The organism is uncultured Croceicoccus sp. (genome assembly GCF_947496385.1).
GTDB lineage: Bacteria > Pseudomonadota > Alphaproteobacteria > Sphingomonadales > Sphingomonadaceae > Croceicoccus.
The window spans coordinates 55,453-110,678 of record NZ_CANMCP010000008.1; the positions used below are offsets into that span (position 1 = coordinate 55,453).

At 65.8% G+C, this 55,226-nt stretch carries 48 protein-coding genes and 1 tRNA gene (1 of these 49 running past the window's edge); 24 read left to right on the forward strand and 25 right to left on the reverse strand.

What is annotated here, in order from left to right; genetic code table 11:
• Positions 1-1,113 carry the 5' portion of a UDP-N-acetylglucosamine 1-carboxyvinyltransferase gene (gene murA / locus Q0897_RS12590; protein WP_299309797.1) on the reverse strand. 171 nt of this gene lie to the left of the window's left edge, so the window shows 1,113 of its 1,284 coding nt (coding positions 1-1,113); its start codon is at positions 1,111-1,113; its stop codon lies beyond the left edge, outside the window.
• A 156-nt stretch (positions 1,114-1,269) separates the two neighbouring features.
• Between murA and galU the strand changes: the two genes are divergently transcribed.
• Together galU and Q0897_RS12600 are read left to right on the forward strand one after the other, a co-directional pair.
• Positions 1,270-2,148, forward strand: a complete 879-nt coding sequence (gene galU / locus Q0897_RS12595) for a UTP--glucose-1-phosphate uridylyltransferase GalU (RefSeq protein ID WP_299309798.1) — start codon at positions 1,270-1,272, stop codon at positions 2,146-2,148.
• Positions 2,149-2,338: 190 nt separating this feature from the next.
• Entirely contained in the window at positions 2,339-6,061 is a 3,723-nt protein-coding gene (locus Q0897_RS12600) for a PAS domain S-box protein (protein WP_299309799.1), read from the forward strand.
• A gap of 175 nt (positions 6,062-6,236) precedes the next feature.
• Here Q0897_RS12600 and Q0897_RS12605 read toward each other — a convergent pair whose 3' ends face one another.
• The 4 genes from Q0897_RS12605 to glnE all read right to left on the reverse strand — a co-directional run bounded on the left by Q0897_RS12605 (position 6,237) and on the right by glnE (position 11,198).
• Complete coding sequence (locus tag Q0897_RS12605) at positions 6,237-6,941, reverse strand: M23 family metallopeptidase (protein WP_299309800.1); 705 nt, start codon at positions 6,939-6,941, stop codon at positions 6,237-6,239.
• A 176-nt stretch (positions 6,942-7,117) separates the two neighbouring features.
• Positions 7,118-7,918 (reverse strand): ferritin-like domain-containing protein, encoded by an 801-nt coding sequence (locus tag Q0897_RS12610; RefSeq protein ID WP_299309801.1) that lies wholly within the window; start codon positions 7,916-7,918, stop codon positions 7,118-7,120.
• On the reverse strand, positions 7,915-8,409 hold the full coding sequence (locus Q0897_RS12615; RefSeq protein ID WP_299309802.1) for a peroxiredoxin: 495 nt from the start codon (positions 8,407-8,409) through the stop codon (positions 7,915-7,917). The genes Q0897_RS12610 and Q0897_RS12615 overlap by 4 nt, the downstream gene beginning before the upstream one ends.
• On the reverse strand, positions 8,406-11,198 hold the full coding sequence (gene glnE, locus Q0897_RS12620) for a bifunctional [glutamate--ammonia ligase]-adenylyl-L-tyrosine phosphorylase/[glutamate--ammonia-ligase] adenylyltransferase (RefSeq protein WP_299309803.1): 2,793 nt from the start codon (positions 11,196-11,198) through the stop codon (positions 8,406-8,408). Before glnE ends, Q0897_RS12615 begins: the two co-directional genes overlap by 4 nt.
• Positions 11,199-11,330: 132 nt before the next feature.
• Between glnE and Q0897_RS12625 the strand changes: the two genes are divergently transcribed.
• From Q0897_RS12625 to Q0897_RS12635, 3 genes are read left to right on the forward strand one after another with little or no spacing between them, the layout of a single operon-like run.
• Positions 11,331-12,050 carry a CoA transferase subunit A gene (locus Q0897_RS12625; RefSeq protein WP_299309804.1) on the forward strand — a complete coding sequence of 240 codons (720 nt, stop codon included), beginning with the start codon at positions 11,331-11,333 and terminating at the stop codon, positions 12,048-12,050.
• Between the two features lie 59 nt (positions 12,051-12,109).
• The gene (locus tag Q0897_RS12630; protein ID WP_299309805.1) at positions 12,110-12,745 is read left to right on the forward strand and encodes a CoA transferase subunit B; all 636 of its coding nucleotides are present in this window, start codon (positions 12,110-12,112) and stop codon (positions 12,743-12,745) included.
• A 19-nt stretch (positions 12,746-12,764) separates the two neighbouring features.
• Positions 12,765-13,313, forward strand: coding sequence for a glutathione peroxidase (locus tag Q0897_RS12635; protein WP_299309806.1), 549 nt, complete (start codon positions 12,765-12,767; stop codon positions 13,311-13,313).
• Between the two features lie 66 nt (positions 13,314-13,379).
• Here the strand turns inward: Q0897_RS12635 and Q0897_RS12640 are convergent, their stop codons facing one another.
• The 10 genes from Q0897_RS12640 to hisS form a co-directional block, all read right to left on the reverse strand.
• Positions 13,380-15,284 (reverse strand): alpha/beta fold hydrolase, encoded by a 1,905-nt coding sequence (locus tag Q0897_RS12640; protein ID WP_299309807.1) that lies wholly within the window; start codon positions 15,282-15,284, stop codon positions 13,380-13,382.
• A gap of 92 nt (positions 15,285-15,376) precedes the next feature.
• Positions 15,377-15,997: a hypothetical protein gene (locus Q0897_RS12645; RefSeq protein ID WP_299309808.1), complete on the reverse strand. Its 621-nt coding sequence runs from the start codon at positions 15,995-15,997 to the stop codon at positions 15,377-15,379.
• Between the two features lie 82 nt (positions 15,998-16,079).
• Entirely contained in the window at positions 16,080-17,321 is a 1,242-nt protein-coding gene (gene metK, locus Q0897_RS12650) for a methionine adenosyltransferase (protein ID WP_299309809.1), read from the reverse strand.
• Positions 17,322-17,359: 38 nt separating this feature from the next.
• Positions 17,360-18,973, reverse strand: coding sequence for an apolipoprotein N-acyltransferase (lnt, locus tag Q0897_RS12655; RefSeq protein WP_299309810.1), 1,614 nt, complete (start codon positions 18,971-18,973; stop codon positions 17,360-17,362).
• Positions 18,974-19,021: 48 nt separating this feature from the next.
• Positions 19,022-19,717, reverse strand: a complete 696-nt coding sequence (locus Q0897_RS12660) for a DUF4167 domain-containing protein (protein WP_299309811.1) — start codon at positions 19,715-19,717, stop codon at positions 19,022-19,024.
• A 333-nt stretch (positions 19,718-20,050) separates the two neighbouring features.
• Positions 20,051-20,254, reverse strand: coding sequence for a hypothetical protein (locus tag Q0897_RS12665; RefSeq protein ID WP_299309812.1), 204 nt, complete (start codon positions 20,252-20,254; stop codon positions 20,051-20,053).
• Complete coding sequence (locus Q0897_RS12670) at positions 20,236-21,177, reverse strand: fatty acid--CoA ligase family protein (RefSeq protein ID WP_299309813.1); 942 nt, start codon at positions 21,175-21,177, stop codon at positions 20,236-20,238. The genes Q0897_RS12665 and Q0897_RS12670 overlap by 19 nt, the downstream gene beginning before the upstream one ends.
• Before the next feature lie 88 nt (positions 21,178-21,265).
• Entirely contained in the window at positions 21,266-22,180 is a 915-nt protein-coding gene (prmC, locus tag Q0897_RS12675) for a peptide chain release factor N(5)-glutamine methyltransferase (protein ID WP_366519935.1), read from the reverse strand.
• 58 nt (positions 22,181-22,238) lie between these two features.
• Positions 22,239-23,306, reverse strand: a complete 1,068-nt coding sequence (gene prfA, locus Q0897_RS12680) for a peptide chain release factor 1 (protein WP_299309814.1) — start codon at positions 23,304-23,306, stop codon at positions 22,239-22,241.
• 4 nt (positions 23,307-23,310) lie between these two features.
• Positions 23,311-24,564: a histidine--tRNA ligase gene (gene hisS / locus Q0897_RS12685; RefSeq protein ID WP_299309815.1), complete on the reverse strand. Its 1,254-nt coding sequence runs from the start codon at positions 24,562-24,564 to the stop codon at positions 23,311-23,313.
• A 96-nt stretch (positions 24,565-24,660) separates the two neighbouring features.
• Between hisS and Q0897_RS12690 the strand changes: the two genes are divergently transcribed.
• Together Q0897_RS12690 and ppa are read left to right on the forward strand one after the other, a co-directional pair.
• On the forward strand, positions 24,661-26,625 hold the full coding sequence (locus Q0897_RS12690) for a peptidase M61 (protein WP_299309816.1): 1,965 nt from the start codon (positions 24,661-24,663) through the stop codon (positions 26,623-26,625).
• A 141-nt stretch (positions 26,626-26,766) separates the two neighbouring features.
• On the forward strand, positions 26,767-27,312 hold the full coding sequence (gene ppa / locus Q0897_RS12695) for an inorganic diphosphatase (RefSeq protein WP_299309817.1): 546 nt from the start codon (positions 26,767-26,769) through the stop codon (positions 27,310-27,312).
• 88 nt (positions 27,313-27,400) lie between these two features.
• On the opposite strand, the gene Q0897_RS12700 is transcribed toward ppa, so the two are convergent.
• The 3 genes from Q0897_RS12700 to Q0897_RS12710 form a co-directional block, all read right to left on the reverse strand.
• Positions 27,401-28,795: a mechanosensitive ion channel family protein gene (locus tag Q0897_RS12700; protein WP_299309839.1), complete on the reverse strand. Its 1,395-nt coding sequence runs from the start codon at positions 28,793-28,795 to the stop codon at positions 27,401-27,403.
• A 5-nt stretch (positions 28,796-28,800) separates the two neighbouring features.
• Positions 28,801-30,144: a TldD/PmbA family protein gene (locus Q0897_RS12705; RefSeq protein ID WP_299309840.1), complete on the reverse strand. Its 1,344-nt coding sequence runs from the start codon at positions 30,142-30,144 to the stop codon at positions 28,801-28,803.
• 106 nt (positions 30,145-30,250) lie between these two features.
• Entirely contained in the window at positions 30,251-30,601 is a 351-nt protein-coding gene (locus tag Q0897_RS12710; RefSeq protein ID WP_299309818.1) for a hypothetical protein, read from the reverse strand.
• Positions 30,602-30,858: 257 nt separating this feature from the next.
• Between Q0897_RS12710 and lptB the strand changes: the two genes are divergently transcribed.
• From lptB to Q0897_RS12735, 5 genes are all read left to right on the forward strand, one after another.
• On the forward strand, positions 30,859-31,707 hold the full coding sequence (gene lptB, locus Q0897_RS12715; RefSeq protein ID WP_299309819.1) for an LPS export ABC transporter ATP-binding protein: 849 nt from the start codon (positions 30,859-30,861) through the stop codon (positions 31,705-31,707).
• A gap of 44 nt (positions 31,708-31,751) precedes the next feature.
• Positions 31,752-33,203 carry an RNA polymerase factor sigma-54 gene (gene rpoN, locus Q0897_RS12720; protein ID WP_299309820.1) on the forward strand — a complete coding sequence of 484 codons (1,452 nt, stop codon included), beginning with the start codon at positions 31,752-31,754 and terminating at the stop codon, positions 33,201-33,203.
• 250 nt (positions 33,204-33,453) lie between these two features.
• Entirely contained in the window at positions 33,454-34,149 is a 696-nt protein-coding gene (gene ctrA, locus Q0897_RS12725) for a response regulator transcription factor CtrA (protein ID WP_299309841.1), read from the forward strand.
• 76 nt (positions 34,150-34,225) lie between these two features.
• Positions 34,226-34,924 (forward strand): tRNA (guanine(46)-N(7))-methyltransferase TrmB, encoded by a 699-nt coding sequence (locus Q0897_RS12730; protein ID WP_299309821.1) that lies wholly within the window; start codon positions 34,226-34,228, stop codon positions 34,922-34,924.
• A 113-nt stretch (positions 34,925-35,037) separates the two neighbouring features.
• Positions 35,038-35,796, forward strand: a complete 759-nt coding sequence (locus Q0897_RS12735) for a sulfite exporter TauE/SafE family protein (protein WP_299309822.1) — start codon at positions 35,038-35,040, stop codon at positions 35,794-35,796.
• Positions 35,797-35,805: 9 nt separating this feature from the next.
• Here Q0897_RS12735 and Q0897_RS12740 read toward each other — a convergent pair whose 3' ends face one another.
• On the reverse strand, positions 35,806-36,000 hold the full coding sequence (locus tag Q0897_RS12740; protein WP_202086676.1) for a DUF465 domain-containing protein: 195 nt from the start codon (positions 35,998-36,000) through the stop codon (positions 35,806-35,808).
• A 266-nt stretch (positions 36,001-36,266) separates the two neighbouring features.
• Between Q0897_RS12740 and Q0897_RS12745 the strand changes: the two genes are divergently transcribed.
• The 7 genes from Q0897_RS12745 (at position 36,267) to Q0897_RS12775 (ending at position 44,402) form a co-directional block, all read left to right on the forward strand.
• Positions 36,267-36,422, forward strand: a complete 156-nt coding sequence (locus tag Q0897_RS12745; RefSeq protein WP_239807344.1) for a YdcH family protein — start codon at positions 36,267-36,269, stop codon at positions 36,420-36,422.
• A 167-nt stretch (positions 36,423-36,589) separates the two neighbouring features.
• Entirely contained in the window at positions 36,590-38,902 is a 2,313-nt protein-coding gene (ptsP, locus tag Q0897_RS12750) for a phosphoenolpyruvate--protein phosphotransferase (RefSeq protein ID WP_299309823.1), read from the forward strand.
• A 150-nt stretch (positions 38,903-39,052) separates the two neighbouring features.
• The gene (locus Q0897_RS12755; RefSeq protein ID WP_299309824.1) at positions 39,053-39,916 is read left to right on the forward strand and encodes a helix-turn-helix domain-containing protein; all 864 of its coding nucleotides are present in this window, start codon (positions 39,053-39,055) and stop codon (positions 39,914-39,916) included.
• Positions 39,917-40,018: 102 nt separating this feature from the next.
• A complete protein-coding gene (locus Q0897_RS12760; protein WP_299309825.1) occupies positions 40,019-40,981 on the forward strand; it encodes a tetratricopeptide repeat protein in 963 nt (320 codons plus the stop codon).
• 64 nt (positions 40,982-41,045) lie between these two features.
• Positions 41,046-41,981 carry a tRNA lysidine(34) synthetase TilS gene (gene tilS / locus Q0897_RS12765; protein ID WP_299309826.1) on the forward strand — a complete coding sequence of 312 codons (936 nt, stop codon included), beginning with the start codon at positions 41,046-41,048 and terminating at the stop codon, positions 41,979-41,981.
• A 92-nt stretch (positions 41,982-42,073) separates the two neighbouring features.
• Entirely contained in the window at positions 42,074-44,035 is a 1,962-nt protein-coding gene (ftsH, locus tag Q0897_RS12770) for an ATP-dependent zinc metalloprotease FtsH (RefSeq protein ID WP_299309827.1), read from the forward strand.
• 133 nt (positions 44,036-44,168) lie between these two features.
• Positions 44,169-44,402, forward strand: a complete 234-nt coding sequence (locus Q0897_RS12775; RefSeq protein ID WP_299309828.1) for a DUF3072 domain-containing protein — start codon at positions 44,169-44,171, stop codon at positions 44,400-44,402.
• A gap of 59 nt (positions 44,403-44,461) precedes the next feature.
• On the opposite strand, the gene rpoZ is transcribed toward Q0897_RS12775, so the two are convergent.
• Complete coding sequence (gene rpoZ, locus Q0897_RS12780; RefSeq protein ID WP_202086689.1) at positions 44,462-44,806, reverse strand: DNA-directed RNA polymerase subunit omega; 345 nt, start codon at positions 44,804-44,806, stop codon at positions 44,462-44,464.
• A 127-nt stretch (positions 44,807-44,933) separates the two neighbouring features.
• Here rpoZ and Q0897_RS12785 point away from each other — a divergent pair, with 127 nt between their 5' ends.
• On the forward strand, positions 44,934-46,145 hold the full coding sequence (locus Q0897_RS12785; protein WP_299309829.1) for a phosphatidylserine/phosphatidylglycerophosphate/cardiolipin synthase family protein: 1,212 nt from the start codon (positions 44,934-44,936) through the stop codon (positions 46,143-46,145).
• An 8-nt stretch (positions 46,146-46,153) separates the two neighbouring features.
• Here the strand turns inward: Q0897_RS12785 and Q0897_RS12790 are convergent, their stop codons facing one another.
• From Q0897_RS12790 to Q0897_RS12800, 3 genes are all read right to left on the reverse strand, one after another.
• Complete coding sequence (locus tag Q0897_RS12790; RefSeq protein WP_299309830.1) at positions 46,154-47,665, reverse strand: replicative DNA helicase; 1,512 nt, start codon at positions 47,663-47,665, stop codon at positions 46,154-46,156.
• 75 nt (positions 47,666-47,740) lie between these two features.
• Entirely contained in the window at positions 47,741-48,331 is a 591-nt protein-coding gene (metW, locus tag Q0897_RS12795) for a methionine biosynthesis protein MetW (RefSeq protein WP_299309831.1), read from the reverse strand.
• Positions 48,328-49,461 (reverse strand): homoserine O-acetyltransferase, encoded by a 1,134-nt coding sequence (locus Q0897_RS12800; RefSeq protein ID WP_299309832.1) that lies wholly within the window; start codon positions 49,459-49,461, stop codon positions 48,328-48,330. The genes metW and Q0897_RS12800 overlap by 4 nt, the downstream gene beginning before the upstream one ends.
• A gap of 102 nt (positions 49,462-49,563) precedes the next feature.
• Here Q0897_RS12800 and Q0897_RS12805 point away from each other — a divergent pair, with 102 nt between their 5' ends.
• Entirely contained in the window at positions 49,564-50,694 is a 1,131-nt protein-coding gene (locus Q0897_RS12805) for a histidinol-phosphate transaminase (protein ID WP_299309833.1), read from the forward strand.
• Positions 50,691-51,671, forward strand: a complete 981-nt coding sequence (locus Q0897_RS12810) for a prephenate/arogenate dehydrogenase family protein (protein ID WP_299309834.1) — start codon at positions 50,691-50,693, stop codon at positions 51,669-51,671. The genes Q0897_RS12805 and Q0897_RS12810 overlap by 4 nt, the downstream gene beginning before the upstream one ends.
• Here Q0897_RS12810 and Q0897_RS12815 read toward each other — a convergent pair.
• On the reverse strand, positions 51,614-52,372 hold the full coding sequence (locus Q0897_RS12815; RefSeq protein ID WP_299309835.1) for a lysophospholipid acyltransferase family protein: 759 nt from the start codon (positions 52,370-52,372) through the stop codon (positions 51,614-51,616). The two genes, Q0897_RS12810 and Q0897_RS12815, sit on opposite strands and share 58 nt — an antisense overlap.
• The gene (locus tag Q0897_RS12820) at positions 52,354-52,887 is read right to left on the reverse strand and encodes a YdcF family protein (RefSeq protein ID WP_202086698.1); all 534 of its coding nucleotides are present in this window, start codon (positions 52,885-52,887) and stop codon (positions 52,354-52,356) included. Before Q0897_RS12820 ends, Q0897_RS12815 begins: the two co-directional genes overlap by 19 nt.
• A 251-nt stretch (positions 52,888-53,138) precedes the next feature.
• On the opposite strand from Q0897_RS12820, the gene Q0897_RS12825 reads away from it, so the two are divergent.
• Together Q0897_RS12825 and Q0897_RS12830 are read left to right on the forward strand one after the other, a co-directional pair.
• Complete coding sequence (locus Q0897_RS12825; RefSeq protein WP_299309836.1) at positions 53,139-53,900, forward strand: zinc-ribbon domain-containing protein; 762 nt, start codon at positions 53,139-53,141, stop codon at positions 53,898-53,900.
• A gap of 107 nt (positions 53,901-54,007) precedes the next feature.
• A tRNA-Leu gene (locus Q0897_RS12830) sits at positions 54,008-54,094 on the forward strand.
• Positions 54,095-55,226 lie beyond the last annotated feature (1,132 nt).

A 55,226-nucleotide genomic window follows, 5' to 3' on the forward strand; every position in this document is an offset into this window, starting at 1 on the left:
CGCCCCGGTCAGCCGATCGACACCATGCACCACCGCGGTGCGGCCATTGGTCTCGATATGGGCGCCCATGCGGTTGAGTTCGGGCACGTGCATGTAGCGATTTTCGAAGATCGTCTCGTTGAGAACGCTCGTCCCGTCGGCCTGGCACAGGAGCGCCATCAACTGCGCCTGCATGTCGGTGGCGAAACCGGGATAGGGCGCCGTCGAAAGATTCACGGCACGCAGAGGACCGTCGCAATAGACGCGCAGGCCGGCGTCGCTTTCCTCCACATTGACGCCCGCATTGCGCAAGGCATGCGTCGTGGCGCGCATTTCGGCGGGGTTCGCCCCCTTCAGCATGACATCGCCGCCGGTGATCGCCGCGGCACAGGCATAGCTGCCCGCCTCGATCCGGTCGGCCATCACGCGATAGGTCGCCCCGTGCAGGCGCGGCACGCCATGGATGGTGAGATCCGATTCGCCGATATTCTCGATTCGCGCGCCCATCGCCACAAGCAGATTGCACAGATCGACGATTTCCGGCTCGCGCGCCGCATTGTCGAGCCGCGTCGTGCCATTGGCGAGCACCGCGGCCATCAGCGCATTCTCCGTCGCACCCACCGACACCACCGGAAAGGCGAAATCGCCGCCCGGCAGACCGCCATCGGGCGCCGCGGCCCGAACATAGCCCGCGGCCAGCTCGATCTCCGCGCCCATCGCCTCCAATGCTTTCAAATGCAGGTCGATCGGCCGGTTGCCGATGGCGCAGCCGCCCGGAAGCGACACCTTCGCCTCCCCCGCCCGGCCCAGCAGCGGGCCAAGCACGAGGATCGAGGCGCGCATCTTGCGCACCAGCTCGTAAGGCGCGGTCGTGTTGGTGAGGCGCGGCGTCTGCAACGTCATGACCCGGCCGAAATCCTGAGGCCGCGACCCGGCGATGGTCGTCGACACGCCGAACTGGTTCAACAGATGCTGAAACCCGTCAATATCTGCCAGCCGCGGCAGATTGCGCAGCGTCAGCGGCTCTTCGGTCAGCAATGCGCAGGGCAACAGGGTCAGTGCCGCGTTCTTCGCACCAGAGATAGGCAATGTGCCGGTCAGGCGTTTTCCGCCCTTGATGATGATCTTGTCCATGCGCGGCTGTTTAGCCGGAATCGCGGCGGTTACAAGGCGATGACGCCCAAACCGCGCGATGTCCGGACCGCCCGATCCATCGACGCTCTTGTGCATCCGCGTGTGGCTTGGCTATGGCTCATGTTCCATTTCGCAGTTGCAACAGGAATCGCTTCCATGACCGACAATTCGCGCAAGCCCATCCGCAAGGCCGTATTCCCCGTCGCCGGCATGGGGACCCGGTTCCTGCCCGCGACAAAGGCCGTCCCCAAGGAAATGCTACCCATCGTCGATCGGCCACTGATCCAATATGCGGTGGACGAGGCACGCGCCGCCGGGATCGAGCAGATGATCTTCGTCACCGGGCGCGGCAAGGGCGCGATCGAAGATCATTTCGACATCGGTTTCGAACTGGAAACGACGATGAAGGAACGCGGCAAGGACGTGTCCATCCTCGACGGGACGCGGCTTGCCCCCGGCAATTGCGCCTATGTCCGGCAGCAGGAGCCGCTCGGCCTCGGCCACGCGGTGTGGTGCGCGCGCGACATCGTGGGCGACGAACCGTTTGCCGTGATGCTGCCCGACGAATTGATGTGGGGGGAGCCGGGCTGCCTCAAGCAGATGGTCGATGCCTATGAAAAGGTCGGCGGCAATCTGATCTCCGTGCTCGAAGTGCCCCGCGAATCGGTGTCGAGCTATGGCGTGATCGCGCCGGGCAAGGTCGATGGTGCCCTGACCGAGGTGACCGGCCTCGTCGAGAAGCCGAAGATCGCCGACGCCCCGTCGAACAAGATCGTGTCGGGCCGCTACATCCTCCAGCCGCAGGTGATGCGCACGCTTCAGGATCAGGAAAAGGGCGCCGGCGGCGAGATTCAGCTTACCGACGCGATGGCCAAGATGATCGGCAGCCAACCCTTTCACGCCGTCACTTTCGAGGGACGGCGCTTCGACTGCGGCTCGAAGACCGGCTTTGTGGAGGCCACGCTCGCCATCGCGCTCGAACGCGAGGACATGGGCGAGGAGGTGCGCGCCATCGCCACGCGGCTCCTGGGCTGAGGGCGTCCGGGGGCGTCCGGGGGCAGCTGGCCGGACGCCTCTTCCGCCATGAAAAGGCGGGAGTTAACCGATCCTTAGCAGCGGTAGGGTAAAAGGCCCCATACCGCGCAAGAGCAAACCTTGACCCTATTCGTGGAAGGATCGCGCCGATGCGGTTGTTCTGGAATCGGGCTCGGAGTCTTTTGCGAAAATGATCAGTAAGGCAAAACAGAGGGCGGCGGCGCGGCTGACGCTGCTGATGATGACGGTTGCCGTTCTGACCCTACTCTCCCGGGCCATTCCGGAAGACAGCATCTTTGCGCCCGTATGGCTCCCCAATGCGGCGGCGGTCGCCTATATCATCGGGCACAGCCGTTATTTCGACCGGTTCGGCCTCACCGGCTTCACCCTCGCCATGGCCGGAACGCTTCTCGCGATCGGACAGGATATCGACACGGTCGTGCGCACGACCGCCATCATGGCCATCGAGACGGGCCTTGTCGTCTATCTCATCCGCCGCTTCTGCGACGGGCAGCCCGACGTCCGCAAGCTCGATTGCTACCCGCCAATGCTCGGCGCGTTCGCGATGGGTGCGCTGGTGTCGTCCGCGCTCGCCAACGTCCTCCTGGGCCTGGAGCGGAGCGCGAATCTCCTTTTCCTGACCGGCCATTTCGGCATGCTGCTCGCGCTCGTCCCGCCGCTGCTCTGCTTTCGCAAGCAAACGACGAAGCTGGCACCGGTGTCCGTTTCGGTCATCGTGGGAAGCATCGCCTTCGTCGTGTGCGGAACCGCCGCGGTCTTCGCGCAGACGACGATGCCGTTCCTTTTCCTCGTCACGCCGACGCTCATCACCGCCGGCGTGCTCATCGGATTGCGGCGCACCGCCCTCGCCGTCCTGCTCAGCCATGTCGTCGCGATCGTCGCCACGGCGATGGGGAGCGGGCCGATCCTGCTCGTTCGCGGTGGACAGGGGATGCAGTTCATCGCCCTCGTCACCTTCATGGCGGCCAATACGATGATCGCGCTGCCGGTGGGTGCGCTTTCCCGCCGGAACCGCATGATCCGCGAAATGCTCCGCACGAGCCGCAATGAAAACCGCTATGTCCTCGACAATCTGGACGACGTGCTGTTCCGGATCGATCCCGACGGACGGTGGATGTCGCTCAATACCGCGTGGGAACGCATCACCGGGCGGGCGATCACCGAATCGATCGGCACGAAATTCACCGATTTCCTGAAGCCCGAAGACCGCGCGGAGGCCTGGCACAATTTTTCCAGGATGCTCTCCGGAGAGTTCGACACGATGAACGTCGAGCGGTCCATCATCGGCAGGGATGGCAAGGAATTGCGCATCAAGATCCGCGCCCGCCCCGCAAGGAGCGAGGACGGACGGTCGCTCGGCCTGGTCGGTCACATCGTCGACGTCACCGAACGCTACCAGGAGCGCGAGGCGCTGGAGCATAGCGAACAGCAATTCGCCACGCTTGCACACCATGCGCCTGCGGGCATCTGGTGTTCCGATGTCGATGGCAACGCCACCTATGTCAGCCCGGGCTGGCTCGAACTGGCCGGGTTGACGAACGAAGAGGCCATGGGCCCCGGCTGGTACGATGCGATCCATTACGAGGATCGCGACCGCGTGGCCGAGGCATGGCTGCGCGCGGTGAACGCACAGGAGCGCTTCTCGTCCGAATGGCGCTGGCTGCACAAGAACGGGACCGAAATCTGGGTGACGACCGCCGGCGCACCGCAGTTCGACAGCGACGGGCGGCTCACCGGGTATATCGGCACCAATATCGACGTCACCGAACGCAAGCTGGCGGAGGAGCGGCTCGCCGAGCGCGAAAGCCAGTTGCAGATCGTCGCCGACAATATTGACGATGCGCTGTTCATGATCGGTGCCGAGGGCGAATGTATCTACGCCTCGCTGTTTGCGGGCGAGATCCTCGAAATGCCGCCCGAACAGCTCATCGGTCGGCAATTTGCAGACATGTTCGGCACAGCGCAATCGGAGTATGTAAACAGCCGGCTCGCGCTGCTGCGTTCGGGAGCAGCCGAAGGGTGCGAACTCGAAATGGAGATTGCGGGCGTCGGCGAAGCGGAGGACACGCGCTGGCTTTCGGGGCAGATCGCGGTCGCGCGCGATGCCGAAACGCATGAGCAGGGCGCGATCATCGCCTCCATCCGCGACGTGACCGAGGACAAGCGCCTTCAGGCCGAACTCACCGCGCAGCGTGAGCGCGCCGAGCTTGCGGTGCAGGCCAAATCGGGATTTCTCGCCAATATGAGCCACGAAATCCGCACGCCGATGAACGGCGTCATCGGGTTCACGCAATTGCTGATGGAAACCGACCTCGACGAGGCGCAGCAGCGACAGGTGCGGATGATCGCCGATTCGGGACAGGCGATGATGCGTCTCCTGAACGATATTCTCGACATGTCGAAGATCGAATCGGGCAAGCTGCAATTGCAACCTGTGCCGATGGACATCCGGCACAAGGTGGAATCCTGCGTGCGCCTGCTCGAACCGGTGGCGCGGGAGAAAGGGGTGGAATTGTCCTTCGGCATCGATCCTCGCCTGCCCAAATCGATCATCGGCGATCCCCTGCGCCTGCGTCAGATCCTGCTCAATCTCGTCGGCAACGGGGTCAAGTTCACCGAACATGGCGACGTACGCATCGACGCCCGTGCCGACTTCGAAGATGACGAGGAAATCCTCGTGCTCGAGGTTGCGGACACCGGAATCGGCATCGCGCCGGACAAGCTGCGCACGATTTTCAACCAGTTCGATCAGGCCGACGGGTCGATCGCACGACGCTTTGGCGGCACGGGCCTCGGCCTTTCGATCAGCAGCCAGCTCACCGAAATGATGGGCGGAACGCTGACCGTAAAATCGAAAGAAGGGCGCGGCACATCCTTTACCGTGCGCATACCGCTGATCGCCGCAGAGGACGATGCCGAACTCAACGACCCGCCCGCATTGACGCTCGCGATGGTCGACACCGGATCGAAGCCGACGCAGATGCCGGAGCCCGAATTCGCGAACCGTCCGCGCGTGCTCGTCGCCGAGGATCACGACATCAATCAGGAACTGGTGATGAGCATGATGAGCAAGCTCAATCTCACCGCCGATCTTGCCGTGAACGGCCGTGATGCGATCGAACGCGTGAAACAGGCCGATGCGGAAGGCCGACCCTACAAGCTCATACTGATGGACATGCAGATGCCCGAAATCGACGGGCTGGAGGCGACGCGCCGCCTGCGCATGGAGGGATACACGCGCCGCGACCTGCCGATCCTGGCACTCACCGCGAATTGCTATCAGGACGATATAAAGGCCTGCCGGAATGCCGGAATGCAGGGCCATCTTGGCAAACCGTTGCGAGTGGAGGCGCTGCGCAACGCGATCGATCTCTATCTCTTCGACGGCGAGGATAACGGCGAAAACGCCAATTTCGACGAAGAAGGCCAGACCCAGGCCGCCAATGACGACACGCCCGGCGCGCATCCGGATGCCGACGACACCGCGCCCTCTTCGCCGCCGGTTCCGGCGCATGAAGACACCGCGCCCGGCGCTGTCAGCCGTATCGAGGTGCATGCCAGCGCGACCGAGGACACGCCCGCGGCAAAGCCCGATTCGCTTGGCCCGCCGGTGGTGCCGACGGGCGGCCATTCGCTATCGGCGAAATATGCCGCCCGCAAGCAGGCGCTGTTCGATGTGATGGCGAAGATCGCGCAGACCGATTCCGAGGGCGATTGGGACGATCTTTCGGCGCAATTGCACAAGCTCGCCGGGTCCGCCGGATATTTCGGCGATGAGAAGCTGGGCGAGATGGCCCGCGACCTCGAAGAGCGCATCCGCCGTATCGACGATGCGCAAACGCGCCGGTCGCTCGTGCAATCGGAATATGCCTCCATGCGCGAGGCAAGCTGACCCCTCTCAGCGCCGCGTACCATGGCGGGCGCGGGCGGAGCACCGGTCCGACCATGCGAAGGACGGAAACGTCGCCATCCTTCACCCCGCCAAAGCCGCATACGAAAAAGCCCGGTGCCTTGCGGCGCCGGGCTTTTTCGAAGGACCGTCAATGACGATCCCTTAGGGATTATGATCAGCGTGCGCTGGCGAAGGCCTGCTCGAACGTGTCGGCGTGCAGATATGGCTCGGGATCGACCGGCTCGCCGGCAATGCGCACTTCGTAATGCAGGTGCGGCCCGGTCGAACGACCCGTGCTGCCGACATAGCCGATGAGATCGCCCTTCTTCACGGCCTGCCCGGCGGACACCGCCATGCGGGACATGTGGCCATAGCGCGTTTCCATTTCGCCGCCATGCTCGATCCGGATGTAATTGCCATACCCGCCGTTCCAGCGCGCATCGGCGATCTGCCCATCGGCGGTTGCATAGATCGGCGTGCCGGTCGGCGCCGCCATGTCGAGGCCGTGATGGCCGGTGCGGCGACCCGTTACCGGATGAACGCGCATGCCGAAGCTGCTCGAAAAGCGGGAGTTCTCAACCGGCAGGCGGCTGGGAATGGACATCACCGGCTTGGTCGGGACGACGGGCTTGTTCGAATTGTCGAGCGTCTTCCAGCTGGCGAAAAGCGTGCGGAACGTGCCGTCGCTTTCGACGCCTTCGCCGATGCCCTGCGTCGCAGGGGTCCGGACCGAGGCGGCCATGTCGGCGCTGGCCGCTGCCGTCGCACTGGCATTCGCCAGGGCCGGGGCAGGGGCCATCGCCATCGATGCAACCGCGACCGCGCTCAATACCGCGCCGCGTTTCGTCCAGAAATTCGAAATCTGTCCAAGTGCCGTCATTACGATACCCTTTTTTCCGAGACGCCTCGACCCCCCTAAAGGCCGGAAAAACGTCTGATTACGCCTGCAAGCGATGGCTTCGAACAAAGGGAAGCGCATCCGCAGGTTCAAAATTTTCGAGATTGTCGGAACCCCCCGCCGCTCTCGTGAGTATTGGGTAAAGGGAAAGCAGTTAACTAGGCAATACCATCGAGGAAGCTGCGCGACAGACCGGCTGACTCCCGCGCCGAGTCGTTGAACGGTGGCTTCAACCGACCCCGAAAATGTTCCCGAACCAGAGTTTGCCAGTAGGATTCGGGCGTTTTTCCGCGCTTTTTCACCTCATCGACGAAATGCTTGGTGCCAAAGCGCACATGGCGGATTTCGTCGTCAAGTATGCGCGACAGAATGCGCGCGCCATTCGCATCCCCCTGCCCGCGCACCCGTTCCAGTGTCATCGGCGTGATGTCCAGCCCCCGCGCCTCCAGCACCATGGGCACGATCGCCAGCCGCGCCGCCACGTCATGGCACGTATCCTGCGCCGCCTCCCACAACCCGGCATGGGCGGGCAGCGCGCCGTAATGGCTCCCCATCGTCCTCAGCTTGCGGTCGAGAAGCGCGTAATGCATCGCCTCGTCCGCCGCGACCGACAGGAAATCATCGGTAAAGGCGCGCGCCATGCCGCCGCCGAACCGCCCGACCATGTCGAGCGCGAGATCGATGGCGGTAAACTCGATATGCGCGAGGCTGTGCCACAACGCGATGCGGCCACGCTCGGACCCGCCCTTCCCGCGTCTCGGCATGTCGCGCGCGGGATGCAATTCGGGCCGGTCGGGACGCGCCGGTTCGTGCGGCATGGCGCAGTCGAACCGGAAATCGAGCCGCCCCGCCCGCCAGTCCCGCACCAAAGCCCGGGTCGCCATGACCTTCGCCTGCGCGTCGCCCGTCAACAGGACGGCGCGCACCGCCTCTCCCACCGAACGCCGTGGCCCGGTCAAAGCGTGCGCGCCGCCTCCAGCACGGCATCGGCGTGGCCCTTCACCTTCACCTTGCGCCATACGCGCGCGATGCGCCCGTCCGCGCCGATCAGAAATGTCGTGCGCTCCATGCCCATATATGTGCGGCCGTACATGTTTTTCTCGACCCAGATGCCCAGCGCTTCGGCAAGGCCATTGCCCGCGTCTGCCGGCGTATCGCTGAAGAGCGGGACGGCGAGCGCCTGTTTCTCGATGAATTTGGCGTGGCTCTTGGGCGGATCCTTGCTGATGCCGAGGATGGCGACGCCCGCGTCGGCGAATGCGGGGGCGAGGGCGGTGAAATCCTTCGCCTCGGTCGTGCAGCCGGGGGTGTTGTCCTTGGGATAGAAGAACACCGCCGCCGGCTTCCCGGCCAGCGACGCGGTTGAAAATTCGTCGCCGTCGGGCGTGATCAGGGTCATGTGCGGAAATTGATCGCCCACGTCCGGGCGCGTATCCTTGGCATCGGTCATGTCAGCTCCAGCGTCTCATCGAATATCGCGGCCCAGGCTCTTGCCACGGTTTGGCGTGCGGTGTCGAACGCGGTCAAGAGCGCGTCCCAATCCTCGCACCGGCACCCCTTCGCCATGATCGTGCGCGCGGCGGGGGGCGGCACCGCCGCATCGGGCGCGACCAGCCGCATCACCACCAGCATGCGGGTGAGCAGATCATGCGCGGACAGCAGCGCCCCGTCGACCAGCCCCGCCTGCGCCAGCATGCGCACCGCCCCGCCGAGATCCGGCGTCACGAACGCGCCCTCCCGCAATTGCAGGAAATGGACGAGAAATTCCAGATCGACCAGCCCGCCGCGCGAAAGCTTTACATCGAGCGGCCCGGCCGGCGGTTTGTGCGCCAGAATCTCGGCCCGCATGGCCAGCACCGCCGTGCGCAATTCGTCCGGCGCCCGCTCGCGGCACAGAATGTCGCGAATGGCACCATTCAGCTTCTCCGCCACGCCCGGCGGCGCGTGCAGGACCCGCGCACGGGTCAGCGCCATATGCTCCCACGTCCAGGCATCCTCGCGCTGATACCGGGCGAAGCTGTCGGTGCTCACCGCCAGCAGCCCCTGCATGCCGGAGGGGCGCAGGCGGGTGTCGACCTCGAACAGCTTGCCCTCCGCCGTGGGCACGGACAGCGCGGCGGTCACACGTTGCGCCAGGCGGTTGTAATATTGCGTCGCGCCAAGCGGGCGGCGACCGTCCGATTCCGCCTCGTGGCTGCCGGTGAAGAGATAGACGAGGTCGAGATCGCTCGCATGGGTCATCACCCCGCCGCCCATCCGGCCCAGCCCCAGCACGACCAGCCCGCTGCCCTCGATCCGCCCGTGCGCGCCGGAAAATTCGGCGGCTGCGGCATCGCACAATACGCGGATCGCCGCCTCCGCCATGCGCGAAAGACCGGCCGCGATGGCGAGCGGATCATGCGCATCGTCGAGCAATTGCACGCCCAGTTCGAAACGCAGGTCGCCGACCTTGCGCCGCACCCGGTCCAGCACGGCCTCGTAATCGTCGCGCAGCATGGCGGCATTGGTGCCCCCTGCAAAATCATGCGTCAGCGCATCGGCATCGGGCGGCAGGTCATAGGCGCTCCTGTCGATCAGCGTATCGAGCAGATCGCCCCGCCGGCCCAGCATGTCGGCCAGCCCCGGCGCGAGCGCCAATATCCGCGCCAGCGTTTCGAGCAGGGCGGGCCGCGCCTCAAGCAGGCGGAAGATATTGATCGCCGACGGCAGGCGCGTCAGCACCTGTTCCCACCGGTTGAACGCGCGGTCGGGTTCGGGCGCAGCGGCCAGCGCCTCCAGCAATTGCGGCTGTATCGCGGCAAAGGCGGCGCGGGCGGCATCGGAGCGCAGCGCCTTGACCTTGCCGTCCTTCCACCCCTCGATCCGCGCGGCCAGCGTTTCCGCATCGGCAAAGCCGAGCGACCGAAGGCTCGCGGCGGCAGGCGGCGGGGCGGGATCGGAAAACGGCTCGCCCGCCTTGGGCATGGCGGGCGCATCGCCGCCGCCATGCGCGGCCACCAGCCGGTCGAAACGCCGCCGCACCGTGGCGGCAATCGTGGCGATCTCGGCGATGAGCGCCGCGCCGCTGGGCAACCCGTCGAGGCGCGCGACATTGTCGATGGCCTCCTCGCTATCGGGAAGCGCGTGGATCTGCCGGTCGTTCACCATCTGCAACCGGTGTTCGATCACGCGCAGCCGGTCATACGCCTCGCCCATCTCACGCGCGTCGTCCGCCGCGATGATCCCCGCCGCCGCCAGCGCGTCGAGCGCGCCCCGCGTCCCGCGCAGGCGCAGCGACGGATTGCGCCCGCCGTGGATCAGCTGATGCGTCTGCGCATAGAATTCGATCTCGCGGATGCCGCCGCGCCCGCGTTTCAGGTCATAGCCCGGCCCCGGACGTTCGGCGCCTTCGTGGCTGTCGCGGATCCGGCGCACCAGCCGGCCGATTTCGTCGATCGCCCCGAAGTCGAGCGATTTGCGCCAGACGAAAGACCGGATCGCGTCGAGGAAATCCTCCCCCGCCGCGACGTCGCCCGCGACCGAGCGCGCGCGGATGAACGCGGCGCGCTCCCATGCCAGCGCACTGCTTTCATAATGGGTCAGCGCGGCGGCAAACGGAATGGCGAGCGGGCTGACCTCGGACGCAGGGCGCAGGCGCAGGTCGATGCGAAGGACATAGCCCTCCGCCGTCATCGCCGACATGGTCTGCACGATGCGGCGCGCGGCGATCTGTGCCGCCTCGCCCGGCTCGTCGCGCGGGCGGCGGGGCAGGGTTTCGGGATCGTAGAGCAGGATCGGGTCGATGTCGGAGGAATAGTTAAGCTCCCCCGCCCCGTGCTTGCCCAGCGCCAGCGCGGTCATGCCGACCGGGTCCGCGTCCGCCGCGTGGTCGGGCACGCGATGCGCCACCGCATCGCGGATCGCGGCGTCGAGCGCGCGGCTCGCAAAGGCGGACAATTCCGCCATCACAAGCCCAAGCGGAAACGCGCCGGCCAGATCGCCAATGCCGAGCACGAGCGCCAGCGCCCGGCGTTGCCGCCGCAGCGCCACGCCCACGTCGCCCGCATCGGCGCCCGCGTCCCGCGCCGCGGCCAGCGCATCGGCCCCGCGTCCCTCGTCGAGCATGGCGGCAAGCGCCGGCTCCCGCCCCAGCAGATCGGACAGGAACGGCGCATGCGCCCTCGCCCGGTTGAGCGCATCCTCCCAGTCGGCCGTGTCTGCGCCGCGGGCGGGCGCCGGTTCGTCGTCGTTTCGCTCCATCCCCTCCCCATGGTCCCCGCAAATTGCCGGTGCAAGAGGGGCAGGCGTGACACGCGCCGATTTGCCGACTATTGCCGGGGCCGAACGCCTTTTCGGCACTCCCGACGCTTTCACGATGAAAGGCCGCAGCCCATGAAGAAGCTTTTCCCAGACGCCACATCCGCCCTCGACGGGCTCCTGCACGACGGCATGATGATCGCGGCGGGCGGGTTCGGCCTGTGCGGCATTCCCGAACGGCTTATCGATGCCGTGGTCGAAAGCGGGGTGAGCGGGCTCACCGTGGCGTCGAACAATGCCGGTATCGACAACGAAGGGCTGGGAAAGCTGCTCCGCACGAAACAGATCGCGAAGATGATCTCGTCCTATGTCGGCGAGAACAAGGAGTTCGAGCGGCAGTTCCTCGCCGGCGAACTGGAAGTGGAATTCTGTCCGCAGGGTACGCTTGCCGAGCGTATGCGCGCAGGCGGCGCGGGCATTCCGGGCTTCTACACCCGCACCGGTTTCGGGACCGAGGTCGCGGAAGGCAAGGAAACCAAGCGTTTCGACGGGCCGAACGGCGAACTGGACTATGTGCTGGAACACGGGATCTTCGCCGACCTCGCCATCGTGAAGGCGTGGAAGGCGGACGAGACGGGCAACCTCGTGTTCCGCAAGACCGCGCGCAATTTCAACCTGCCCGCCGCGACCTGCGGCAAGGTCTGCGTCGTGGAGGTGGAGGAGATCGTGCCGACCGGCAGCCTCGATCCCGATCACATCCACCTGCCCGGCGTCTATGTGCAGCGCATGATCGTCGGCGCCCCCTACGACAAGAAGATCGAGTTCGTCACCACCCGGACCCGCGAAACCGCCTGAGCGGCGCAGCACGACCATCATCGCTGGCCGCGCCAGCCACCCATCTTGAGGAGACACGCATGCCTTGGACCCGCGACGAAATGGCCGCCCCCGCCGCGAAGGAGCTCGAGGACGGTTTCTACGTCAATCTCGGCATCGGCATTCCCACGCTGGTCGCCAACCACGTCCCCGCCGGGATCGAGGTCACGCTGCAATCCGAAAACGGCATGCTGGGCATCGGGCCCTTCCCCTATGAGGGGGAGGAGGACGCCGACCTCATCAATGCGGGCAAGCAGACGATCAGCGAACTCGACCGCTCCGCCTATTTCGACAGCGCGCAAAGCTTTGCGATGATCCGCGGCGGGCATATCGACCTCACCGTGCTGGGCGCGATGGAAGTGGCGCAGAACGGGGACATCGCCAACTGGATGATCCCGGGCAAGATGATCAAGGGCATGGGCGGCGCGATGGATCTTGTCGCCGGGGTGAAGAAGATCATCGTCGTCATGGAACACACGTCGAAGAACGGCACGCCCAAGTTCATTCCCGAATGCAGCCTGCCGCTCACGGGGAAGAATGTCGTCGACATGATCGTCACCGACCTGTGCGTGTTTCAACGCCCCGATCACGACAGCCCGTTCCGCCTCGTCGAGATGGCCCCGGGCGTCACGGCGGAAGAGATCGCCGAAAAGACCACCGCCCGCTACGTTTCCTGAACCGCCGAGGAGCAAAACCATGGCCACGACGCTTTCCGATATTTCGCTCACCCGCAACGACGGCAGCGCCGACAGCATCGGCGCGCACCGGGGCAAGGTTCTGCTCATCGTCAACACCGCCTCGCAATGCGGGCTGACCCCGCAATATGCCGGGCTGAAGGCGCTTCAGGAGCGGTATGGCGACGAGGGGTTCGAGGTGCTGGCCTTTCCCGCCAATGATTTCGGGGCGCAGGAACCGGGCACCGACGGCGAGATCGCGCAGTTCTGCGAAACCGAATACGGGGTGAATTTCCCGGTCTTCGAAAAGGCCAGCGTCGCCGGGCCTGAGAAGCAGGCGCTGTACAAGGAACTCGTCGCCGCCGTTCCGAACAAGCGCGGCGATGCGGGCGCGTTTCGCGCGCGGCTCGAACAGGCGGGCATGATCCCCAACAACGATCCCGAAGTGCTCTGGAATTTCGAGAAATTCCTGGTCGGACGCGATGGTGCGGTCCTGGCGCGGTTCGCCCCGTCCACCGCGCCCGACGATGCCGAACTCACCGGGCTGATCGAAAGCGCGCTCGGCGCCTGAGCCCGGCGGGGCGGAAAACGGGGGCGGCCGTGCATTTTCGCGCGGCCGCCCTTTTTCATGCGGCGATCAGGCCGGGTTGTGCGTGTCGAGAAACAGCTCCGCAGTCTTGAGGAATTCGACCAGATCCTCATCGCGGGAGAAGTGGTGGTCGCCCTCTGCCTGTTCGATATAGGTCACGTCCTTGCCCGCCGCGCGCAGCTTCTTTGCCATGTCGCGCGACTGATCCACGGGCACGCGCACGTCTTCCTTGCCATGCACCAGCAGCACGGGGATGCCGAACCCTTGCGCATTGTTGATCGGCGATACGCCGGCAAGGTCCGATACCTGCCCCTTCCAGTACGCGCGCAGCCCGCGCCCGAAATAGGATGCGCTGTCATGGCTCATCATCTTGCTGAGATCGGCGACGCCGGCAAAGCTGATGGCGCAGCGGTAAAGCTCCGGATTGCGCTCTGCGGCCCGCATGGCGACATATCCGCCATACGATCCGCCCACGATACAGGCGCGGGCGGGATCGACCATCCCCTTGCCCGCGGCCCACGCCAGCGCATCGTCGACATCGTCCTGCATCCGGAGCCCCCATTGCCCGAGGCCGGCCCGCTCGAACGCGACGCCATAGCCGGTCGATCCGCGGAAATTGGGCTGAATCACGGCATAGCCGCGGTCGGCGAAGAATTGCGCCCAGCTGTCCCACCCCTCGTAATCGCGGGCGCGCGGACCGCCATGCGGCATGACGATCACCGGCAGGTTCTTCGCCTCGCGGTCCGGCGGCACGGTGACGATCGCCTCCATCTCCAGCCCGTCCCGCGCGGTGTAGCGATAGGTGCGCGCGGCCGGCCAGCTCGCCTCGTTGCGGGTGCGCGACAGCACGGTCATCTTCTTCGCCACCGAATCGAAGATCAGATACCCCGTCACCGGTCCGGTCCCGCCCGCATAGACGACATGCTTCGTGCCATCGAGATTGCTGGACAAGATCACCGGGTTCTGCCCGGGCAGGGTGGCGTTGAGCAGCGCCTGGATCTCGCGATATTGCGGGTCGAGCCATTGCACCTGCCGGCGTTGCCCCTCCCAGGTGACGCCGCGCAATTCCTGATTTTTCGAATCGCTGATGACGCCCGACACGTCGGCGCCCGCGATGCCGAACACTTTCGCGCCGCGGCGCATCGTACCGAGATCGAGTTCGTAGAGCGCATCGAAACCATCGACATTGCTGATGGTGAGCGCCTTGCCATCCTGCATGAACAGGACCGGCGCGATCAGTTCCTCGTCACCGGTCGCGCTGGCAACCTCCTTGAACAGGCCGCTGCCCCCCTCGCGATAGACGAGGCGGCGTTTCACGCCCTGCTGCTCGTCGCCCACGCCGAGCCGGACATCGCCATTGCCATCCGCATACCAGTCCCACACCCCCTCCATTTCGGAGGTCACGCGCGTGAACTTGTTCTGCGCGACATCGACCATCGCGACCTTGGGAAAGAAGCCCGGCTCGCCGATGAAGATCGTTTCGCGATAGGACAGCAGGATGCGCGGCGTGCCGTCCCGCGCGATCCAGACGACGTCGCCGCCCGAATCGGCGAGATTGCCGTTGCGCGGCTCCAGCATGTGCATTGCGGTGCCGTCGGCACGGAATGCCATGGTGCGCGAGACGTAAACCTCGTGAAGCTCGTAATTTCCCTTGCGCCCGACGGTCGCGATCAACCAGTCGTCGTTGACCCATCTCACATCCCCGACATCGGTATTCGCGGGCTTGCCGATGATGACGGGCTCGCGCTTACCATCGAGGGAGAAGATCACGATCTGCCGTTCGCCGCCGCGGTCCATTTCGGCGGCGAGCCTGTTGCCGGTGGGGGACATCCGCACCCAGCCGACCGGGTCGCCTTCCGTGAAATCGGCAATGGGTCGTTCGGCCATCGCGGTTCCCGGCACCGCGCAAATGGCCATGGCCGCCGTGGCGAGCCAGCTTTTCCAACTATTCATCCCGTGTCCTGAACAATCCCGCCGCGAAACCGGCATCCGGATTGATGACCGGTTCCGCGATTTTGGCAAGAATATTCAGCGCACCCATGGAATCAGAGGCTAAGCCGCTCCAGCCGCGACAGAATTTCCACCCGGCGGCCCGCGGTCGGGCGATAGGACGGCTTCGCCACGTCATACACGGTGGCATGGCCGTCGTTCGTCCACGTCCCGTCAAAGAACAACGCCTGCTCGCAGCGCCTCCGCTTCGTCAGCACCGCGGGCCGGCACCAGTTCATGATGGCATCGCGGGCGCCCGCGACATCGCCGTCGCGGAACCGGCGCATCCATTCGGCACGGCGGATCGCCCCGGTGTTCCAGTGAAACGAAAGCGCACCGCCAAGCTCGTGCTCCGCCGGCGCATGGTCGCCGAACGCGTCGAGCACGGCGGGCAGATAGCGTTCGCGCAGCGCCCAGGCATAGATCGCCATGCAATGGTCAAGATCCTGAGGATTGTCGCGATAGCGCCGGATACCGTGGCCGCACGCATCGGTAAGCCCCACGCTCCACGTCCACACGCCGACCGAATCGCGATAGGCCTCCCTCACGATGCCTTCGTGCGCGATCAGCTCGGCCGCGATGCGCGGGGTGATATGCGGCGCGGACGGGTCGTAACGGGCGCTGCCGCTGGACGGGGCGGTGATGACATTGCCGCAGCTTTTGCAAATTTCGGACATGGCGGGGCAGGCTCCCTTGCGATGAAGAAAGCCCGCCCATGCCCGGCACCGCCGATGTAGGAAAATAAAAGCTGCGCAGCCCTCAGCGGCCGAGCGCGGCCTTCAACTCGTCGATCAGGTCGGTCTTTTCCCACGGGAAGGTGTCGCCTTCCGGCTGCCGCCCGAAATGGCCATAGGCCGCACTGGTGCGATAGATCGGCCGGTTCAGTTGCAGCCGCGTGCGAATGCCGCGCGGCGTCAGCCGGCGCAGCGATTCGATGCTGCGGATCGCATCCTCGAGCGCCTCGTCGGTAATGCCGTCCGCCGCCGTGCCATGCGTGTCGACATAGATCGACAGCGGGTCGGCGATGCCGATGGCATAGGACAGCTGTATCGTGCAGCGCGTGGCGAACCCGCCCGCCACGATATTCTTGGCCAGATAGCGCGCGATATAGGCCGCCGAACGGTCGACCTTGGTCGGATCCTTGCCAGAAAACGCGCCGCCGCCATGGGGTGCCGCACCGCCATAGGTATCGACGATGATCTTCCGCCCGGTCAGCCCGGCGTCCCCGTCCGGTCCGCCGATCTCGAACTTGCCGGTGGGGTTGATGTGATAGACCGTTTCGTCCGAAAGCAGGTTGCCGGGCAGGATGTCCGCGACCACGCCCCTGACATAGGATTTCAGCTCGGCCTCGCGCTCGCCCTGATCGTAGCCGGGCTTGTGCTGCGTCGACACGACGATCGCGGTGCACGCCGACGGCACGCCGTTTTCGAAGCGCAGCGTGACCTGGCTCTTCGTGTCCGGCTCCAGGAACGGGGCAGCGCCGGTTTTGCGGTCATGCGCCATGCGGTGCAGGATCTTGTGACTGTAATCGAGGGTGGCCGGCATCAGGTCCGGCGTTTCGTCGCAGGCAAAGCCGAACATGATGCCCTGATCGCCGGCGCCTTCGTCCTTGTCCTCGCGCGAATCGACGCCCTGCGCGATTTCGGTCGATTGTCCGTGGAGGAAGTTTTCGAAGCGCAGCTTTTCCCAGTGGAAGCCGTCCTGCTCATACCCGATGTCGCGCACGACATTGCGGACGGTCTGCTCGATCTCCTCGAGCGCGCCGGGCGCCCAGTAACCGTTCGCGGCCCAGTCCTTCTGGCTTTCGTCGTACATCGGCTTGCACCGGATTTCACCCGACAGCACGACGAGCTGCGTCGTGGTCATGGTCTCGCACGCGACGCGCGCCTCCGCGTCCTTCGACAGCATGAGGTCGACGATCGCGTCGGAAATCTGGTCCGCGACCTTGTCGGGATGGCCCTCGGACACGCTCTCGGACGTGAAGAGATAATTGTTGCGCATGGCTATCCTTCAAAGTGTATAAAGGTTTCTTTATATCGTTAGACACGGGTGCGGCGGGTGGCAACCATTCCCGCCAAAAGGAATAGTAAGGCCCAGCCAAGCGAAAGACCGTTGCCCGCACGCGCAAACCATGTGGGCGCCCGGGCGGGGGGCACGACGGCGTCGATCCGCCCGTCGCGAAATTGCGGGATATGCGCGCGCACCGTGCCGCCGGCGTCGATCACCGCGCTGATCCCCGTGGTCGTCGGGCGCAGCACAGGCAGCCCTTCCTCGATCGCGCGCATCCGCGCCTGCGCCAGATGTTGCGGCGGACCCCACGCCCCGAACCAGCCGTCATTGGTCGGATTGACGATATAGTCGGGCCGGTCAGACCGGTCCGCGACCGCGCCGGGAAAGATGATTTCATAGCAGATCTGAATCCCCGCCCGGCCATATGCGCCGAGATCGAGCGTGCGCGGGCCCGGCCCTTCCTCGAAATCGAGCGCCCCTTCGACAAGGCGCGACAGGCCAATAGGTTCCAGCACGTTGCGCATGGGCAGATATTCGCCGTAGGGCACGAGATGCGCCTTCGCATAGCTCCCCCGGATGCGCGCATCGGGACCGATGGCGGTGACGACATTGCGCACGGCGCTCGCCCTCTCGTCCGGGCTGATCACCAGATCGACCGCGCCGGTCAGAAGGAGGCTGTCCGGTCCGATGACATCCGCGATGCGCGCGCGCGCAAGCCGCGGATCGGCGGCGTAGGTCGTCATGCGGTAATAGCGGTCCGGATACCCCTCGCGCAGATAATCGGGCACCCCCGATTCCGGCCATAGAACGAGCCGCGGGCCATCGCCTCCGCCCTCGCGCGTCGTCAGGGCCGCGGTCTTGCGGAAATTACGCTCGAACCATGCGGAATCGTTGAGCACGTCCTGGCGAATATCGGGCTGCACCAGCGTAAAGCGCAGATCGCCCTCCCCGCCGTGCCACGCGGGCCATGGGACGATGAACAGCAGGACCGGCACGAGCACCATCGCCGCGCGCGCGGCCACGCCCGGCTCCGCTCCGCCGCGCCCCGCCCCGCCCCGCAAGGCGAGCCAGCACAGCCCAGCCAATATCACCACGAGCCCGGACAGCGCATAGGTCCCCATCCACGGCGCAATTCCGGCAAGCCCCGGCGCATCGTACCCACCGAGCGTGACCATGCCGACAGGGTTCCACGCAAAGCCAGTAAAGACCCACCCGCGCAGCCATTCGCCGATGACCCAGCACCCGCCCAATATCGCGACGAGGCCGAAACCGCCGCCCGGCGCCTGCTCTCGCGAACCGCCCGCCAGCCGCCATGCCGCAAGCCCGGCAAGCATCGGATACACCGCAAGATAAAACGCAAGAAGCACCACCGCGACCCAGCCGAGCCACGCCGGCATCGCCGCCTGATAGGTGAAGGCCGTCGCGATCCAGTTGTTGCCGACGCTGAACAGCCCGACCCCGAAGAGCCACCCGATCAACGCCGCCCGGCGCGTCCGTTCGGCATGGTAAAGCAGGTGAAACAGCACCGCGAAACCCGCCAGCGTGCACGGCCACCAGCCGAGCGGCTGAAACCCGAGCGGGGCGATCCCGCCCGCGACGAGCGCGAGCAGGGGTGCCGGAATCTTATGGAAAACGCGAAACATGTCGACGTGCGGCCCCGTTGGCGCGCCTGCTCCGCAGGGGCGCGGCGATCAGCCGACCGCCTGCTTCATCTCGTCGCTGTCGCCGTCCTCGGCCTTCGGCTTGCGCGGGCGGCGGGCGCGTTTCGGCTTTTCCTCCGCTTCGGCGGCGCCGATCGCGGGGGGCAATGCCTGCGGATCGAGGGCACCGCCGTTTTCCACGGCATCCTCGGTCTCGGCCTTGCGCCGGCGGGGGGCACGCTTGCGCGGTTCGGCGGGGGTGCCGTCTTCCTGCCCGTCGCTGTCGCTGCGCGCCTTGCGCGGCTTGCGCCTGGGCTTCGTGTCGGTGTCGGCATCGTCGTCGGACGTGCCGGACTCGAAATCGTCATTGTCGGTGTCGCGCGACGCATGGCCATCGTCGTCGTAATCACGATCGCTGTTGCCGCGACCGCGCGCATTGCGCGGCGCGTTGCCGTCGCTGTCGTCCTGATCGCCGCGATTATCGTCGCGCTTGGCGCGCTGCTCTTCCTGGCGGGCCTTGCCGTCGGCGATCACGCGGAAATAATGGTCCGCGAATTGCAGGTAATATTCCGACTGCACCCGGTCGCCATTGCGGGCGGCATCCTCGGCGAGTTTCTTGTACTTGTCGAGAAGCTGCGGCGCATTGCCCCGCGCCCTGCTGTCGACACGGTTCTGGAACTGGCCGCCACCTTGCTGACGGTTGTTGTTCCGGCCACGCCGGCGATTGTTTCCGCGATTATTGTTCAATTGAAGCCGTTCCTCTGTCCGGCGCGGTTCGGTTCTTTCACCGCCGCGCGAAACCATTCCGGAAGCACCCCGGACCGTGCCCGGGTTCGCCAAACCGTCCGCCGCGACGCTCTTGTCTCGAATTACGAAGCGACCGGGCCAACCTCGCATCCTGTCCGCAAGCCGTTTCGGGCCCGCGACATGCTGCGATGATCAGGATTGCCGGGGCAGCGGGAAGCAATCTCGTCCGATGCCCTGACACGCAGCAGGACTATCGACAAATGACGCCCCTGCCAAGCCTTTTTGCCGCAAAGGCCGTGTTTTACCCGTCATTACCGCAAGGGAACGGAGATTTCAGCCCTGCCCCTGCTCCATTTCGGCGATAAGCTGCTTCTGGAGCCGGAACTTCTGAATCTTGGAAGTCGACATGGGCCATTCCGACACGAAACGCACCATGCGCGGCACTTTAAAGCTCGCCAGCTTGCCCCGGCAATGCGCGATCAGCTCCTCCTCGCTGCTCTGTTTCCCGCGAGCGAGTTCTATGAACGCGGCTGGCACCTCGGAATAGCGGGGTCGGGGACGGCCACGACCTGCGCCAGCTTCACCGCGGGGTGGGTCTGCAACATGGTCTCGATCTCGGTCGCGGCGACGTTCTCGCCGCCGACTTTCAACATGTCCTTCATCCGGCCATGGAACATCACATTGCCGTCCGCGTCGACGGACCCGATGTCGCCTGTATGGAACCAGCCGTCCCGGATCGCCTCCGCCGTCTTGTCCGGCGCATTGTAATAGCCCTTGAGCATGTTCGGCCCGCGCAGGACGATCTCGCCGCGCGCGCCCGGTTCGCAATCCTTGCCGCTGTCGGCGTCGACGATGCGCATCTCCCAATCGCGCAGCACCTTGCCGCAACGCCCGGTCCGCACGGCATAGCTGTCGTCGAGGCGGCTGGTGGAAACGGTGCCCGCCGCCTCCGTCATGCCATAGGTGCCGACCTGGATCGTATCGGGCATGGCCTTGGCGACGGCCTCGCGGATCCAGTCGGGCTGCACCGCGAAATTGGAATTCATCACGCGCAGGCTCGACAGGTCCGTCGTTTCGAAATCCTCGTGATTGATGAGATCCTGCATGATCGTCACGAAGCTGGGATAGGCGATCGCCCCCCCTTCGCGGCCCAGCATTTCGAGCGCAACGCCGGCATCGAAATGCGGCACCGTCATGTATGCGCCGCCCGCATCGAGGATCATCGTCATCGGCAATATGCCCGCGATGTGATAGATGGGGAGCGGCGACCATACCTTGTCCGCGCGCGTCACCTCATAGCGCCGGCCGAGGTTGCGGCTGTTGCCGACCTGCGCCGCGTGGCCGATCATCGCGCCCTTGGGATTGGCGGTCGTGCCGGAGGTGTAGAGGATCATGCCGAGGTCATCGCCACGTTCCGCGACGATGCCGCGTTCGACCATCACATGGCGGTCGATTTTCACGAGGCGCTCGTCCCTCCCATCCTCGATTGCGTCGAGGGCGAGATGGAGATCGCGTTTTACCGATCGCTGGGGTGATGCGCCCCGCGCCTCAGTCCAGCCCGTCGTCGCCGAACTGCTCCACCCAGAGTTGAAGGGCGCGCGGATGGCCGGAAAGATCGTGGTGCAGCACATGGCGCAGGCCCGACCGGGCGGCGATGTCGATCACCGCGTCGGCCTGGGCATATCCGATCTCGACCATGGCGACGCCGCCGGGCGTCATGAGGTCGGGCAATTGCGGGATCATCGTGCGATAGGCGTCGAGCCCGTCTTCGCCCGCGAAAAGCGCGCCCTCCGGCTCGAACCGGCGCACGTCGTCGGCCAGCGCCGGATCCTGCGTCGCGACATAGGGGGGATTGGCGAGCACCAGATCATAGGCCGGCATGACCCGGCGTTCCCACCCGATTTCGGTCCAGTCGGCCAGGCGCAATTCGGTGCGATCGGCAAGGTCCAGCTGTTCCGCATTATGCTGCGCCATGGCGAGCGCCGCGCCCGACCGGTCGATTCCGACGCCGCGCGCCGCATCCCATGACGACAGCGCCGCGAGCAGGAGAGCGCCCGACCCCACCCCCATGTCCAGAATGCGCGCCGGCGGCCTGTCGGCGAGCACGTCGCGCGCCGCGTTGATCAGCACCTCGCTATCGGCCCGCGGGATCAGGACATGGCGCGACACCGCGAGTTCCAGCCCGTAGAATTCCTGACGCCCGGTAATATGCGCAAGCGGTTCGCCCGACGCGCGCCGCGCCACCAGATCGTCGAACCGTTCAGGCGCGGCCCGGTCCATGTGTTGCAGCAGCACCGTCGAGCGGTCGGTGCCCATCGCCTCCGCCATGAGCCACTCGGCGTCGAGCCGGGGATTGTCCGACACCTCGGCGAGCCTCGCCGCCCCGTCACGCAATGCGGCGGCGATGGTGCGGTCGGCGCCGGGGGCGGAACCGGTTGCGGGGGCGTTGTCTTCCATCGTCATGCGTCGAACGTTCCATTGGGGACAGGGTTTCGCACCCGCCGGGGATACAGGCGCGCCATCACGAATTCTGCGCGGCCAGGCGTTTGGCCTGGTCCTCCGCGATGAGCGCATCGATCATTTCGGCAAGGCCCGGCCCTTCGAGAATTTCAGGCAGCTTGTGCAGGGTCAGCCCGATGCGGTGATCGGTCACGCGCCCCTGCGGAAAATTATAGGTGCGGATGCGTTCGGAGCGGTCGCCGGACCCGACCATCGCTTTGCGCGCCTCGGCCTCCTCGCCATGGGCCTTTGCGCGCTCCATCTCGTACACGCGGGCGCGCAGCACCTGCATCGCCTTGGCGCGGTTCTTGTGCTGGCTGCGTTCGTCCTGCTGAATGACGACGATGCCGCTGGGGATATGGGTCAGGCGGACGGCGGAATCGGTGGTGTTCACATGCTGCCCGCCGGCGCCCGATGCGCGGTAGATGTCGATCTTCACATCCGCGTCGGCAATCTCCACGTCCACCTCGTCCGGTTCGGGAAGGACGGCGACCGTGGCCGCGCTGGTATGGATGCGCCCGCCGCTTTCGGTGACGGGCACGCGCTGCACCCGGTGGACGCCGCTTTCGAACTTCATCCGTGCGAACACGCCGGTGCCGGTGACATGGGCGACGATTTCCTTGAACCCGCCGACGTCGGATACGCTGGTGCTGATCGGTTCGATGCGCCAGCCGCTCTCGGCCGCGAAACGTTCGTACATGCGATAGAGGTCGCCGGCGAACAGTGCTGCCTCGTCCCCGCCGGTGCCCGCCCGGATTTCGAGCATCGCGGGCCGCGCATCCGCCGAATCGCGGGGCAGCAGGGCCAGCGCGAGCCGGTCCTCCGCCGCGGGCAATTCGCCGTCGATGCGGGCGATCTCCTCCTCCGCCATGGCGCGCATTTCGGGATCCGTGAGCATCGCGCGCGCCTCGGCCAGCTCGCCGCGCATGGCGGCCACCCCGGCTGCCTCGCGCGCGACGGGTTCGAGTTCCGCATAATCGCGGCTCGCGGCGACGAAGGCCTCCCCCTCCAGCGTGCCGCTGGCCAGCCGCGCCTCAAGCTCGGCAAAGCGCCCGGCAATCTGGGCGAGGCGTTCGTCGGACACGCGCAAGGGTTCAGCCCTTCAACACGGGCAAAAGACCGGTGAGCGGCACACGGGCCTGATCCCCCGTGGAAAGCGTCTTGACCGTGGCCTCGCCCGCGGCGAGTTCCTCCTCGCCAAGGATCACGGCATGGCGCGCGCCGCTGTCGTTGGCGCGGCTCATCCGTTTTTTCATGTTGCCCTTGAACGCCATGTCGACGGTGAGCCCTGCGCGGCGCAGATCGGCGACGATGCCCGCGGCCGCGGCCTCTGCTGCCGCGCCCATCGGCACGACCGCGACATCGGCGGATGGCTCGCCCCGTTCGCCCACCAGCATGGCCAGCCGCTCGATCCCCGCGGCCCAGCCGACCGCCGGGGTCGCCGGCCCGCCCAGTGCTTCGACCAGCCCGTCATAACGTCCCCCGCCCAGCACGGTCCCCTGCGCGCCCAGCCGGTCGGTCACGAATTCGAACGCGGTGTGCCGGTAATAATCGAGCCCGCGCACGAGCGAGCCCGCCCGTTCCCATGCGACGCCCGCGGCATCCAGCCCTTCGGTGACGGCGGCGAAGAATTCCTGCGCCTCGCCCGAAAGGAACGCGTCGATCTGCGGCGCGTCGGCGACGAAGGCACGGTCGCGGCGATCCTTGGAATCGAGGATGCGCAGCGGATTGCGCTCCAGCCGGTCCTGCGAATCCTCGGACAGTTCGGCCCGGTGGTCGCCGAAATATTCGACGAGCGCACGGCGCCAGTTCTCCCGGCTTTCCCCGTCGCCCAGCGTGTTCAATTGCAAGGTCACGCCGTCGGCAATGCCAAGCTCGCGCAAAAGCTGATCCGCCATGACGAGCAATTCCACGTCCGCCTGCGGTTCGGCGGCGCCGATGATTTCGGCGTTGATCTGGTGAAACTGGCGGTAGCGCCCCTTTTGCGGGCGTTCATAGCGGAACAGCGGGCCGTGCGTGGCGAGTTTCAGCGGCGCGTGCTGCTGCCACCCGTTGGTCAGGAACGCGCGCGTCAGACCGGCGGTGAATTCGGGACGAAGCGTGAGCGATTCGCCGCCGCGATCCTCGAAGCTGTACATTTCCTTCGACACGACATCGGTCGTCTCGCCCAGGCTCCGCGAAAACACGGCGGTCTTTTCGAAGACCGGCATCTCGACCCGGCGGAACCGGTAGAGGCGGCGAATGCGTTCGAAGGTTTCGACCACATGGGCGAAGGCCTCCGCCTCCGCTCCGAAGATGTCCTGCGTTCCGCGAATGGCCTGCGGTGTCTCGATGCGCTTGTCCGTCATGGCGCGGCCTTTACCCGCAAAGCCCGCTCCTGCAAAGCATCGCCGCACCGCACTGGCGTATTGCATATGGGCGGCGGTCGCGGCACACCATCGCCCATGAAAAAGACCATCACGGGCCGCGCCCTTCTCACCGCCGTATCCCTTTTCGCCATCGCCCTGCCCGCCCATGCGCAGACACAGGCGGAGCAGCAGCGCTCGCTCCCGCAGGCCGTGCCGATTTCGCCGTCGGTGCCCGATCCGGTCGATACGCCATGGCCGGGCGGCACGATCGACCTCGCCGTCGATGCGACCGACATCACGCGCGGCGTGTTCCGCACGACCGAGACGATCCCGCTCGCACCGGGGACGGAGCGTCTCACCCTGCTCTATCCCGAATGGCTTCCGGGCAAGCATGCGCCGCGCGGTTTCCTGGCCGAGCTGACGGGCATTCGTTTCACCGCCAATGGGCAGGATCTGAAATGGACGCGCGACCCGGTCGAGGTCTACGCCTTTCACGTCGAGGTTCCCGCCGGCACGGAGCAGGTCGTGGCGCAGCTCGTCTATACCTCCCCGCTGGAGCCGAACGAGGGGCGCATCGTCATGACGCCCGAGATGATGAACCTCAAGTTCGAGGATGTCAGCCTCTATCCCGCCGGGCATTACGTGCGCCGCATCGCGATCCGCCCGACGGTGACCTTTCCCGAAGGATGGGACGTCGCGACCGCGCTCGACGGGATGAGCCGCGCGGGCGACACCGTCCAATGGGCGACCACGGATTATCAGACGCTGGTGGATTCGCCGATCTTCGCAGGCGCCTATCACCGTGCGTGGGATCTGGGTCAAAATGTCGATCTCGAGGTGTTTGCCGATGCGCCGCGCTACCTCGACGCGAGCGAGGAGCAGATCGACGCGCATCGCCGGCTCGTGGACGAGGCGATCGCGCTTTATGGCTCGAAACCGTTCGACCACTACGAATTCCTGCTCGGCCTGACCGACAAGCTCGGCGGGATCGGTCTTGAACATCATCGCAGCTCGGAAAACACGCTTCCGCCCGACACGTTTACCGAGTGGAAGAAGACCGAATACCGCCGCGGGCTGCTGCCCCACGAAATGACGCATAGCTGGAACGGCAAGTTCCGCCGGCCTGCTCGCCTGTGGACCCCCGACTATCGTCAGCCGATGCAGGACAACCTGCTCTGGGTCTATGAAGGCATGACGAGCTACTGGGACATGGTGCTGGCCGCGCGTTCGGGATTGCAGACGACCGACCTGATCAAGGGCGACATCGCCCGTACCGTCGCCAATTACATGACGCAGCCGGGCCGGGCGTGGCGTTCGGTCGAGGACACGACGCACGATCCCATCTTCGCCGCGCGCAAGGCCAAGCCGTTTTCGAGCCAGGCCCGCGGCGAGGAATATTACAGCGAGGGTGCGCTCACCTGGCTGGAGGCGGACATGCTGATCCGGCGCGAGACGGGGGGCAGGAAATCGCTGGAGGATTTCAACAAGAGGTTCTTCGGGCTGCGCGACGGCGACTGGGGCGAGGTGACGTACGAGTTCGAGGATGTCGTCGCCGATCTCAACGCGGTCTATCCCTACGACTGGGCGAATTTCCTTTCCCGGCGCCTGCAATTGCCGAACCAGCCGGCGCCGACGCGCGGGGTGGAGCTTGCCGGCTATCGCGTGGCGTTCCGGCCCGAGCCCAACCCCTATGACGAGGCGCTCATGGCGAACGCCAAATATCTCAACCTGTGGCATTCGCTTGGGCTGAACGTGGGCAATGACGGGTCCGTGTCCTCGGTCCTGTGGGACGGGCCGGCGTTCAAGGCGGGCATCGTCGGCGGGGCGGATATCGTCGCCGTCAATGGCGAGGCCTATGACAGCGACGCGATGAAGCGCGCCATCGCGGCCGCGGCCGATGGCGGCGGGCCGATCGAATTGCTGATCGAGCGGGGGGGCCGTTACCTCACCGTGCCGCTCGCCTATGACGGAGGGTTGCGCTATCCCTGGCTCGAACCGGTGGACGGGAAGGATGGCGAACAATTGCTCGACCGCCTGCTCGAACCGACGGTCGCCGATTGAAAAGCGCGGCGCAGCCATGCGTGAGCTGCGCCGTGCCGGGGGCGCGAAATGCGCTCTTGGCGCAGACGGCGCGCCGCGCTACAGCCCCGCCGGGTCACATGCTGCAACGCAGCGCCGGATAGACAGAGGACGAAAGCCCACATGCGTATCGACTTGATCCCGACCGGGTCCAACCCGCCCGAAAGCCTGAACGTCATCATCGAGGTTCCCGTTGGCGGCGAACCGGTGAAATACGAATTCGACAAGGATTCGGGCGCATTGTTCGTCGATCGCATCCTGCACACGCCGATGCGTTACCCCGCCAATTACGGCTTCGTTCCGCACACGCTGTCGCCCGATGGCGATCCGCTCGACGCGCTCGTCGTGGCGCGCAGCCCGTTCGTGCCCGGCTGCGTCGTGCGCGCGCGTCCCATCGCGGTGCTCAACCTCGAAGACGAGCATGGCGGCGATGAAAAGCTGGTCTGCGTGCCCGAGGATTCGACCTTCCCCTATTACACCAAGGTGTCGGAAAAGGGCGACCTGCCCGAAATCCTGTTCAAGCAGATCGAGCATTTCTTCACCCATTACAAAGACCTGGAAAAGGAAAAATGGGTCCGCGTCGGCACCTGGGGCGGCGCCGAGGAAGCCCGCCGCATCGTGATCGAGGCGATCGAGCGCGAGAAGCAGGCCCAAGCCGAAAAGGGCTGAGGCGCCCCTCACCCATCCCATGAAAAAGCCCGGCGGCCCTCAAAACCGCCGGGCTTTTTCGTATCAAGTGCCCCCGTTGTCGGCGCGATCATTCCACCGGGCGGCTGGAATCGAGCAGGTCGGCCTCACCCGTGACGGCACGCTCGCGATCGACCAGTTCCGCGATGTGGTTCTCCGGCCGGGTGCTCCGCGCCTGTGCCTCGCTCTCCCCGCTCGCCCGCTTGCGCGTCGTGGCGGGGGACGGCGCGGCGGGCGCGGGACGCGGTGCCTGCGAAATGCTCGCCCCTTCGCCCAGTGCGAGCGGGCTGCCGGAATCGAAACGCAGCCGGTAGATCGGCTCGGGCAGGGCAAAGCCTGCTTCCTCCAGCGCGTCCTTCGCCGCCTTGATCGCGATGGATCGTCCTTTGAGGAAATCGGTCTCTTCCTGATCGACCCAGCCGCGAAAGCTGATGACGATATTGGAATCGCCGACCTCGCGGATGACGGCGGTCGGCTCGGGTTCGTCGAGCACGAAATCCAGACCGCGCAGCGCCTCTATCCCCGTGGCCATGCCATCCACCGGATTGTCGTCCGCATCCACGCCGAGATCGAATTCGAAACGGCGCTGCGGATTGCGGGTGTAATTGAGGATGACCGATTTGAAGACGGTCGAATTGGGAATGCGCAGATGGTTGCCGTTCAGCGTCATCAGCACGGTGGCCCGGCTGGTAAGGCGCACGACGCGGCCTTCGTTCCCCTCGATCATCACATGGTCGTTGGCGCGGAACGGCTGTCGCAGGGACAGCATGACGGACGAGATGTAATTGTCGATCGTGTCGCGCACGGCAAAGCCCACCGCGATGCCGATGACGCCCCCGATGCCGAGCACCGCGCCCAGCAATGCCGTCGCGCCAAGGATCTTCAGCGCGAGATAAAGCCCGAACAACACGCCCACGAACTTGATCGCGCTGGACAATAGCTCGGTGACGAAGGCGTTGGGTGTCACCTTGTCGAGCAGCCAGCGCATGCGCGAGATCGCGCCGAACAGCAGCGCCACCAGCACCGCGACCACCGTCGCGACGAGGATGAGCGGCAACATGCGGACAAGGCCGCGCGCCTCGTCCACGATCCCGCCGAGCGTGGGGGCAAGGTTGCTGTTGACGGCAAGGTCGCGCTCGATCCGGTTCGACACGGTGACGACGCCCGTCACGCGCGATGCGATGTCCTCCGCCTGCTGCGCGGCCTCCGCCTGCGCGACATTCCCGCTGAGCGTGACGACGCCCTGCTCCACCTGCACACCAACATTGGCGAGCGGTTCGATCGCGGCGAAGATATTGCGGATGCGCGCGGCGATCCGGATGTCCTGCTCCGCGCCCTGTTCGGCCTCGATCTCCTGCGCAGGCGCCGCCGGTTCGGCTGCGCCGCCGCCCGAAAGGTCGGGAATGGCGGCATGGACGGGCGCGGCGAAAAGCAGCAGCGCGGCGGCAAGCATGGCACGGCGCATCGTCGTCACCCCCCCGCCACGGTCATGCCGTCGACGCGCAGGCTCGGCACGTTGACGGCGCGAATGTCGTCGAGATCGGCGGCGGCGGTCATCTGCGCGAACATGTCCATGAGATTGCCGGCGATGGTAAAGCCCGACACCGGCCCGGCGATGGCGCCATTCACGATGCGAAAACCCGATGCGCCGCGGCTGTAATCCCCGGTCACGAGATTGACCCCCTGCCCGATCAGCTCCGTCACCAGCACGCCGTCGCGAATGTCGGCGATGAGCGCATCGCGCGACACATCGCCGGCGTTCAGGGTCACGTTGCTGGTCGCGACGGCGGGCGAACCGCCCCCGCTGCGCGCCGCATGGCCCGTCGGGCGGCGGCCAAGCTTGCGCGCCGATGCGCTGTCGAGCAACCAGCCCGTCAGCCGCCCCTCCGCCACCAGATCACGCGGCGCGGTCGGCAATCCCTCCCCGTCGAAGGGCCGCGAACGCAGGCCGCGATGGCGCAGCGGATCGTCGGTCACGGTGATGGCGGCCGGGAAAATGCGCTTCCCCTCGCATTCGAGGAGAAAGCTGGCCTGGCGCGCGATGCTGTGGCCCGAAATCGCCGCGGCAAGATGGCCGAGCAGCGTTCCGCCCACCCGCGGATCGAAGACGACGGGCATCGGCCCGCTGCTCATGGTGCCGGGATGGAGCCGTTCGAGCGCGCGATCCGCGGCGAGCGTGCCGATCTCTTCCTCGTCCGGCAGATCGCCAGCATGGCGCGCGCTGCGCCCGGCATAGCCACGCTCCATCCCCGCGCCCTTCCCCGCGACGAGCGAGATCGACCGCGCATGGCGCGCCTGCTCGTAATGCCCTGAAAAACCGTGGCTCGTCACCAGCGCGGCGATGGCGCGGCCATAGCTTGCCGCGGCGCCGTCGCTATTGGTGATGCCGGAACGGGCGCGGCCCGCCGCCTCGGTCCGTTCCGCCGCCTCGCGCAGCGCGTCCGGCCCCGGCGGCGGCGACAGGAGATCGAGCGTGGGGGCTGCCCCTGTCATCAGCATGTCGGCAGGCGCCAACCCGGCATAGGGGTCGGCGGGCGCCGCCTCCGCCATGGCGACGGCCCGGCGCGACAATTCGTCGAGCGCGGCCTCGTCGGCGGCGCTCGACCCGATGGTGGCACTTTTCTGCCCGATAAAGACGCGCAGGCCGAAATGCTCGGATTCGGACCGCTCCACCTCTTCAAGCGCGCCGAGCCGGACATGGACGGTTTCGGACAGATCGCCGAGATAGACGGCATCGGCCGCATCGGCGCCCAGCCGCCGCACGCGGGCGATCAGATCGTGACAGCGGCTCTCGGCCTGCTCGGCGTTCAGCACGGGTTGGATCTCGACATGCCGGTTTCTCCTGAATTCGAAACCGGCGGGATAGGCATTGCCCGCCCGCTGGGCAAGCGCCGCCGCCGCGTTCAGCCCGTTGCGCGGATTACCCGTGCAGCATCCGGGCCAGCCCCGCGATCGCGAACGGCAACCCGATCGCCCCTGCCCAGATGAGCAGCTGATCGCGGCGATAGGCCCCGCGATATTGCGGATCGTGCGCCGCTGCATCCGACATCCCGGCCCAGCGCCGCTCCAGCTTCAGACAGATCGGTATGATCGCCAGCACCAGAATGACCAGCGCCATGTAGGGCAGCAAGGTGCCGGAAAATTCCTTGAGCTGCTTTACCGTGACGAAGATCTGCAGGACCGTATACACCAGGAGCGCATAGGCGATATTGTCGCTGATCTTCCTCGGCCAGCCGCGGGTCGCATGAACCGGCGGCGCCGGTCGAGCCATCTCTCGCTCGCGGTGCAAGCGGGCGCTACGTTCGATTCGTGTTTGCGATCCTGCCATGCCGCACGATCCTTTCCCTTTCAGTCCCGGATCGAGTATCATTTGTTTCACGGCCAAGGTCAATGCCACTGCATATGCGGCTGTTTCGCGGGCGTTGGGACATCGCGCGCAGGGCGGCCATGCACGAATCCTGCCAAACCGCCTGCCAAACCGATTGCATGACGGCGTTGAGGGGGCTTTAATGGTTTGCAGGCCATGATATGCGTTGCGCCGCAACCGATCGTGACCGGCACCCCGCCGCAGACCAAGGACCAGACGCCATCGCTACCGAGATCACTCTCGACCCCGCCGTAGACCCCGAAGAGACGGCCGCGCCCCCCGTGCCGCAAGGCGGGCTGGAGGTGCTGTCCATCGCCAAGAGCTATGACAAGCGGGCGGTGCTCACCGACATCTCGCTCTCCGTCGCGAAGGGCGAGGTGCTGGGCCTGCTCGGCCCCAATGGCGCGGGCAAGACGACGTGTTTCTATTCGATCATGGGGCTCGCGCGGCCCGATTCGGGGCGGGTGCTGCTCGACGGGAACGACATCACCAACCTGCCGATGTATCGTCGCGCGATCCTGGGCCTCGGCTATCTGCCGCAGGAGACGAGCATCTTTCGCGGGATGAGCGTCGAACAGAACATCAATTGCGTACTCGAACTGGTCGAGCCGGACAAGCAGGTCCGCGCCGCCGAGCTGGAGCGGCTACTCGACGAATTCGGGCTGACCCGCCTGCGCGAAAGCCCGGCCATGGCGCTTTCGGGCGGGGAACGGCGCCGCGCCGAGATCGCCCGCGCGCTTGCGGCGAAACCGTCGATCATGCTGCTCGACGAGCCGTTCGCCGGCATCGACCCCCTTTCGATCAGCGACATTCGCGACCTGGTCAAGGATCTGAAGGGGCGCGGCATCGGCGTGCTCATCACCGATCACAACGTGCGCGAAACGCTCGAAATCGTGGACCGGGCCTGCATCATCTATGGCGGGCAGGTTCTTTTTGCCGGCAGCCCGGAGGCGCTGGTCGCCGATGAAAACGTGCGGCGGCTCTATCTCGGCGAGGGGTTCACCTTGTGAGCTGCGTGCGCGCCCTCCTGCCGGATCCGCGCGGCTGACGTCCCATGGCCATCGGCCCCCGCCTCGACATACGGCAATCGCAATCGCTGGTGATGACACCGCAATTGCAGCAGGCGATCCGCCTGCTGACGCTGTCGAACCTGGAGCTGGAAAGCCATATCGCCGACGCGGTGGCGGATAATCCGCTGCTCGAACTCGGCGATACCGGGGAGGCTGCCGCGCCGGCCCAGGGCGATGCCGAATTGCCCGACGCAGGCAGCACGAATGGCGTCGATGCACTCGACATCGCGCCCGATGCCGCGGATCGCGATTTCGACACCGGCGACGGAATCGGCGTGCGCGAGGGGAGCATGGGGGCAGGCGCCGCGTCCGATGGCGACTTCGACTTTGCCGAACGCGCCGACGACGCCGCCACGCTGGCGCAGCATCTCCACGCGCAGATCGGTGCCGCGGGGGGGACGACGGTGCTCCGCTTCGTCGCCGGCCATCTGATCGATCACCTGGACGAGGCGGGCTATCTCGTCGGTGATCTTGCCGACATCGCCGTCTCGCTCGGCATCGAACTGGACGAGGCGGAGCGGGCGCTGGCGCTGCTGCAAACGCTCGACCCGACGGGGGTGGGTGCGCGCTCGCTGTCCGAATGTCTCGCGCTGCAGGCGAAGGAGGCCGATCGCCACGACCCGTGCATGGCGGCGCTGCTTGCCAATCTGGACCTGCTTGCGCAGGGAAATCTTGCGCATCTTCGCCGGATTTGCCGCGTGGATGACGACGACCTTGCCGACATGATCGCCGAATTGCGGCGCTACGATCCCAAGCCGGGGCACCGCTTTGGCGGCGGGGCGGCGACGCCGGTGGTGCCCGACGTGCTCATCCGCCGCGAACAGGGCGGCTGGGGCGTGGCGATCAATCGGCGCACGCTTCCCCGGCTCGTCGTCAATCGCGACTATTACGTGCAGATGAAACGCCACTGCCGCGATCGCGCCGCGCAAGGCTGGCTGGGCGAAAAGCTGACCGACGCGAACTGGCTCACCCGCGCCCTGGATCAGCGGCAGCGCACCATATTGAAGGTGGCACATGAAATCGTGCGGCGGCAGGACGGGTTTTTTCGCCGCGGCGTGTCCGCGCTCGTCCCGCTCACCCTGCGCGAGGTGGCGGAAAAGGTGGAATTGCACGAATCGACGATCAGCCGGGTGACGTCGAACAAGTTCCTGCATTGCGAGCGGGGCACGTTCGAACTGAAATATTTCTTCGGTTCGGGCGTCGCCCATGCCGACGGCGAGGGCGGCGCCTCCGCCGAGGCGGTGAAGGCCGCCATTCGCCAGCTTTGCGATGCGGAGGATCCGAAGAAGATCCTGTCGGACGATGCGCTGGTCGAATGCCTCAAGGATCGCGGCTATACGCTCGCGCGACGGACGGTCGCAAAATACAGGGAGGCGATCGGGATCGGCTCCTCGGTCCAGCGTCGCCGCCTCAAAAGGATCGCCGCCAGCCGGTAATCCGCCTCTCGCAAGGCTGGTCGCGTGGCGATAACCCTCCGTTTCGGACCTTGCCCGAAGTGGCGCAATCCGGGGGAACAGAGCGAATTTTCCGGCACACAACACCTACGCTTCAGTGCCTTGGGTCCATTTCAGACCTTATTAAGGTTTGTCCCCCATTTTTTGTATGGTTAATTCGGGGCACTGGCTCTTCCAGATCGGGAAACACGACGATCGCGGGTTGAGCGATACGAAACAGGGAAGCGACATCATGCGGATTTTATTGATCGAAGACGAACCGACCACGGCAAAGGCGATCGAGCTCATGCTGGGGGGCGAAGGCTTCAACGTCTATCAGACCGATTTTGGCGAAGAGGGCCTCGATCTCGGGCGGCTCTACGATTACGACATCATCCTGCTCGACCTCAACCTGCCCGACATGCACGGGTATGACGTGCTCAAGAAACTGCGCGTCGCCAAGGTGCAGACGCCCGTTCTCATCCTTTCGGGCATCGCCGAGATGGATTCCAAGATCCGCAGCTTCGGCTTTGGCGCCGACGATTACGTGACCAAGCCGTTTCACAAGGACGAGCTGATCGCGCGCATCCACGCGGTGGTCCGCCGGTCGAAGGGGCATTCGCAATCGGTGATCCGGGCCGGCAAGCTTGCCGTCAATCTCGATACCAAGACGGTCGAGGTGGCAGGCTCGCGCGTGCATCTCACTGGCAAGGAATATGCCATGCTGGAGCTGATGTCGCTGCGCAAGGGCACGACGCTGACGAAGGAAATGTTCCTCAACCACCTGTACAACGGCATGGACGAGCCGGAGTTGAAGATCATCGACGTGTTCATCTGCAAGCTGCGCAAGAAGCTGTCGATGGCGTGCGACGGGGAAAACTATATCGAGACCGTTTGGGGCCGCGGCTATGTCCTGCGCGACCCGGCGCAGGAGGCCGAGGCGGCCTGACCTCCGATAAAGCGGGCGGGGGGAACCCGGGCGATCGCATCTCGACGCGGCGCGTGCCACCCGCTATCGGCGCGGCATGACGGCGAACAAGGAAGGCGATCCCCTCACGCTCAACCGGCTTTATGGCCGGTCCAAGGGGAAGAAACTGCGCAGCGGGCAACAGGAGTTGCTCGACGAACTCTATCCGCAGATCGCGGTGCCGGACGACGGGCCGATCACCGCGGCCGGCCTGTTCGGAAGCGATCGCCCTTTGCATTTCGAAATCGGCTTCGGTTCGGGTGAGCATATGGCCGGGCGTGCCGACATGCTCCCCGACCATGGGTTTATCGGGGCGGAACCCTTCGTTAACGGCGTGGTCGGCGCGCTGCTCCATGTGCGGGAGCGGACATTGCCGAACGTGCGGCTGCACATGGGCGATGCGCTGCAGGTGCTCGACCGGGTTCCCGATGGCGCGCTGTCCTTCTGCTATCTGCTGCATCCCGATCCCTGGCCGAAGGCGCGCCATGCGAAGCGCCGGATGATGAACGACGGCCCGGTCGATCTTATCGCGCGCAAGCTGAAGCCGGGCGGCGAATTCCGGTTCGGCACGGACCATCCGATCTATCTGCGCCACGCATTGACGGTGATGCAGCGCCATACCGGGTGCTTCGAATGGCTGTGCGACAAGCCCGCCGATTTCCAGGTGCGGCCCGGCGGCTGGCCCGAAACGCGGTACGAGGCAAAGGCCCGGCGCCAGGGGCACGAGGTTTGGTATTTCCGCTATCGCCGCCGGTAGCGTAATTTTCCAAAAGCAAATATTTGCGACCGGCGACCAAAATTGCTTCGCGCCGCAAATGAAACCCGCGATATTTCCGCCGGCACTATCTCCTGCCTTGGGAATGAACGTCCATGGGTTTCGATTCGTTTGCCGATCTCCTGCCCTATATCGCGATCGGCTTTGCCGCTCAGCTCGTCGACGGGGCGCTGGGCATGGCGTTCGGGGTCATCACAAACACGCTGCTGGTCGGCGTGTTCGGCATGCCGCCCGCGCTGGCGAGTGCGAAGGTGCACCTCGTCGAATGTTTTACCACGGCCAGTTCGGGGATCAGCCATCTCTATCACCGCAATATCGACCGCGGCCTGTTCCTGCGCCTGCTGATCCCCGGCGTGCTCGGCGGGGTGGCGGGCGCCTATCTGCTCAGCAATATCGACGCATCGGCGATCAAGCCGTTCGTGCTGCTCTATCTTGCGGGCATCGGCATCTATCTTTTCGTGCGGGGATTGCGCCATCCCGGCGATCCGAAACCGGCGCGGCGTGTGGCGCCGCTCGGCCTGCTGGGCGGGTTTCTCGACGCGGCGGGCGGCGGCGGATGGGGGCCGGTGGTCACGTCGAACCTGCTGGTGCAGGGGGTGGAACCGCGGCGGGTGATCGGGTCGGTCAGCGCGGCGGAATTCTTCCTCACCGTGGCGGTATCGGCGACCTTCATCGCGCATATCGGGATCGCCGACATGGCGGGACCGACGCTCGGCCTGATCGTCGGCGGGGTCGCGGCGGCGCCGATCGGGGCCTATGCGGCAAAGCGCGTTCCGGTCAAACCGATGCTGACGCTGGTCGGCGTGGTGCTCACCCTCACCAGCCTTTACGGCATATGGAAGGCGTGGGGCTGATCGCCGGGTTCAGGCGATGATGTCGGGAATGAGCGCATCCTCGAAAAACATGATCTGATCCTTCAGCCTGAGCTTGCGCTTCTTCAGCCGGGCGACCTGAAGCGCCGCCGCGGGATTTTCCGCCAGCGTGTCGATCGCCGCGTCGAGATCGCGATGTTCGATTCGCAGTGTTTCGAGCTGCCGGCGCATCTCGTCTTCGGTCATCGGCGTATCAGATCCTGTCGAATGACGCCGGCGACATCATCGGCGCGAATTGCGCCTGCGTCATGCCACAGCCGGTCCCCGCTTCGCAATCGCTGTATCGGACCGCAAACGGACCGTCGCATGAGGGGGGCCGGTTCGTCCGAAACAATAATCGAAACCGCTTTTTTACATCTTCGAAATATGATTTCATTTCCATGACAGCCAGGTGCCCATTTCGAGTCGCCAGCCTGTCGAATGGGGGATATCACTCGCAAAGGAGCTTTTCGATGGAATCCACGCATGTCACCGCCCTTGAAACGAAGCATGCCGGTCTGGAGCGGCAGATCCGGGATGAGGAACTGCGCCCCGCACCCGATGCCACGCGGATCAAGGATCTGAAACGCAGGAAGCTCAGGATCAAGGAAGAGATCGCCCTGCACTGATCGCCCCTCCCATTCATCGACGCCCCCCGGCCGCGTGCGGTTCGGGGGGTTTTTCGTGGACCGGGCGGGCACACGGAACCCTGTCGGGCGAACGCGCGCGGCTTTATCGCGGCGAAACGCAGATGGATGTTTTGCGAAACGCGCGCCATGCGCTACCTCTTTGATCCATGCCAGCCAGCCAGCCACCGAACACTCCGCCCACCGGTCCCTCCCCCGCGATTGCCGCGCGCACGATCCTCACCGGCCTGCACGAGGTGATGGCATCGCGCCACAATGCGCAGGCAAAGCTTAATCACGTGGTCGAGATCATCGGCGAAAGCCTCGATAGCGAGGTCTGCTCGATCTATCTCCTGCGCGAAGGGATGCTCGAACTGTTCGCGACGCGCGGCCTCAACGAGGAGGCGGTGCACGTCACCCGGCTCGCCATTGGCGAAGGGCTGGTCGGCACCATCGCCAAGAATGTCGAGATGCTCAACCTCGCCGAGGCGGCGGCGCATCCCGACTTTCTCTACCGCCCCGAAACGGGCGAGGAACGGTTCCACTCCTTTGCCGGCGTGCCCATCGTGCGCAAGGAACGCGCGGTCGGCGCGCTCACCGTGCAACATGTCGATCCGCGCCGCTACGAAGAGGTCGAGATCGAGGCGTTGCAGACCGTCGCCATGGTCCTGTCCGAGCTGATCGCCAATGCCGACCTCATCGACGAGCAGGACGCGTTCCTGACCAATCCGCAGCTCTCGGGACAGCAGCAGCTCAAGGGCCTGCCGCTGGTCAAGGGGCTGGCACGCGGCTTCGCCGTGTTTCACCAGCCGCGCATCTCCATCGAACAGGTCGTCGCCGAGGATACCGAGGCGGAGCGGCAGCGCGTCTATCTCGCCTTCGACAAGATGCGCGAGCAGATCGAGACCATGACCAACCAGGCCGAATTCGGCGTCGACGGCGAACATGCGGAGGTTTTGAAGACCTACAAGATGTTCGCCTACGACGAAGGCTGGGCGCGGCGCATCAACGAGGCGATCGACAGCGGCCTCACCGCCGAAGCCGCGATCGAGCGGGTGCAGCAGCGCACCCGCATGCGCATGCGGCAGATCGACGATCCGCTGCTCGCCGACCGGATGCACGATCTCGAAGATCTCGCCAATCGGTTGCTGCGCATCGTGTCGGGACAGATCGGCACGGCGGCGGCATTGGGCTTGCGGCAGGACACGATCCTCATCGCCCGCAATCTCGGCCCGGCCGAACTGCTCGAATACGATCGCCGGCGGCTGAAGGGCGTGGTGATGGAGGAAGGCTCGCTCACCAGCCATGTCGTCATCGTCGCGCGGGCGATGGGCGTGCCAGTGCTGGGCCGGGTGCATGGCGTGCGCGGCATGATGCGCGAAGGCGACGAAATCCTGCTCGATGCCGACCAGGCGGTCGCCAATGTCCGCCCCACCCCCGTCCTGACCGAGGCGTTCGAGGCCCGCTCGCTGCGCAATCGCGAACGGCAGGCCGGCTATGCCGCATTGCGCGACGTCGAACCGTTCAGCCGCGACGGCGAGCGCATCACCGTCATGATGAACGCCGGGCTGCGCGACGACATCCCGATGCTCGGCATGACGGGCGCCGACGGCATCGGACTGTTCCGCACGGAGTTTCAGTTCCTGGTCTCCGCCGCCCTGCCGCAGCGCGACCGGCAGACGCGCCTGTATCGCGACGTGCTCGACACCGCGGGACAGAAGCCGGTGATCTTCCGCACCGTCGACGTGGGCGGGGACAAGTCGCTGCCCTATCTGCGCGGGGACGAGAACAGCGGCGACGAGGAGAACCCGGCGATGGGCTGGCGCGCGCTTCGGCTCGCGCTTGCCCGCGAAGGCTTGATGAAGGCGCAGGCCCGCGCCCTGCTCGAGGCGGCGGGCGGACGCACGTTGAACGTGATGTTCCCGATGGTGTCCGAACCGTGGGAATTCGACGCGGCGAAGGCCGTGTTCGAGCAGCAGATCGCGTTCCTGAAAGACCGGCGCAAGACCTTGCCCGAACAGATCCGCTATGGCGCCATGCTGGAGGTTCCAGCGCTCGCCGAAATGCTCGACGTGCTGGCGCCCAAGCTGTCGTTCCTGTCGATCGGGACCAATGACCTGACGCAGTTCCTGTTCGCCGCCGATCGCTCGAACCCGCGGCTCGCCGAACGCTACGACTGGCTCAGCCCCGCGATCCTGCGGTTCATGCGCCGCGTGGTGCAATCGCTCGCGCCGTATCGGGTCGACCTCACCGTGTGCGGCGAGATGGGCGGGCGCCGGCTCGAGGCGCTGGCGCTGATCGGCCTCGGCATCCGGCGTCTTTCGATTACGCCGGCATCGGTCGGCCCGCTCAAGGAGCTGGTCCGCAAGGTCGACACGCGCGAGATTTCCGCCGCGATGGAGCAATGGCTGGCCGAGCCGGTCACCGACCTTCGCGGCGCGCTGATCGCGTGGGCGGAGGAACGCGGCATCGACTGGGACTGACGCGGACAGGAACCGGGCCGCTCCCTCGCGCTTTCCTGTTCATAAGCCGCGCGGGGCGGTGACGGCACGGCTTCGATGCTTGACATGGGTGGCCCGTGCGTATTGCCTGCCGGACAGGTTGAATGTCTTTCGCAAACTGATGGGGCTTTGGTGGACGAACACGAAGAACAGTTCGAGCAGGATGGCGCAGATGCCGGCACCGGCGACGCCGGAACGGGCGTCGGCCAGAGGCTTCTGTCGGAACGCGAGCGGCAGGGCCTCTCCCGACAGGACATCCGCGACCGCACCAAGATTCCCGAACGCCACCTGATCTCGATCGAGGAAGGCGACCTCGCCTCGCTTCCGGGGCGCACCTATGCCATCGGCTTCGTGCGCAGCTACGCTCGCGAATTGCAGCTCGACGAGGAGGCCATGGTCGAGCAGGCCCGTGCCGAGCTCGGCGCCGCCGCCCCGCCCCCGCCGCCGCGCAACGTGCAGCATATGGAACCGGGCGATCCCGCGCGCATCCCCTCGGCAAAGCTGGCGTGGGGCGTGCTCGCGCTTCTGCTGGTGATTGCGGTGCTGGGCTTCTTCTTCTGGCGGAGCTGGTTCCTGCCCGCGGCGGAGCTGCCCCCGCTTACCGACGAAACCCAAACCGCGCCCGCCGCCGGTCCGGCGACGCCCGGCGGTGCGGCAACCCCCGCGGCGACGCAGGTACAACGCGGCCCGGTCGTCTTCACCGCCACGATCGACGGGGTGTGGGTGCGATTTTACGACGGTTCGGGCGACCGGCTCTACGAATCGCTGATGAACGAGGGCGACAGCTTCACCATTCCCGCCGACGCCGAAAATCCGCAGATCTGGACCGGGCGGCCCGATGCGCTCTCCATCACCATCGGCGGACGCGACGTGCCCCCGCTGGCCGAGGAGGACAGCGTGATCCGCGACGTGCCCGTTTCGGCGGAGGCGTTGGGCGCGCGCGGCCCCGGCCCCGGATTGCCGACCGCGCCCGGATCACAGGACACGACGCCCTGAACGCCGCCGCCCGTGCCCGCGTCGTTCAGCGCGGGTTCCGGCGCGGCGCGCGACATTGCGGTGCTTTGACGAATTGACAGACGAAAAGGTTTCGACACCCCCATGCCCCATTCGAGTATCCGCCTCCCCCGATTGCGCCGCGCCGGATGGCTGCTCGGCGCCGCGCTTCTGACCGCGCCGATGATGGCGCCGCCCGCCATCGCGCAATCGGCCGAAGATATCCGCATCCGCAAGCTGGAGCAGGAAGTCCGCGCGTTGCAGCGCAAGGTATTCCCCGGCGCCGACGGACGGTATTTCGAGCCGGAAGTGACCGCGCCGACGCCGGCGCCGGGTGCGGTTCCGGCCAACACCGGCGGCCCGGTCACGGATTTGCTCGCCCGGATGGACGCGGTGGAGGCCGCGCTCCAGCGCCTCACCGCGCAGACCGAGGTGAATCAGAACGCGCTCAACCTCCTTAACGCACGGGTCGAAACGCTGGAGGCGAACCGGACCGCCGCCGCGCAGGAGCCGCGCTATGCCGAAGATCTGGCCGAAACGCCTGCGCCGTCGGGCAATAATGCGTCGGGGAACAGCAATGCGACATCCGCCAATATGGACGCGATGACGGGCGGTGCTTCCTCCGGCGGTTCGGGGGCGAGTGCAGGCGGCGCGACGGTCGAGAAACCGTCGACCGGCGACGCGGGCGACGACGCCTATGTCTACGGGTTCCGGCTCTGGGATGCGGGGCGTTATGCCGAGGCGCGCAGCGTGCTCGAAGCGATGGTGAAATCCTATCCCAAGCATCGCCGGGCGAGCTGGGCGCGGAACCTGATCGGGCGCTCCTATCTCGATCAGAAGCAATATCGCCCCGCGGCCGAGGCGTTTCTCGCCAATTACCTCGAAAATCGGGACGGCGAACGCGCCCCCGACAGCCTCGTCTATCTGGCGCAGGCGACCGCCGCGCTCGGCAATAATGCCAAGGCGTGCGAGGCGCTGGAAGAGTTCCGCCTGGTCTATCCGGGCGAAGCGGCCAATCGCCTGTCTTCCTTGTCGCAGCAGGTCGCAACGCGGGCCAAATGCAATTGACGCGCAAGCGACCCCTGCGCGCCTGAGCGCCGCCACCGACCGCTTCGCCCGCGATTTCGGCGCGGTGGCGGAGCGGGTAGGCCTTTCAGAGCAATCGCGCGTCGGCCTCGCCGTTTCGGGCGGGCCGGACAGCATGGCGCTGCTCGCGCTCGCGGCGCGGGCCTGCCCTTCCCGCATTGCGGTCGCCAGCGTCGATCATGCGCTGCGGCCCGAGGCGGCGGCGGAATGCGCGCATGTCGCGTCGGTCTGCGCGACGCTGGGCGTGCGGCACGAAACCTTGCGCCCGGTGGTCGGCGCGCATGGCAATCTGCAGGATAATGCCCGCCGCGCCCGTTATGCCGCGCTGGAGGACTGGGCCGGGCGGAGCGAACTCCACGCGATTGTCACCGCGCATCATGCCGACGACCAGGCCGAGACGATGCTCATGCGGATGGCGCGCGGGGCGGGCACGCGCGGCCTTGCCGCGATGCGCGACATCGCCGTGGTTCCGGGCGGGACGCTGCCGCTTTTGCGTCCGCTGCTGTCGTGGCGGCGCGATACGCTCAGCGAGGTGGTCGCGGATGCGGGAATCGTGCCGGTGCAGGATCCCTCGAATCGCGATCAGGCGTTCCTGCGGGTTCGGGTCCGGGCGTGGTTGCGTACGGCGCCCGCCGACGTCGACCCGGTGCTGATGGCACGGTCCGCCGCGCATCTGGCCGAGGATGATGATGCGCTGGACTGGGCGGCGCGGCGCGAATGGGACGAACGCGTGGTGCGGGACGGGGACGGGGCAGTGCTGCGCTACGACCCTGCCGCGCCAGCGGCGATCCGGCTGCGCGTGCTGACCCGCATCATGCGCGAATCGGCGCGGGAGGGCACGCCGCGCGGCGACGAGATCGCACGGCTGCACGAACGGCTTGCCCACGGCGACACCGCGACGCTGGGCGGTGTGCTGTGTACCGGCGGCGAGGATGGGTGGACCTTTCGCCCCGCCCCGCCGCGAAAGGGCGCCAAGCGGTGAGCCGCGCCGGGGTTTGCCCTGTGCGCTGTTTGCTTGTCATTCACACGGTTGCGCCTACATTACAGGGGCGAAAGGACGGGATTTCCTGAATCATGAATAATCAAGACCAGCCCGGAAACGGCGACAATGGCGGCGGGGGCAACCCCTGGGTGAAAAGCCTGATGATCTGGGGCGGGATTTTCCTTGCCCTGCTGCTCATCGTGTCGATGTTCGGCCCCGGCAATGAAACGCCGGGCACGCAGATCCGCTATTCCGATTTCCGCGATCGTGTCGCCGCCGGCGACGTGCGCGAAGTGCAGATCGGCACCGACCGGATCACGGGCATGCTTGAAAACGATCAGGCGTTCAGCACGGTGCCCGTCGCCAGCGACAGCTCGCTGACCGATCTGCTGGAGGCGAACGACGTCGAATATTCCGCCGTCCCGCGCGAGGAAGGCAGCCTGCTGGCCGCGATCCTGATCAATCTCCTTCCGTTCCTGCTGATCCTCGGCATCGCGTTTTTCGCCCTGCGCCAGGTACAGAAGGGCGGCGGCGCCGGCGGCGCGATGGGTTTTGGCAAGTCCAAGGCCAAGATGCTGACCGAAAAATCGGGGAAGGTCACCTTTGCCGATGTTGCGGGCATCGACGAAGCGCGCGAGGAGCTGGAAGAGATCGTCGAATTCCTCAAGGATCCGTCGCGCTTTTCCAAGCTCGGCGGCCAAATTCCCAAGGGCGCCCTGCTTGTCGGCAGTCCGGGCACCGGTAAAACGCTGCTGGCCCGCGCCATCGCGGGTGAGGCGGGCGTGCCGTTCTTCACCATTTCGGGTTCCGATTTCGTCGAGATGTTCGTCGGCGTCGGCGCGTCCCGCGTGCGCGACATGTTCGAACAGGCGAAGAAGAACGCCCCTTGCATCCTGTTCATCGACGAAATCGATGCGGTCGGCCGTTCGCGCGGCAATGGCCTCGGCAACTCCAATGACGAGCGGGAGCAGACGCTGAACCAGCTGCTCGTCGAGATGGACGGGTTCGAGGCGAACGAAGGCATCATCATCATCGCCGCGACCAACCGCCCCGACGTGCTGGACCCCGCATTGCTGCGCCCCGGCCGTTTCGACCGGCAGGTGGTCGTGCCCGTCCCCGATATCGAGGGGCGTGAGAAGATCCTCGACGTGCATATGAAGAAGGTGCCGCTGGCGCCCGACGTCAATGGCCGCACCATCGCGCGCGGCACGCCCGGATTTTCGGGGGCCGACCTCGCCAATCTGGTGAATGAGGCAGCGTTGCTTGCCGCGCGGCGGAACAAGCGCCTCGTCGCGATGCAGGAGTTCGAGGACGCCAAGGACAAGGTCATGATGGGGGCCGAGCGCCGCTCCATGGTCATGACCGAGGACGAGAAGAAGATGACCGCCTATCACGAGGCGGGCCACGCGCTGGTGTCGATCAACGAGCCTGCGTCGGACCCGATCCACAAGGCGACGATCATCCCGCGCGGCCGCGCGCTCGGCATGGTGATGCGGCTGCCCGAACGCGACAGCTATTCCTACCACCGCGACAAGATGCACGCGAACCTCGCCGTCGCGATGGGCGGGCGCGTGGCCGAGGAAATCATCTTCGGCTATGACAAGGTGTCGTCGGGCGCGTCCTCGGACATTCAATATGCCACCGACCTTGCCCGCAACATGGTCACCAAATGGGGCATGTCGGACAAGCTCGGCCCGCTTCAGTACGAGCAGAGCCAGGAAGGCTATCTCGGCATGGGGCAGACGAGCCGGACCATGGCCTCGGACGAGACGAACAAGCTGATCGACAGCGAGATTCGCGAGCTCGTCGAAAAGGCGCACAAGGCGGCGGACGAATGCCTGCGCACGCAGGAGGACAAGCTGCACCTGCTCGCACAGGCGATGCTCGAATATGAAACGCTCACCGGCGACGAGATCACGAAGCTGCTCGCCGATGGAAAGATCGACCGGCCCGACACGCCCACTGGCCCGAAACGGCCCGTGTCCGTGGGCGGCGTCGGCGTTCCGAAAGCCGGCCGCAGGCTGGACGGCGGGACGGCACCGCAGGGCGCCTGATCCCGCCGGCAGAGACTGAAACACGAACGCCCCGGCCGCCCTGCGCGCCGGGGCGTTTTCTTTTTAAGGGGCACCGTGTGTGCGGAACAAAGAGCGAACCACTCCGTTGGATCCGGTAAAGGAGACATTGGCCATGACAGCCCCCAATCCCAACGAGCACCCCAAGTCCGACCCTGTGTCCAATGCCGAGAAAGACCCCGAAAACTGGGTCACCGGCGATGAGGCGATGACCGGCGCGCAGGCCAGCTATCTCAAGACATTGAGCGAGGAGGCCGGCAAGCCCGACGCCTACGACACCTCGCTCAGCAAGGCCGAGGCATCGAAACGCATCGACGAATTGCAGGGCACCACCGGACGCGGCGCATGAAAAAGGCCCGCCCGTCGCAATGACGGGCGGGCCTCTTCAAATTCGCGATGGACAGGCGATCAGCCGTCGTAATCGGACCCGATCGAGGTGTTGCGCGTGGGTGCCGCCGCGGTCAGGCGAAGCGCCTCCGCCGAACGGGACAGCGAACCGATCTCGTCGATCTCGTCGTCTTCCTCGACCGCGACCTTCTGCAGCCCGGTGATCACCGTTTCCTTCAGGTGCTTGGGCTTCACCGTCTGCTCCGCGATTTCGCGAAGGGCGACGACCGGGTTCTTGTCCCGGTCGCGGTCGACGGTGAGTTCCGCACCGCTCGAAATCTCGCGTGCACGCTGAGCGGCCAGCAGGACCAGGTCGAAACGGTTGGGAATCTTGTCGACGCAATCTTCGACGGTAACGCGCGCCATGGGGCACTCCGTAATCAGGGTGTCGGGAAAGCGCTGTGCTTACCTATCCACAGGCGCGGAGTCAACGGGAACCGCCGATCGCTCCGCCCTCTTGCCCTCCCCCGTACAAGCTGCGACAGGCAGGATCATGACCGATGTGGCAGATGACGGGAACGGGCCGGACGATACGACGCTCTCCGATCACGCTGGCGCCTATCGCGACCCGGCGCCCTTCGCATGCGAGGCGCAGGGGCAGAGCCTCGCCTTCTACCCCGCGGGAAAGGACCGTCTCGACGCGCTGCTCGACCTGATTGCGGGGGCGCGGCGCACGCTGCGCCTGTGTTTCTACATCTTTGCCGAGGATGACGTGTCGCACCGGGTCCGCGACGCGCTCACCGCCGCGGCACGGCGCGGGGTCGCGGTGCAGCTCCTGCTCGACGGGTTCGGCGCGGACGCCAGCGACGAATTCCTCGCCCCGTTGACCGGGGCCGGCGGATGGCACGGGCGGTTCGGGACGAAATGGTCGCAACGCTATCTCATCCGCAATCATCAGAAAATGGCGATCGCGGACGATGACATCGCCATGATCGGCGGCTTCAACATATCGGACGATTATTTTGCGCCGCCCGCGATGAACGGGTGGAACGACATGGGCGTCACCGTGCGCGGATCGGCCGTGGCCTCGCTGATCGATTGGTACGACCGGCTGATCACGCTCGTCGCGGATAGCGGGACGCGATGGCGCGACGTTCGCCGGGCCGTGCGGCAATGGAATCCGGGCGACGGGGCGGTGCAATTGCTGATCGGGGGGCCGACGCGGGGCATGTCGTCATGGGCGCACCGCGTCGGGCAGGATTTGCGCAGCGGCGACCGGCTCGACATGATGATGGCGTATTTCTCCCCCTCCCGCCGGTTGATGAAACGCATCGGCGGCATCGCGGCCAAGGGGGACACACGGCTGGTGATGGCCGGCAAGTCCGACAATGACGCGACCATCGGGGCGACGCGCTCGCTCTATCACGACCTCCTGCAACGCGGGGCGCGGGTGTGGGAATTCCTGCCGTGCAAGATGCATACGAAGCTGATCGTGCTCGACGATGCGGTCTATTTCGGGAGCGCGAATTTCGACATGCGCAGCCTCTATCTCAATCTCGAGATCATGTTGCGGATCGAGGATGCAGCCCTCGCCGACCGGATGCGCGAATTCGTCGGCGCGCATCTTGCCGCGTCGCAGGAGATCGACCGCGGCTGGCTGCGCGCGCGCGACGGGCTGTGGACGCGGATTCGCTGGAACCTGTCGTGGTTCCTCGTAGCGGTGGCGGATTACACGGTCAGCCGCCGGCTCAACATCGGGCCATAGCGCGAGGCTCAGTCGTAGTCGGCGGCGTAGCTGTCCTCGGCCAGATCGGAGAAGCGGGTGATCCGCGGTTCGAACCGCATGCGCACCTTGCCGGTGGAGCCGTGGCGCTGCTTCGCCACGATCAGCTCGGCAAGACCATAGACCCGCTCCATTTCCGCGGCCCAGGACGCGTGCGCCTCGTGCACCTTCGCGTCGTCGGTTTCGACGGGGCGCTTGGGCTCCTTGGCCGCGACATAGTAATCCTCGCGATAGACGAAGAGCACGATATCGGCGTCCTGCTCGATCGAACCCGATTCGCGAAGGTCGGACAGCATTGGTTTCTTGTCCTCGCGCTGCTCCACCGCGCGGGACAGCTGCGACAGCGCCATGACCGGGATGTCGAGTTCCTTGGCCAGCGTTTTCAGGCCCCGGCTGATCTCCGAAATCTCGTTGACGCGATTGTCATTGGCCCGGCCCGACCCTTGCAGCAATTGGAGGTAGTCGACCACGATGAAGCCGATGTCGTGCCGCCGCTTCAACCGCCGCGCACGCGCGCGCAATGCGGCAATGGTCAGCGCCGGCGTATCGTCGATGAACAGCGGCAGCTCGGCCAGCTCCTGGCTCGCGCGGGAGAGCGCCTGGAAATCCTCGCGGCTGATCTTGCCCATGCGCAGGTTTTCCGAACTGATCCCCGATTGTTCGGCGAGGATACGGGTCGCAAGCTGATCCGCGCTCATTTCCAATGAGAAGAACGCGACCGGCGACCCCACCGATTCCTCCGCCGGGATGCCATCGGCCAGATCGCGGCGATACCGGTTGGCCGCGTTGAACGCCATGTTGGTGGCGAGCGAGGTCTTGCCCATGCCCGGACGCCCGGCGAGGATCAGGAGGTCGGAATTTTTCAGACCGCCGATCTTCTCGTTCACGCTGTTGAGGCCGGTCGTCACGCCCGACACGTGGCCGCCGGAATTGAGCGCCTGCTCGATCAGCTTGATCGACTGGCGCGTGGCGGCGGCGAAATTCTTCGTCTCGTTGCCGGTCGCGGCCCCCTCGGCCACGCGGTAGAGCGCGCTTTCCGCCCGCTCGATCTGTCCCATCGGGTCGACATCGTCCGAGGTATCGAGCGCATCTGTCACCAGCGTGCGCCCCACGCTCACCAGCTCGCGCAGGAGGGCCAGCTCGTAGATCTGCTCGGCCAGGACCTGCGGCGCCAGAAGCCCCTGCCCATCCGCCGTCAGCCGGGCGAGATAGGTGATGCCGCCCATCTCCTTCAGCCCCTCGTCGGCCTCGAAATAGGGTTTCAGCGTCACCGGCGTCACCACCGCCTTGCGATCGACGAGGTTCAGGATCCGCTCGTAAATGCGCGCGTGCAGCGGTTCGAAGAAATGATCCGGGCTCAGCGCCTTGGGCAATTCCTCGATCACGCGATTGTCGATGAGCACGGCACCGAGAAAGGCGGCCTCCGCCTCCACATTGCTGGGCAGGGTGCGCGCGTCGCCTTCGCCCTCGTCGGGGCGGAGCAGGGTTATCTCTGTTGCCATGGCCGCAAAATAGGCGGGTGGGGTCACGCGCGCCAGCCGGATTATCTCACTAAATTAATCCACAGCCTGTGCATATCATCGCGACAGCAGGAAAACCGCGTATTCCGCGCGCAGATTCGCCGCCGCCGCCCCCGTCAGGCGGTCACCGTTCAAAAACCAGCGCCGTTCGATCGTCATCCCCCGCCCCCGCGCCAGCGCGGCGAAATCGTCGATCGTCACATGGTGGATATTGGGCGTTTCGTACCATGTCACCGGGAGCAGCCGCGTCACCGGCATGCGCCCCCCGAACATGAGCGAGGCCCGCACCCGCCAATGCGCGAAATTGGGAAAGGACACGAAGGCCCGCCGCCCGATGCGCAGCAATTCGTCGAGGATGAGATCGGGCCGCCGCGTCGTCTGCAACGTCTGCGACAGGATCGCGTAATCGAAGCTGCCGTCGCCGTAGAAGCCGAGATCGGCATTGGCATCCCCCTGCACCACCGACAGGCCGCGCGACACGCAGGTGGCGACCTTCTCCGCGTCGATCTCCAGCCCGCGCGCATCGACGCCCCGCCGGTCGCGCAGCGCCGCCATGAGGTCGCCATCGCCGCACCCGATGTCGAGCACGCGGGAACCGGGCGCCACATGGTCCGCAATGACGGCAAGATCGGGGCGCAGGCGCGTCACAGGAAGCCCCCCACCACCCGGTCGAGCGCGGGCACGTCGAGCAGGAAGCTGTCATGCCCGAACGGGGCGGACAATTCGACGAAGCTGACCGGCGCGCCCGCGGCGTTCAGCGCATGGGCAATGCGCCGCGATTCCGATGTCGGGTAGAGCCAGTCGGTGTCGAAGCTGACGAGGCAGAACCGGGTCTTCGTGCCGGCAAAGGCATCGGACAATCGCCCGCCATGTTCCTCCGCCAGATCGAAATAATCCATCGCGCGGGTGATGTAGAGATAGCTGTTCGCATCGAAGCGGTCGGTAAAGGCCAGCCCTTGATACCGCAAATAGGATTCCACCTGGAAATCCGCGTCGAAGCCGAAGGTCTTCGCCTCCCGGTCCTGAAGCCGGCGGCCGAATTTCTCGGTCAGCCCCTGCTCCGACAGATAGGTGATGTGCGCCGCCATGCGCGCCACGGCCAGCCCGCTTTCCGGCCCGACCTTACGCGGATCGGGGCGGGGATCGGTGCCTGTCTCAGCATAATAATCGCCGCCGTTCCATTGCGGGTCGGCCATGATCGCCTGTCGCCCCAATTCGTGGAAGGCGATATTCTGCGCGCTGTGCCGCGACGTGCTCGCGATGACGAGCGCGGCCTTCACCCGCTCCCCGAAATTCGCGGCCCAGCTCAGCGCCTGCATCCCGCCCATCGACCCGCCGACGACGGCATGCAGCGTGTCGATGCCCAGCGCGTCGAGCAGCGCGACCTGCGCGCGGACCATGTCGCGGATCGTGATGACGGGAAACCGCATCGCATACGGGCGCCCCTCCGGCGCCAGCGCGGCGGGCCCGGACGAGCCCATGCAGCTGCCGATGACATTGGAACAGATCACGTGAAACCTGTCCGTGTCGATCGGTTTGCCGGGGCCCACCATGCGCACCCACCACCCCGGCTTTCCCGTGGCGGGGTGCGGCGATGCGACATGCTGATCCCCGGTGAGCGCGTGACACAGCAGGATAGCGTTATCCTTCGCCGCGTTGAGCGTGCCGTAGGTGCGAAAGGCGATGCGCACGCCATCGAGGCTGCGTCCGCTGTCGAGCGGCAGCGGATCGGCAAGGGTCAGCGTCGCGCCGGTATCGTCATGGACAAGGTCAACCATCGGTCCCGGCGATTGGGACGAAGGCGCGATGGTGTCAACATGCCATCCGGTTGCACATGTTTCATTTGACGCAAAGCCTGCGCGGATTAAGGCATCGGGCCCATGACATCCCCCGACGAACAGCCCACCATCGCCCAGTCCGGGCCGCAACCCAAGCCGTGGATCGAGGGCATCCACGCCTATGTCCCCGGCCAGTCGAAAAGGGCGGACGGCGCGCCGCTCGTCAAATTGTCGGCCAATGAAAATCCGCTGGGAACCAGCGCGGCCGCACTGGCCGCCCGGACCGGCGCGCCCGCGCCCAACGCCTATCCCGACCCCGATGCAAGCGCATTGCGCGCCGCCATCGGCGCGCGCAACGGCATCGACCCGCAGCGCATCGTGTGCGGCACCGGAAGCGATGAATTGCTGAACCTCGCGGCGCAGGGTTTCGCAGGTCCGGGGGACGAGGTGATCTACGTGCGCTACGGCTTTGCCGTGTACGACATCGCCGCGCGGCGTTGCGGGGCCACCCCTGTCGTCGCGCCGGACCGCGATTACGGCACCGATGTCGATGCGCTGCTCGCCTGTGTCACCGAACGCACGCGGGTCGTGTTCGTCGCCAATCCGAACAATCCGACGGGCCGCTACATCGGTGCGGAGGAGATGCGGCGCCTGCATGCCGGATTGCCGGGCGACGTGCTGCTCGTCATCGACCAGGCCTATGCCGAATATCTCGCGCCGGGTGAGGACGATGGCGGCATGGCGCTCGCCGCGACGCATGGCAATGTGCTGGTCACGCGCACGTTTTCCAAGATCTACGGGCTGGCGGGCGACCGGATCGGCTGGGCGACGGGGGCGCCGCCGCTCATCGACGTGCTCAACCGGATACGCGGGCCGTTCAACGTTACGCTGGCCGGGCAGGCGGCGGCCATCGCGGCGGTCGAGGACGAGGCCTTCGTGACCCGTTCGCGCGACCACAACACGGCCGAACGCGCCCGTTTCGTCGAAGCCATCGCGGCGATGGGCAATCACGGCCTGCGCGCGGTGGAAAGCGAGGCGAATTTCGTGCTCGTCCTGTTCGAAGGGGCGCTGTCGGCGGAAACCGCGCTCCACGCGATACAGGATGCAGGCTATGCCGTGCGCTGGCTTCCGGGGCAAGGACTGCCCCATGCGCTGCGGATCACCATCGGCACGGGCGCGCAGATGGACGCGATTACCGCCGTGCTGCGCCGGCTCACGGATGGCGGGGCATGACCGCGTCCGGTGATGCGGCGGCGCCCTTCGATACGGTCACGATCGTCGGGCTGGGATTGATCGGCGGGTCGATCGGGCTGGCGATCCAGCGCTCGCTTCCCGGTGTGAGCGTGCAAGGCTATGACGCCGACCCGGCGGTGCGGGAAACGGCGCGGCGCCGGGGGCTGACGCATCGGGTGCCCGACACCGTGGAAGAGGCGGTCGCAGACGCGGATCTGGTCATCCTGTGCGTGCCGGTGCGTGCGATGGGCGCGGCGGCGGCGGACATGGCAGGCGCGCTCCCCTCCCATTGCATCATAAGCGACGTAGGCTCGTGCAAGGCGTCGGTCGCCGAGGCGATCGGGGCGGCGCTGCCTGCCCATACGATCATTCCCGCGCATCCCGTCGCCGGGACGGAGCATTCCGGGCCCGAGGCCGGTTTCGCCAGCCTGTTCGACAATCGCTGGTGCATCCTCACCCCGCCGGACGGGGCGGACGAGGAGGCGGTGGCCCGCCTCTCCGCGCTGTGGTCCGCGATGGGCGCCACGGTGGAGCTGATGGATGCGGAACATCACGATCTCGTGCTCGCCGTGACCAGCCATGTGCCCCACCTCATCGCCTATACCATCGTCGGCACGGCGTCCGATCTTGAGGAAGTGACGCGCGGCGAGGTCATCAAATATTCGGCCGGCGGCTTTCGCGATTTCACCCGCATCGCCGCATCGGACCCCACCATGTGGCGCGATGTGTTCCTCTCGAACAAGCAGGCCGTGCTCGAAATCCTGCAACGCCTGTCGGAGGATCTGAGCGCGATGCAGCGGGCGATCCGGTGGGGTGACGGCGATGCGCTGTTCGAACGGTTTTCGCAGACGCGCGCCATTCGCCGCTCCATCATCGAGGAAGGGCAGGACGATGCGCGGCCCGATTTCGGGCGCGGTGATCACCTGTCGGGGAGGCCCGGCAACGATGAGGGAGAGGCGGACACCCCGACCCGCTGATCCTGCGGGTTGAGCGCGTTGATCGCGGCATGGACGCGCGCCTCGACCTCCGCGCGGTCGAGGCCGGGCGGAATGACCGCGCCAAAGCGATAGGTGATGGTGCCGCTGCGTTTCGGCTTCGCGCGATAGACATGCCCGCTGTCGACCGCGACGGGCACCACCGGCAGGTTCATCAGCTTGTAGATCCCGGCGAACCCGGACCGCAGCGGCGGCGCGGTGCCGACGGGTACGCGCGTGCCTTCGGGAAAGATCGCGAAGTCGCGGCCGGTCTTCTTGTACTCGCGCGCGGCCTTCGCCATGGTGCGCAGCGCCGTCGCACCCTGCGTCCGTTCCACGAACACCATGCCATAGGCCCGCGCCGCCCGGCCCCAGAACGGGATGCGCGACAATTCCGCCTTTGCAAAGGGGACCGGATTATTGCCCAGCAGGCGCGGCAATTCGATCGCCTCGAAAAAGCTTTCATGGCGCAGGGCATAGATCACCTGGCCCGCCGGACGTTCCCCTTCGAGCACGACCCGGATGCGCAGGATATGTGCCGCGCAGGCCCGGTGAAACGCCGCCCAGCCGTAGGCGATGCGTTGCACCACGCGCTCCGAAAACGGCGCGGCGAGCATGCCCAGGATCGCGAAAATCGCACTTCCGGGATAGAATATCAGCGCAAACAGCGCCGTGCGCACGCCATTCATATCAGCCCGGTCCATTCGGCCACATGGCGCGCCACGAACTTGTGATATTCGAGGAAGAGCATGAACATCGACGGCTCCGTCGGGACCGCATCGACGAGCACGGTCATACCGGGGTCAAGCGTCTGCTTCACATCGAAAAGCGCACGCCGCATGTGCCAGTCGCTCGTCACGAGGCGCAGCGTGCGATACCCCTTCGCATCGGCCCACATCGCCGCCTCGTCCGCATTGCTGCGCGTATCGACCGCATCATAGCCCAGCGCGATGCAGCATTGCAGCAGATCGGCGCGAATGTCGTATTCGGCGGCCAGCTCCTCCGGCTTCACCTCCGGGTCGACGCCGGAAATCAACATCTGGTCCGCCCATCCGCGTTCGAGCACGTCGAGCCCGCGTTCGATCCGCCCGGCCCCACCGGTCAGCACGACGACGGCATCGGTTCGCGTGTCGCCCGCCGGTTGCGGCAGGACGAGCGCGAACCACGCAAAACCAAGCGCCCAGGCAAGCAGGAAAAAGGCAAAGATACGGCGAAACATGTTGTCAGCGGCTTTAGGGTGCCCTGCCCCGCGCCGCAATCGCGTAATCCGCACGCCGCGCTTTCCCGCTCAACGGATCGCCGCGTTCCGGCAATGGCGCTACGCCCGGCATGCGCGCCGCGTAAGGGACGGCGAAGGCTTGCCATTTAACTGTGCGAGTGGTGCGCGCATGTGGATAACCGCGCTTTTGCCATTGCATCGGTCGCTCGCCGGCTTGCCCTGAGGCGAATCGCGCTGTTTAAGATAGGCATATGCTCATCGCCTGCCCCGCCTGCCAGACGCGATACGATGTGCCTCCGGGCGCGCTCGGCGAGAATGGCCGCACGGTCCGCTGTGCCCAGTGCGGCAATAGCTGGTTCGCCGCTCCCGATGGCATCGCCGATCCCGCCCCGGTGGCCGCGGACAATGTCGGTGCCGATACCGCCGGGGTGCCGGATAGCCAGGCGGATTCGGCGGCGCCTGCACCTGCCGAGCCGGAAACCGACGGCGCAAATGTCGGCGCGGACGAATCGGTGCCTGACCCCGTCGACGTGCCATCGCGCGATACCGAATGGGACGAGGAAAGCACGCCCGCAGCCGCGCCGCCCCGTGCCCGGTGGCAGCTGTGGCTGATCGCGGCATTGGGCGTGGCGGCAATCGCGGCGGCGATCTACGGAACCGCGCGTCTTTACGGCCTGCCCGACTGGGCACCGGGCGCGAACAGCAGCTTTGCCGCCGCCCCCGAAAATCTGGACCTCGATTTTCCCGACAAGGACCAGATCCTGCAGACAACCGAGGATGGCGCCCGCTTCTTCACCGCGAGCGGCCGAATCGTGAACACCGGAAGCAGCGCCAGACGCGTCCCGCCGATTCAGGTGATCCTGCGCGATTCGCAGGAACGGATCGTCTATAGCGTGGAGATGATCGCGCCCAAAAGCGTGCTCGAGCCGGGCGAGTCGATTGCCCTGCGCGAGGCGATGACCGACATTCCACGGTCCGCACGCGTCGTCGAAATCGGCTGGAAATCGTTATAATCGCGATGCTTGTGACGGCAGGGCAAATTGGCGGTTGCGCCACTCGATCCGTGTTGCTAATGGCACCGACCTACCGGACGGGGCCAGCCCCGAACCTTCTCGGATATGCGGCCGTGGCGGAATTGGTAGACGCGCAACGTTGAGGTCGTTGTGGGCGAAAGCCCGTGGAAGTTCGAGTCTTCTCGGCCGCACCATTCCTGGTTAAAGATGGGTCCCTCGCCCTTCGATTGAAGGCGCCGATGCCGCGCTTTGCGCCGGTGCTTCACTCCCTTCCGAAATATTCGCCATTGGGCCGACATAAACCGTATTGTCGCAGGCATGCGCGATCGGCTGCCCCGCCTTGTTTGCTCCATCGCGATGCATGATCGCGTCGCGATGGTTGGATGGGCGGCCTCTCTTCGCGCGGTGGCGGTTCCTCGCGTTCCCATTGACGCGCTGTGCCACTGTCGGGCACCTCCGCCCGCAACGGGCGCAGCCGATGGCCCGCGAAGCTCCAATCCGCGACCCCAGCAAAAACCTACCCGTGGCGTTTTCAGCATCAGTTCGGAACGATCGCACGCCGATTCGCCCGGTGCCCGCCCGAATCGCGCGGACAACAAAGAGACCGCTTCCTTTTGCCGTCATCTGGTCTGCCGCAATGTTCTGGCGCGTGATTTTGGCACATCGGTTGCCGTGCCGTTCGTCGAGCAAAGGATACCGTCGCTACCGCTTAACCCGGCTTGGCGAGTTACTTTCCGCTCGCGCCTCACGCACGATCACAAGGTTGCGAATGTCGGCCGTCCAGAGCCGTACGGTTGGCGAAAGCGGCGACCCCGTCGCAATTTGAGAAAGCGGTGGCGCAGATCCGGCCGGATGAACGGACCAAGGACACCGCGAGCGAGACGCAATCCCAGAGCTCAACGACGCCACATCGCGTTGCGCCGCGATCCGCAGGACTTCAGCATGTCTTGGGAGGATGGTGCCCCATAGAGGACGAAGCTGGGCACTCAAATCATTGGGAAATCGCCGCTGATTTGCCCTGATCGCTCCCGCTTGCGCCCCAACTTCAGTCATTGGTTGCCTTCCTTCGACCGCCCGAAAGCCGATACTCAAATCACACCCCTTGATGCGAAGTTCAGGAACGAAAGCCACTTCGCTGCGTGGATAGCTTCTGGCGCATGCGCAGAGACGAGGCAGGACTACTTGGTGTCCGCATCCACGATATAGGGGATGCGGCGAACCAAAGGAAACTTTGCCGATGATCGGGCGCCTAGGCCGTGTTGACAAAAGGGATTCCCAAGCGGGCCGGGTTCTGATTCAAGACTGCTTTTTGCGGAGCAGTTATGG

Excerpts from the sequence above, each read along its gene's own strand:
- Q0897_RS12745 (WP_239807344.1), top strand. The coding sequence starts at position 36,267 with ATGGAATCCACGCATGTCACCGCCCTTGAAACGAAGCATGCCGGTCTG.
- Q0897_RS12775 (WP_299309828.1), top strand. The coding sequence starts at position 44,169 with ATGACAGCCCCCAATCCCAACGAGCACCCCAAGTCCGACCCTGTGTCC.
- Q0897_RS12790 (WP_299309830.1), bottom strand. The coding sequence starts at position 47,665 with ATGGCAACAGAGATAACCCTGCTCCGCCCCGACGAGGGCGAAGGCGAC.
- Q0897_RS12630 (WP_299309805.1), top strand. The coding sequence starts at position 12,110 with ATGCCTTGGACCCGCGACGAAATGGCCGCCCCCGCCGCGAAGGAGCTC.
- Q0897_RS12785 (WP_299309829.1), top strand. The coding sequence starts at position 44,934 with ATGACCGATGTGGCAGATGACGGGAACGGGCCGGACGATACGACGCTC.
- lptB (WP_299309819.1), top strand. The coding sequence starts at position 30,859 with ATGCGTTGCGCCGCAACCGATCGTGACCGGCACCCCGCCGCAGACCAA.
- prmC (WP_366519935.1), bottom strand. The coding sequence starts at position 22,180 with ATGACGATGGAAGACAACGCCCCCGCAACCGGTTCCGCCCCCGGCGCC.
- Q0897_RS12600 (WP_299309799.1), top strand. The coding sequence starts at position 2,339 with ATGATCAGTAAGGCAAAACAGAGGGCGGCGGCGCGGCTGACGCTGCTG.
- Q0897_RS12690 (WP_299309816.1), top strand. The coding sequence starts at position 24,661 with ATGAAAAAGACCATCACGGGCCGCGCCCTTCTCACCGCCGTATCCCTT.
- Q0897_RS12645 (WP_299309808.1), bottom strand. The coding sequence starts at position 15,997 with ATGTCCGAAATTTGCAAAAGCTGCGGCAATGTCATCACCGCCCCGTCC.
- Q0897_RS12735 (WP_299309822.1), top strand. The coding sequence starts at position 35,038 with ATGGGTTTCGATTCGTTTGCCGATCTCCTGCCCTATATCGCGATCGGC.
- rpoN (WP_299309820.1), top strand. The coding sequence starts at position 31,752 with ATGGCCATCGGCCCCCGCCTCGACATACGGCAATCGCAATCGCTGGTG.
- lnt (WP_299309810.1), bottom strand. The coding sequence starts at position 18,973 with ATGTTTCGCGTTTTCCATAAGATTCCGGCACCCCTGCTCGCGCTCGTC.
- galU (WP_299309798.1), top strand. The coding sequence starts at position 1,270 with ATGACCGACAATTCGCGCAAGCCCATCCGCAAGGCCGTATTCCCCGTC.
- Q0897_RS12635 (WP_299309806.1), top strand. The coding sequence starts at position 12,765 with ATGGCCACGACGCTTTCCGATATTTCGCTCACCCGCAACGACGGCAGC.
- Q0897_RS12700 (WP_299309839.1), bottom strand. The coding sequence starts at position 28,795 with ATGCGCCGTGCCATGCTTGCCGCCGCGCTGCTGCTTTTCGCCGCGCCC.
- Q0897_RS12800 (WP_299309832.1), bottom strand. The coding sequence starts at position 49,461 with ATGGTTGACCTTGTCCATGACGATACCGGCGCGACGCTGACCCTTGCC.
- Q0897_RS12820 (WP_202086698.1), bottom strand. The coding sequence starts at position 52,887 with ATGTTTCGCCGTATCTTTGCCTTTTTCCTGCTTGCCTGGGCGCTTGGT.
- Q0897_RS12615 (WP_299309802.1), bottom strand. The coding sequence starts at position 8,409 with ATGACCGATGCCAAGGATACGCGCCCGGACGTGGGCGATCAATTTCCG.
- ptsP (WP_299309823.1), top strand. The coding sequence starts at position 36,590 with ATGCCAGCCAGCCAGCCACCGAACACTCCGCCCACCGGTCCCTCCCCC.
- Q0897_RS12710 (WP_299309818.1), bottom strand. The coding sequence starts at position 30,601 with ATGGCTCGACCGGCGCCGCCGGTTCATGCGACCCGCGGCTGGCCGAGG.
- ppa (WP_299309817.1), top strand. The coding sequence starts at position 26,767 with ATGCGTATCGACTTGATCCCGACCGGGTCCAACCCGCCCGAAAGCCTG.
- Q0897_RS12640 (WP_299309807.1), bottom strand. The coding sequence starts at position 15,284 with ATGAATAGTTGGAAAAGCTGGCTCGCCACGGCGGCCATGGCCATTTGC.
- Q0897_RS12625 (WP_299309804.1), top strand. The coding sequence starts at position 11,331 with ATGAAGAAGCTTTTCCCAGACGCCACATCCGCCCTCGACGGGCTCCTG.
- ctrA (WP_299309841.1), top strand. The coding sequence starts at position 33,454 with ATGCGGATTTTATTGATCGAAGACGAACCGACCACGGCAAAGGCGATC.
- Q0897_RS12760 (WP_299309825.1), top strand. The coding sequence starts at position 40,019 with ATGCCCCATTCGAGTATCCGCCTCCCCCGATTGCGCCGCGCCGGATGG.
- Q0897_RS12730 (WP_299309821.1), top strand. The coding sequence starts at position 34,226 with ATGACGGCGAACAAGGAAGGCGATCCCCTCACGCTCAACCGGCTTTAT.
- glnE (WP_299309803.1), bottom strand. The coding sequence starts at position 11,198 with ATGGAGCGAAACGACGACGAACCGGCGCCCGCCCGCGGCGCAGACACG.
- Q0897_RS12605 (WP_299309800.1), bottom strand. The coding sequence starts at position 6,941 with ATGACGGCACTTGGACAGATTTCGAATTTCTGGACGAAACGCGGCGCG.
- Q0897_RS12815 (WP_299309835.1), bottom strand. The coding sequence starts at position 52,372 with ATGGACCGGGCTGATATGAATGGCGTGCGCACGGCGCTGTTTGCGCTG.
- rpoZ (WP_202086689.1), bottom strand. The coding sequence starts at position 44,806 with ATGGCGCGCGTTACCGTCGAAGATTGCGTCGACAAGATTCCCAACCGT.
- metK (WP_299309809.1), bottom strand. The coding sequence starts at position 17,321 with ATGCGCAACAATTATCTCTTCACGTCCGAGAGCGTGTCCGAGGGCCAT.
- Q0897_RS12810 (WP_299309834.1), top strand. The coding sequence starts at position 50,691 with ATGACCGCGTCCGGTGATGCGGCGGCGCCCTTCGATACGGTCACGATC.
- Q0897_RS12740 (WP_202086676.1), bottom strand. The coding sequence starts at position 36,000 with ATGACCGAAGACGAGATGCGCCGGCAGCTCGAAACACTGCGAATCGAA.
- hisS (WP_299309815.1), bottom strand. The coding sequence starts at position 24,564 with ATGACGGACAAGCGCATCGAGACACCGCAGGCCATTCGCGGAACGCAG.
- ftsH (WP_299309827.1), top strand. The coding sequence starts at position 42,074 with ATGAATAATCAAGACCAGCCCGGAAACGGCGACAATGGCGGCGGGGGC.
- Q0897_RS12825 (WP_299309836.1), top strand. The coding sequence starts at position 53,139 with ATGCTCATCGCCTGCCCCGCCTGCCAGACGCGATACGATGTGCCTCCG.
- Q0897_RS12805 (WP_299309833.1), top strand. The coding sequence starts at position 49,564 with ATGACATCCCCCGACGAACAGCCCACCATCGCCCAGTCCGGGCCGCAA.